The sequence below is a fragment of the Pseudomonas sp. CP4 genome, from assembly GCF_047758505.1.
In the GTDB taxonomy this organism is placed as follows: Bacteria; Pseudomonadota; Gammaproteobacteria; order Pseudomonadales; family Pseudomonadaceae; genus Aquipseudomonas; species Aquipseudomonas fluorescens_AO.
Genome location: NZ_CP180489.1, coordinates 3229855 through 3286725 on the forward strand (window position 1 = coordinate 3229855; position 56871 = coordinate 3286725).

Here is a 56871-nt window from a genome sequence, read left to right on the forward strand (position 1 = left end):
CCCAGCGGCTTGTGGCTTTGCCAGACCAGTTCCAGCACGCGGCGGCGCAGGGCGGTCAGACGCAAACCTTTTTGCGCGCACAAGGTATCGGCCTCGGACAAAGCGCTGTGCACGCAATGGGAGTGGTCGTGGGGACGGCTGGCAATCGGTGTAATAGGCATGAGCGGCGACGAGATTTGCTGGAGACGTTATTATGTTACCCGTTCTCGCTTCCTTGAGTGGTCATCGTGTCCCGACTTTTTTCTGTTTTTGTGGCTTTTGTTGCCAGTTTTCTGCTGATCGGTACGGCTCAGGCCGAGGTCAAAGTGCTCACCAGCATCAAACCGTTGCAGTTGATTGCCGCTGCCGTGCAGGACGGCGTGGCGATTCCCGAAGTGCTGCTGCCGCCGGGGGCCTCGCCGCACAATTACGCCCTGCGCCCATCCGACGTACGGAAGGTGCAGTCGGTCGATCTGCTCTACTGGATCGGCCCGGACATGGAAGGCTTCCTGCCGCGCGTGCTCAGCGGTCGCAGTCAGCCGAGTGTTGCCGTGCAGGATCTGCCGGGGCTGAAGCTGAGGCATTTTGGCGCGGATAACCACTCCCACGCCGAAGAGGCCGACGAACATGATCACGATCACCGCCCCGGCTCGCTGGATGCGCACTTGTGGCTGTCACCGCTCAACGCGCGGGTGATCGCCGACAAAATGGCCGCCGACCTCAGTGCTGCCGACCCGGCCAATGCCCAGCGCTATCAGAGCAATGCCAAAGCCTTCGATGAACGTCTGGATGCGCTGGACCAGCGCTTGAAGAAGCGTCTCGCCAATGTCGAAGGCAAGCCGTACTTCGTTTTTCACGAGGCGTTTGATTATTTCGAAGATGCCTACGGCCTGAAGCACGCCGGGGTGTTCGCGGTAGCCGCCGAAGTACAGCCCGGCGCCCAGCATGTCGCGGCGATGCGCAAGCGCTTGCAGGAAGTGGGCAAGACCTGTGTGTTCAGCGAGCCGCCATTGCGTCCGCGCCTGGCGGAAACGCTGGTGACTGGCCTGCCGGTGAAGCTGGCGGAACTGGATGCGTTGGGCGGGTACACCCCGGCGACGGCTCAGGGCTATGAGCAGGTGCTGGAAAAACTCGGCAATGATCTGGCCGGGTGTCTGGAATCGTTGTAATCCGCAAAACCCTGTGGGAGCGAGCTTGCTCGCGAAAGCGGTGGGCCAGTCAACGGATATGCTGAATGTGCCGACGCATTCGCGAGCAAGCTCGCTCCCACAGGTTCGGGTTGTCTTTCAGAATCGATTCACAGGGCAAAGGGCAACGGTGTATTGACCTTCTGCCGCTGCGCCAGGCGCTGCTCGAATTCCTGCGGATCGTGAATCAACACATCCTGCCCGGCGAACTGCTCGGCGGCGATCAGGCGTGACAACCAGAACCGCACACAGGCCACACGCAACATCGTTGGCCACAATTCAGCTTCCGCCGCCGTGAACGGGCGCAGCGCCGCATAGGCACCGAGAAATGCCCGGGCACGCGGGCCATCGATCACGCCCTCCTCATCCGAACACCAGTCGTTCAAGGCAATCGCCACGTCATACAGCATCGGCCCCGAGCAGGCGTTGTAAAAATCGATCAGCCCGGTCAGGTGAGTGCCTTCGAACATCGCGTTGTCGCGGAACAGGTCGGCGTGAATGTTGGCGCGAGGCAGCGCAAGGATCCTCTCTTTACGCTCGGTGATCTCATCCAGCGCCTTTTGCAGCAAGGCACGCGGCTCATCGCTCAGGTGCGAGAGAAATTCAGTGCCCTCTTCCAGCATCCAGTCCAGACCACGATCGGTCTTGCGCTTGATCATGCGCTCGCCCTGGGTCGCCAGGTGCAGATGTGCCTGCAATTCGCCGACCTGGGCGCAATGCTGGGCGTTGGCGACCTTGATGTGCTTGCCCGACAGGCGCGGTTGCAGCAATGCCGGCTTGCCTTTGAGTTCACGCAAGGCCACGCCGTCAGTGGTGCGCAGGGCGTAAGGCACGGGCAGATCAGCTTCGTGCAGCACGTCGAGCAGGTCGATGAAAAACGGCATCTCCTGCACCGGGCCGCGTTCGACCAGGGTCAGGACAAACTCGCCCTGCTCCAGGCTGATGAAGAAATTGGTGTTTTCGCTGCCGGCGGCGATCCCCTGGAAATCAAGCAGGCGGCCGAGCCCGTAAGGGGCGAGAAAGGTTTCCAGCTCGGGCCGAGCCAGGGGAGTGAACACAGACATGTCTTAACTGCCAGTACGGGCGCCGCAACGGCGGCGCCGGGTGAATTAAAAATCTACTTCCATTCGAATATCTTCCATGACGGGATCAGCATATCCGGCTGATCCGAGCGGATGAAATTGGCATCCGTCCCGTCGGCGCGCACCAGAAAGTACGGCGGCGCGCCCTTCGGCGTGACTTTGATCGCATAGAGGAAACCGTTCTGACGGTACTCCTGAATAGTCTTGTCGCCCTCCGTGCGGATGGTGACCTCGGGGTCGCCGCCCGGCGCATCATCCGCCGCCATCGCGGCCAGTGGTGAGACAGCGATCAACCCGACCAGCAGCAAGCGATTTAACGTACGCATGATAACCTTGTCCCTTTGTCGTCAACGGTCCCGCTATTCTAGCCCCGGACCCGCCGAAAAGGTTGATCCTGCTCATGAGCCAAGCCCCCCTCGTCCTGGTGGACGGTTCGTCTTACCTGTACCGCGCCTTTCATGCACTGCCACCACTGACCACGTCCAAAGGCCTGCCGACCGGTGCGGTCAAAGGCGTGTTGAACATGCTCAAGAGTCTGCGCAAGCAGTACCCGGACAGTCCGTTTGCCGTGGTGTTCGATGCCAAGGGCGGGACATTTCGGGATGAGATGTACGCCGAATACAAGGCCAACCGGCCGAGCATGCCCGATGACATGCGCGTGCAGATCGAGCCGCTGCACCAGAGCGTGATCGCCCTCGGCTTCCCGCTGCTGTGCGTCGACGGCGTCGAGGCCGACGATGTGATCGGCACCCTGGCCCGCAGCAGCGCGGCGGCCGATCGCCCGGTGATCATTTCCACCGGTGACAAGGACATGGCGCAACTGGTCGACGGCCACATTACCTTGGTCAACACCATGTCCGGTAGCTCGATGGATGTGGAGGGCGTGAAGGAGAAATTCGGCGTCGCTCCGGAGCAGATCATCGATTATCTGGCGCTGATGGGCGATTCCTCCGACAACATTCCAGGCGTGCCGGGCATCGGCCCGAAGACGGCGTCGGGCCTGCTGGTCGGCGTCAACGGCGGCCTGACCGAGCTGTACGCCAACCTCGACATCGTGCCGACCCTACCGATTCGTGGCGCAAAAACCCTGGTGGCCAAGCTCGAAGAGCACAAGGAGATGGCTTTCCTGTCTTATCAACTGGCGACCATCAAGATCGACGTGCCACTGGATATCGGCCTCGATGATCTGCAGATGGGCGCGGAAGATCCGGCCAAACTCTACGAGCTGTATACCCTCCTGGAATTCAAGAGCTGGCTCAATGATCTGGATCGCGATGCCAAGCGTCTGGAACTGAGCGCGGCGGCCGAACCCGCGCCGGCGGGCGATCTGTTCAGCGCGCCGCAAGCCGAGGCACCTGCTGCCCCTGCCGAGGCCGCGTACGAAACCATCCTCGATCAGGCTCGCTTCGACGTCTGGCTGGAAAAACTGCGCAACGCCAGGCTGATCGCCTTCGACACCGAAACCACCGGCATCGACGCGCAGAAGGCGCAACTGGTCGGTCTGTCGTTCGCCGTGCAGGCCAACGAAGCTGCCTACATCCCGCTGACCCACTCCTACATCGGCGTGCCGGAGCAGCTGGATCGCGACACCGTACTGCGCGCACTCAAGCCGATTCTGGAAGACCCGAACAAACTCAAGGTCGGCCAGCACGCCAAGTTCGACATGAACATTCTGGCCAACTGCGCCATTGGCGGCGATCAGAATGAAGGCATCAGCGTGCGCGGCATCGCCTTCGACACGATGCTTGAGTCCTACGTACTCAACTCCACCGCGACCCGTCACGACATGGACAGCCTCGCGCAAAAGTATCTCGACCACACCACGGTGAGCTTCCAGGACATCGCCGGCAAAGGTGCCAAGCAACTGACCTTCGACCAGATCGCTCTGGAACAGGCCGGGCCCTACGCCGCCGAAGACGCCGACATCACCCTGCGCCTGCATCAGACCCTGTTCGACAAGCTCAGCGCGATTCCGAGTCTGGCCAGCGTGCTGACCGACATCGAAATCCCGCTGGTACCGGTGCTGGCGCGCATCGAACGCCAGGGCGCGTTCGTCGATGCCGAGTTGCTGGGCATTCAGAGCATTGAGCTGGGCAACAAAATGGTCGCGCTGGAGCGTGAAGCCTTCGAAATCGCCGGGGAAGAATTCAACCTCGGCTCGCCGAAGCAGCTCGGCGTGATTCTTTATGAAAAGCTCGGCCTGCCGGTGCTGAAGAAAACCGCCAAGGGCCAGCCGTCCACCGCTGAAGAAGTGCTGGCGAAACTCGCCGAAGACGATCACCGCTTGCCGAAGGTGCTGATGGAGCACCGTTCGATGAGCAAGCTGAAAAGCACTTACACCGATCGCCTGCCGGAGCAGATCAACCCGCGCACCGGGCGCATCCACACTTCGTATCATCAGGCCGTGGCCTCGACCGGGCGCTTGTCATCCAGTGATCCGAACCTGCAGAACATCCCGGTGCGCACCGCCGAAGGCCGGCGTATTCGTCAGGCGTTCGTCGCGCCAAAAGGCTACAAATTGCTGGCGGCAGACTATTCGCAAATCGAGTTGCGGATCATGGCCCACCTGTCCCGCGACGAAGGCCTGATGAACGCCTTCCGCAACAATCTCGACGTGCACACCGCGACCGCTGCCGAAGTGTTCAAGGTCGAGCTTGACCAAGTGACATCCGACCAGCGCCGCAGCGCCAAGGCGATCAACTTCGGTCTGATCTACGGCATGGGCGCGCAGAAGCTCGGCAAGGACATCGGCGTCGACACCAAGACCGCCAAGGCTTACATCGACACCTACTTCGCCCGTTATCCAGGCGTGCGCGAATACATGGAGCGCACCCGCGCGCAGGCGGCGGATCAGGGTTACGTCGAAACTTTCTTCGGTCGTCGCCTGTATTTGCCGGAGATCAACTCGAACAAGCCACAGGAGCGCGCCGCCGCAGAACGCACGGCGATCAACGCGCCGATGCAGGGCACGGCGGCGGATATCATCAAAAAAGCCATGGTGGCTGTGGATAACTGGCTGACCACGTCGGGGCTGGATGCCCGGGTCATCCTGCAGGTGCACGATGAACTGGTGCTGGAAGTTCGCGAGGAGCTGGTCGAGCAGGTCAGCGCTGAGATTCGCCTGCACATGAGCGAAGCGGCGAAACTGGATGTGCCGCTGCTGGTGGAAGTCGGCGTAGGCAACAATTGGGATGAGGCGCACTGAGTGTTGCACAGTTGCCGCGACGTGACGTCGCGGCAAGCCCCAAGAACCGGGCTTAGACCGATAAATGCTTGAGGCTATTCCAAAGCTTTTTGAAAAAAATCTGAACTAATCTGTCGATCGAACACTCAGAGGTACTGAATGGCTGGTGAAGCCCTTCGATGCTCCTATGTTGTGTTAAGTGTTGGCAGATATCTGAACCCCGCCCTAGCGGTTCGGAACTTGAACCCCGGAATTTCTCCCTCCCCAATGAAATCCGGGGCTTTTTTTGCCAAAAAATCGGCTGTAGCGCGGCCATGCTGCGTTAAAAGCATCGCTAAAAATGCTCATTTAGGTCCCCTAAACTCCGCTTTTTAGCGCTACTTTTGCCTTGCCTTGCCACACTACAACCAATTTTTCCCCATTCCGAGTTACTCGGCTTCCGCCTCGGCGCCTTTGTCTGCCAGTTCCATCCAGTCGGCCAGCACAGTGTAGGCCTCTTCCAGGCCCATGCGTTTTGGCGCGGAGAACAACTGGATAGTGATCGAGTCGCCCCAGCCTTTGCGGATTTCCGACTGTACTTTCAGCAGGGTGTTCTTGGCGGCGCCGTAAGTGAGCTTGTCGGCCTTGGTCAGCAGAATGTGCATCGGCATGCCGGCGGCGACGGCCCAGTCGAGCATCAGCAGGTCGAAGTCGGTCATCGGATGGCGGATGTCCATCATCAGAATCAGACCTTTCAAACTTTCCCGACCACCGAGGTATGCCTCAAGGTGGCGCTGCCAGTGTTGCTTGAGCGGGATCGGTACTTTTGCATAACCGTAGCCCGGCAGGTCGACCAGACGGCGATCATCGTCTAGCTTGAAGAAGTTCAACAGCTGTGTGCGACCCGGAGTTTTCGAGGTGCGCGCCAGACTGGCGTGGGTCAGGGTGTTCAGCGCGCTGGATTTGCCAGCGTTGGAACGACCGGCAAACGCCACTTCGAAGCCTTCATCGTCTGGGCATTGATCGACTTTGGCGGCACTGAGCATGAACGTGGACTGTTGGCACAGGCCGAGGATGGGATTCTTGAGTTGCATGGGATTTCCGATGTGGGCGGCGCCGGGATTGGGCGCGGAACGCGGTGTCGCTTCCGTTTCAGTGACGCCAGTATATAATGCCGCAGATTTTGTGTGTGCTTTGTCCAAGCGAAGGATGAAGTTCACGAGAGCGACAGACTTTGATTGCGCATTAGAACGCAGAACGCTCTCAACCCTGAAAAGGTCGTTTTATGACGAAATGGCTGCTGGCTGCCGGAGTCTTGATGCCGCTTTACAGCGCACAGGCTACACAGGATCCGGAAGCTGTGTACAACCGTGTTTGTGGTGCCTGTCATTCCGGCCAACTACCCATGGCGCCCGCAAGAGGCGATCAGGAAGCTTGGACGCCGAGGTTGGCGAAAGGTATGGGGACGCTGGTGCAACACGTGACCCAGGGTTTCAAGGCGATGCCGCCGCGTGGTTTGTGCATGGACTGCAGTGCCGAGGATTACCAGGCCATCATCCTGTGGATGAGCGAGAGTAAGCCCGGTCCATAACTTAACCCTTAGCCGTAGTTGGATTAGCTGATGAACAAATTGATCGTGAGTCTGCTGTTGACCGTGGGAATTTCAGGTATCGCCCATGCTGCCGGCGATGCCGCAGCAGGCCAGGCCAAAGCTGCCGTGTGCGGGGCCTGCCATGGCCCGGACGGCAACAGCATGGCGCCAAACTTTCCGAAACTGGCCGGTCAAGGTGAACGCTACCTCGACAAGCAATTGCACGACATCAAGTCGGGCAAGCGCGTGGTGCTGGAAATGACCGGGCTGCTGACCAACCTGAATGACCAGGATCTGGCCGACATCGCTGCGTACTTCGCCAGCCAGAAAGGCAGCGTCGGCGCCGCCGATCCGAAGATCGTCGCGCGCGGTGAAGCGCTGTTCCGTGGCGGCAACCTGGAAAAAGGTCTGCCAGCCTGCACCGGCTGCCACTCGCCGAACGGCGCCGGCAATGCTGCAGCAGGCTTCCCGCACCTGGGCGGCCAGCATGCGCAATACATCGCCAAGCAACTGACCGATTTCCGCAAGGAAGAAGGCGGTCGCGCCAACGACGGCGACGCGATGACCATGCGCACCATCGCGCGCAAGCTGAGCGACGAAGACATCGCCGCGGTTTCCAGCTACATCCAGGGCCTGCACTGAGGCCTGATTCGAGGGTTGAACGAGGCGCGTAGCGCCTGCCACGTTAACGCTCGATTAATCCTTCGCAGCAAGTATAAAAAGGGTGGCTCTGGCCGCCCTTTTTTGTGGCCGCTGCCGTTACACTACAGCACTCATGCCCGCCAGGATCTGTGTCGCAACAGGTCGAGCGAGGCGACCCAAATTGTTCAGGAGTAAAGCATGCGTAATCTGATCATCAGCGCCGCCCTCGTCGCTGCCAGCCTGTTCGGCGTCACCGCCCAGGCCGCTGAAGCCCCTGCCGCCCCTTATGTCGAACTGGCCAACCCGGTGCCGGTGGCAAAGCCTGGCAAGATCGAAGTGGTCGAGCTGTTCTGGTACGGCTGCCCGCATTGCTACGCTTTTGAACCAGTGATCAATCCATGGGTGGAAAAACTGCCGTCCGATGTCAACTTCGTGCGCATTCCCGCCATGTTCGGCGGCCCATGGGACGCTCACGGCCAGATGTTCCTGACCCTCGAAGCCATGGGTGTCGAGCACCAGGTGCACAACGCCGTGTTCAATGCGATTCAGAAAGAACACAAGAAGCTCACCGACAAGAACGACATGGCTGACTTCCTCGCCACTCAAGGCGTGGACAAGGACAAGTTCCTCGCCACCTTCGACTCGTTCGCCATCAAAGGTCAGATCGTCAAGGCCCGTGAGCTGGCCAAGAAGTACGAAATCACTGGCGTACCAACCATGATCGTCAATGGTAAATACCGCTTCGACATCGGCTCTGCCGGTGGTGCCGAGCAAGCGCTGAAACTGGCTGACGATCTGGTCGCCAAAGAGCGAGCGGCCAACAAGGCGGCTGCCAACTAAGCGCGGCATTCGCCATGCGCCGCTGGAAGTCCGAACGCATCGTTGGCCTGCATGATCCGCAGGTCAACGAGCATCACCTGGCGTCTACGGGCCTGCCTGCAGACCAGCGTCTGCGCTTGCTCAGTTTCAACATTCAGGTCGGCATCAGCACCGAGCGCTATCGGCATTACCTGACCCGCAGCTGGCAGCATCTGCTGCCGCACACCGGGCGTTCCGGCAATCTGCAGAAGATCGGTGACCTGCTCGGCGACTTCGATCTGGTCGCCCTGCAGGAAGCCGATGGCGGCAGCCTGCGTTCGGGCTACGTCAATCAGGTCGAACACCTGGCCCACCTCGGCGCCTTCCCCTATTGGTATCAACAACTCAATCGCAACCTCGGTCGACTGGCCCAGCACAGCAATGGCGTGCTCAGTCGCCTGAAGCCGTGGGCGATCGAGGACCACCCGCTGCCCGGCCCGAAAGGTCGCGGTGCGATCCTGCTGCGCTTCGGCGAAGGTCCGGAAGCGCTGGTGGTGATGATGATGCACCTGGCCCTCGGCGCGCGGACGCGCAGCCTGCAACTGGCCTACATTCGTGATTTGATCAGCGGCTACAAGCATCAGGTGCTGATGGGCGACATGAACACCCACGCCAGCGACCTGCTCGAACACTCGCCGTTACGCGATCTCGGCCTGCTGGCCCCGCAGGTGGAAGCGACCTTCCCCAGCTGGCGCCCACAGCGTTGCCTTGATCATATTCTGCTCAGCCCGACCCTGACCCTGGAAAAGGTCGAGGTGCTGGCTCAGCCCATTTCCGATCACCTGCCGGTCGCGGTGGAAATTCGTCTGCCGGGTTCGCTCACGGCCGACGCATTGCCCGCGTTGAGCCCTGCCCCTCGCGGAACCTGTGAATGAGCGACGACGCCCAGCGCTGGAAAGAGAAATACCTCAAGAGCATCGAACAGCAGGACAAGCTCGAACGCCGCTGGGCCGCGCGACTCGACCTGCTGCGGCGCGGTCTGGTGCGCAGCACGCTGGCGGCCGAGGGCACTGACAAGGCCGTCGATCAGTGCATGAAGGAAATGCGCGAAGTGGTGCGTACCGATGACATGGACGCCGGCCTCGCCGCCCTGCTGCCGCGCCTGGAAAAAGCCGTGCTCGACTCCGAGCAGCGCCGTGAAACCCGCATCGATCAGGTCAGCACCGCGCTGACCGCGCTGGTCACCCAGTTGCAGGCCCTGCCCTTGCCGCGCGAAGTTGCGCAACCGCTGAAGAAATTCGCCAAACAACTGGACAGCCGCGTCGGTCAGGCGCGGGAAATGCCGCTGCTGCTGAGCGAACTCAGTGGCCTGCAGGGCAAGGCCTTGAATCAGTTGGAAACGCCAGCCGAGCCTGGCCGGCCGGGGCTGTTGCAGCGTTTGTTCGGCAGCCGTGACGGTGAGGAAGCCGCTGTACCAGCGGCAGACACACCAGCAACACCAGTGCCGCAACCGGTCGAAGCCCGGCAACCTGAACCGGAGCCTGCGCAATCGGCACCGGTGGCCATCGCGGAGCCAGCGATCGCAGCGCCCGAGACCATCATCGAGACGCCTGTCCAGACGCTGCCTGATGAGCCGCAAGTCGTTGCGTTCGCTGCGCCTGTGGTCGTCGTTGAAGCCGAGCCAGTGCAGGTTGAACCAGCCCCTGACGCCGAGATGACCGTCGCTGCGCCAGCAACCGAGGCGTTCAACCCCGATGAACTGATCCACCCCGGCGATCCGTCGCCGCTGTCCCTCGACAGCCTTCCCATCCCGGAGCCGATCGCCCAGGCCTTGGCCGCCATAGACCCGGATCAGTCCGAGCACGATATCCTCTTCGCCCTGCCGGACTCGCCCGAACCGTCCTATAGCTCCGTGGCCCGGCATATCGAAGACACGCTGATCGGCCTGCTCGACGACCTGACCCTGCCCGAGCGCCATCGGCCACAAGCCGAAGCCATGCGCGAACGGCTGAAACACGGGCTGAACTGGTACGAATTGCTGCCGATCCTCGACGATCTCGCAACCTTGATGCTGGCGATTACCGACAGCGGCCAGCACGAATTCGAAGCTTATCTGCAACAACTCAACGAACGCCTCGAAGCGTTTCAGAGCAATCTGCAAGCGGCCAGCGAAGGACATGCCGACAACAGCTCGGCGGCGCGGGCCATGGACACGCAGATTCGCGAGCAGGTCGACGGCTTGCAGAGCAGCGTCCAGCAAGCGGCGGACATCGATGACCTCAAGCATGTGCTGGAGAATCACCTGGAAGGCCTGCTCGGCACCATGGACCAGCACCAGAAACAGCGCGACGCCCGCGAGCAGGAAGTCGCCGCCAGGTTGAAAAGTCTGTCGGAGCGGGTCGCGCATATGGAACAGGAAGCCTTGGGCTTCCGCGAACACCTCGAGGAGCAGCGGCAGAAAGCCCTGATCGATCCGCTGACCGGTCTGCCCAACCGCGCGGCGTGGAGCGAACGCCTAGAGCATGAAATCCAGCAATGGCAGCAGCACGGCAACACCCTGAGCCTGGCCATGCTCGACCTCGACCACTTCAAGCGCATCAACGACAGCTACGGCCATCTGGCCGGCGACAAGGTGCTGAAGATCATCGCCACGGTATTGCGCAAACGCCTGCGCGGCTCGGATTTCATTGCCCGTTTCGGCGGTGAAGAGTTCGTGCTGTTGCTGCCGGCAACGCCGCCGGCGGTTGGCGCGAAGCTGCTGGAAAACCTGCGCGCGGCGATCGAGGCCTGCCCGTTTCATTTCAAGGGCGAACGCGTGACCATCACGATTTCCATGGGACTCGCCTCATTCAGGACGGGAGAACACAGCGATCTGGTGCTTAAAAGAGCCGATCAGGCGCTGTATAGAGCGAAAAATGCCGGGCGTAACCGAGTCGAGCTGGGCTGAGGCAATTGTTCCAATTTGTTTAAATCCGCTCGTTGGCGGCTTCAGGCCAGATCCGTACGTTACACTGTTGCATTATTGTCTTTTGTGTATCGTCCTCTGCCATGAAATTCTTTGCCCTTGCTGCTTCGTTGCTCGTTCTCGCCGGTTGCGTCAGCGGCCCGCGTTATGACACCAGCCACCCTTCGGCCAATTACGACAGCCGCATCCAATTCGTTGTGGTGCATTACACCTCGGCGTCGCTGGAGCGTTCGCTGCAACTGCTGACCCATGGCGAGGTCAGCAGCCATTACCTGATCGGCGATGACAAGAGCGCCACCGTCTACAAACTGATGGACGAAAACCAGCGCGCCTGGCACGCCGGCGAAAGTCAGTGGCAGGGCCGCACCTGGCTGAACTCCAGCTCCATCGGTATCGAAATCGTCAACCCCGGCTACAAGGACACCCCGACCGGACGCCTGTGGTATCCGTACAGCGAAGCGCAGATCCAGTCATTGATCACCCTGCTCAAGGACATCAGCCAACGCAACGGCATCAGCCCGCGGCACATCATCGGTCACAGCGACATCGCGCCGTTGCGCAAGCTTGATCCGGGGCCACTGTTCCCCTGGAAACGTCTCGCCGCCGAAGGTCTTGGCCTGTGGCCGAACGAGCAAGCGGTGGCGCGTCAGCAGGCTATTTTTAACAGCAACCCGTTGCCGGAGATTGGCTGGTTCCAGGCGCAACTCGCGCGTCTGGGTTACGACACTCCGCAGACCGGCGAACTGGATATCGCCACGCGGCATGTCCTCGCCGCATTCCAGATGCATTACCGCCCTGCCCGCTTCGACGGCACACCGGATGCACAAACCGCGGCACTTCTTTTGGTCCTTAATCAGACAAAATAATGACGCCCGCCCGACGGTCAGGGCGAAATCGCAATCAGCAGCTATAACTCATGGTAATTCTTCGGAAATCCATTAATGGCTGCTACCCGAGAGACGCTGCGTAGCTGGTTTTATCGCCCCGGTTTTTTGGCGATGATCGCGGCTGTCCTCAGCGCCAGCCTGTTGATCGCCGGCGGTATGTTCGCGGCGATGCGGCAGATGGAATTGCGCGAGAGCCAGGAAATGAATGCCCAGGGCGAGCGTTTCCTCGCGCGCCTCGAACAATTGTTCGGCCAGTTGCGCGAAAGTCTCGACGACCTTGAAGCCCAACCCTTGCGCGGCTGCGACGAGGAAATGATCGCGACCTTGCAGCAAGTCACCTTCAACTACCGCTTCGTCTATGAAGCCGCCTACATGGACGCCTCGCGGTTCTGCTCCAACCGGCCGCGTCAGGAAGGCCTGTCATTGGCTCGCGCGCCGGACATTCAGGGCCCGACCTACAGCTATTGGCTGAACACCACCACCGAACCCGATGAAAACCGCGCGGCGCTGATGCTCGGTCGCGGTAACTTTCGTGTCGCCACCTCCCGCGGACATTTGACTGACATGGTCGATCTGTCGCCCGGCAGCAGCCTGCTGGTGGTGCTCGATCACGGCAGCCGCGCGATTCCGGTGCTCGGCACAGCGCAGGTCTGGCCGCCGACCGAACCCTGGCCGCCGCAAAGCCGCGACGCGCTGCAAGTCACGCAGACGCGGCTGATCTACCGCATGCCCACCAATAACCCGGAATATCAGCTGGTACTGATCACGCCGCGCACGGGCATGCACGTCCCGGCGGTGTGGTGGTGGCTGCTGCCGGTGTGTCTGATCGCCGGAGCCATTGTCGGCTTTCTGACCTTCCTCCTGGTGCGTCAGCGCCAGTCGCTGGATGCCGAGCTGCACGGGGCGATCCGCCGCGGTGAGCTGCAAGTGCTGTATCAGCCGATCTTCGACCTCGACAGCCGCAACTGCGTCGGCGCAGAAGCCTTGCTGCGCTGGCGGCGACCGGACGGCACGCTGACCAGCCCCGACCTGTTCATTCCGATGGCGGAAAACACCGGGCAGATTCGGCAGATGACCGACTTCGTCTTGCAGCGTCTGCTCGAACAGCTGGGCCAGTTACTACGCGCCAACCCGCAGTTGTACATATCAGTGAACCTCGCAGCCTGCGATGTCATGGTGCCGCGCATCGGCCTGGTCATGGCGCGGCTGCTGGCGTTGCACCGTGTCGCCGCGCGACAGATTGCTTTCGAGGTCACTGAACGCGGCCTGATCGATGTCGTGGTGGCGCGGGAGAACCTGCAAGCCTTGCGCGACGTCGGCCATCAGGTGCTGATCGATGATTTCGGCACCGGCTATTGCAGTCTCGCCTACCTGCAGACCCTGCCGGTGGATTGCCTGAAAATCGACAAGGCGTTCATCGATGCGCTGGGCCATGACGCGGCGAGCAGCGGCGTCGCTCCGCACATCATTCACATGGCGCAGGCGCTGGATCTGAAAGTGATTGCCGAAGGCATCGAGCTGGAATCGCAAGCGACACTGCTCAGCAGTGAGGGCGTGAAATTTGGTCAAGGCTGGTTGTTTGCCCACGCGCTGAGCGCCGTACAGTTCATTGAACTGATCACCCGCGGCAGACGCTTCGCCGGGCGGCGTATGGACGACGAAGCCTAAACCGCCAGCGCCATGTAGAACTGCGTGCCCTGCCCCGGCCTCGAATAGACGCCCATGCGTCCGCCGTGCAACTGGACGATTTCCTTGCACAGTGCCAGGCCAAGGCCGGCGCCGCCCTTCTTGCGCCCGACCTGCACGAACGGCTCGAAGATCCGCCCCTGCTGGCCGTAGGCAATGCCCTCGCCATTGTCTTCGACGCTGATGATCACACGCTCGCCATGGCGGCGCGCCTGCAGCCGGATCTGACCGTCGCGGGCGGTGTGGCGCAGAGCATTGTCGATCAGGTTGTCGAGAACGCGGTCGAGTTGCGCCTGATCGGCCTGCAATCTCGGCAATGGCCCTTGAATCTCGACGTTCAGCGCCACACCTTTGGCCGCCGCCGCGTCGGCAAAGCGCAGTTGCGCCTGCTCGAGCAAGTCCTCAATGGAACATGGCGCCAGGGTGAGTTTCTGCAGACCGTTCTGGTAGCGCGAGAAATTCAGCAAGTCGTTGATCAACTGCATCAAGCGCTGCATTTCTTCGTTGACCGTATCCAGCAGGTCAGCCTCACGCGACTCCGCCGGGAATTTCGCCCGCTCACGAAACAGCCCGAAGGCCATGTGCATGCCCGTCACCGGCGTGCGCAATTCATGGGAAGCGCGCAAAACGAACTCGCTACGAACCCGCTCAAACGCACGCTGCTCGGTGACGTCGTGCAGGACCATGACCGCACCGAGAATATGCCCTTGGGTATGACTGACCGGCGTCAGGCTGTAGGTCAGCAGCCGCGATTCACCATCGACTTCGATACTCAGATCTTCCGGCGCCCGCTCCAGCGTGCCGCCGCGCAGAACCAATTGCAGTTGCGCATCCAGTTCCGGGCGACCGAGCGCGGTGCCCAAGCCTTGGCCCAGTCGATCGTCTTCCCAGCCCAACTGGCGCTGAGCCACCGGGTTGAGGTGTTCGAGCTGGCCTTGGCGGTCAATCATCAGCAAGCCGTCGTCGATACTGTCGAGCACCGCTTGCAGCCGTTGTTGACCGGCCAACAGTTCGTCGACATTCATCGCCTGATGTTCGCGCAACGCCTCGGCCATCAGGCCGAAGCGCCGCGACAACAGGTTGACCTCCATCGCCGTGGAAATCGGCAGCGTCACGTCGTAGTTACCCTGGCCGATGTTGTCGGCAGCCTTGGCCAACGCTTCGATCGGCGCGCCGAAACGTCGGGCGATACCCTGAGCGGTGACGAAACCGATGATCAGCACCGCCAGCCCGACCAGACCGAGCAGCCCGGCGATCAGCAAGGCCCGTTCGCGGGCAGCGTGCTGGACGGCGTTGATGGTTTCCAGTGCATGTTTGTGCTCGGCGATCAAACCGTTACGGAGAATATTGAAGCGCTCGCGGAAATCCGCGCTGGTGCTGGCGTCCTTTGCCGCTTCGGCGGTCACGTCGAATGAGGCGAGGAAGTTCAGGTAATCGGCTTTGGCCTGGCGAAACCCGTAAGGCTGGTCGTCGCCCTCCGGCTGCTGGGCGATGCCTTGGTCGAGCAATTCGAAATAGTGCTGCTTGGACGCTTCGAACGCAACGGGATCGGGTTTTTGCGCAAGCATGATGATCAGTTGATCACCGAGGGTCTGGCGCAGCTTGAGGCCCAGATCGAGGGTGACAAAATTGCTGCGCACCAGCGCTTCCTGCGAACCGGCCATCTGCATCACGCTGACCAGCCCGAGCAACAGCCCGAGCAAGGCCACGGTGATCAACGCAGAAATGCTCAGGAACAGGCGCGTGCGCAGCTTGATCGCCAGTTTCATCGCGCGCTGCTCACAGGTTGTACTGCTTGCGTTTGCGGTACAGGGTCGAGGCGTCGATGCCGAGGGTTTTCGCCGCTTGATCCAGGGTGCCGGCGGTCGCCAGCACCGCGCCGATGTGCGCTTTCTCCAGCTCATCCAGGCTCAGCGCCGCGCCGACCCGTGGCGCGTTGTTGGCCGGTTGTTCGGCCATGCCCAGGTGGCTGATTTCCACGCGCTCCTGCGGGCAGATGATGCTGGCCCGCTCGACCACGTTGCGCAGTTCGCGAATATTGCCCGGCCAACGATAGCCGAGCAGTGCTTCCCGCGCCTCGTCGCTGAAGCCGCGCGCTGGCCGCGCGTACTCTTTGACGAAGCGTGCAAGGAAGCGGTCGGCGAGGGTCAGGATGTCCTCGGCGCGCTCACGCAACGGCGGCAGATGCAGAGTGATGACGTTAAGGCGATAGAGCAGGTCTTCGCGGAAACGGCCGTCACGGACCATGTCTTCGAGGTTGAGGTTGGTGGCGGCGAGGATGCGCACATCGGCGCGGCGAGTGACCGGATCGCCGACCCGCTCGTATTCCTTGTCCTGGATGAAGCGCAGCAACTTGGGTTGCAACGTCAGCGGAAAGTCGCCGATCTCGTCGAGAAACAGCGTGCCGCCGTCGGCCTGGTTAACTCGACCCAGCGTGCTTTCGCTGGCGCCGGTAAACGCACCACGGCTATGGCCGAACAGCTCGCTTTCCATCAGCTCGGCAGTCAGGGACGGGCAGTTGATGGTGACGCAGGACTTTTTCTCGCGCTTGCTCCAGCCGTGGATCGCACGGGCCAGCTCACCTTTACCCGTGCCGGACTCGCCAAGGATAAGAATGTTGGCGTCGGTGCTTGCGACCTGACGGGCCGTTTCCAGCACGACTTTCATCGCCGGGCTGTGGGAATCGAGGCCGTCTTTCGGTTTACGGATCTCGCCCTCCAGCGCTTCAAGACGCGCGGAGAGCTGGCGCACTTCCAGTTGCTTGGCGGTAGCCAGGCGCAGTTGATCAGGGCTGCACGGCTTGACCAGATAGTCGGCGGCGCCGGCCTGGATGGCGTCGACGGCGGTGTCGACCGCTGAGTGAGCGGTGACAATCACCACGCGCATCCATGGCGCTTGAATGCGCATTTGCGCGAGGACGTCGAGACCGTTGTCCTCGCCCAGGCGCAGATCGAGAAAGCACAGGTCGAAGACCTGGCGTTGCAGCAATGCTTCGGCCTGAGCCGCGCTATTGGCGGTGGCTACCGTATAGCCTTCGTCTTCGAGGCAATAACGAAACGTACGCAGGATGGCGGATTCATCGTCCACCAGCAGAATGCGGCCTTGTTGCTCAGTGGCAGATTCCATTTTTCCTACGCTCCATAGTGATTAGTCTTGGGTTAGTCCCGGAAAAATCGGGCAAGTTGCATGGTTGATTCTGAACGATACCAGCCATAGGAGGGTAGCTCTCTACTGCCATAACGGCCAATTCATTGATTTCGTTGAGTTTTAAAACATTCTGCGTTTTGCAGGGCAGATCCTGCGTCCTCTTCTGACATCTGCGTACCGGTAGCAATTCCATATCATCGAAATTTCCCACGAAATAATCGTGCATTGCGCACGACCGCAGAAGAGCCATCGTGCAGGATGCGTCGCAGGAAATTTCTCATAGACATATAAGTCATTGTTTTTATTGATATTTTTTGACATGAAAAAACTGGCATGCAGGCTGCAATACCTCACTCAGCCCGGGCAGATCAGGACTGCCCCAACCGAACAAGCGTGAGGAACACAGGATGACTCGCCCAACTGCCGCCCAAGTACGTATCTCGCCTCTGCAGATCCAGCAAGGTCTGTTCGGTGTACTGGCGTTGTTGATCACCCTGATCGTCTGCCAGCAATACATGAGCTGGGAAAACAGCCGCAAACCCGAGCCACTGATTTCGATGCAGCACAGCACGCAAAAGCACTTCAGTGCCGTGAGCAGCAGCCAGGCCGAGAACGCTTCGATGCACATGATCGACGTAGACCAGGCGCAACCGCTGGATCAACTGCCACGAGAAGAGCGCTGGGTTTTCTAAGTCGATCAACTGATTCGGACGCCTGAGCGTCGGAAACCGGAAACACCCCTAAATAGAGAAGTAAGGAGAATCACCATGTTGAGCTGGGCAATTACATTCTTGATCATTGCCATCATCGCCGCCGTACTGGGCTTCGGTGGTATCGCGGGCACCGCCACGGGTATCGCCAAGATTCTCTTTGTCGTGTTCCTGGTGATGTTCATCGCTTCCTTCTTCTTTGGCCGTCGCGGCCGAGGTTAACGATGATCGGTCTCAAGACATTGGCCGCCGCCCTGCTTCTGGGCGGCAGTGCCATGGCCATGGCGGCCAATGACGGCCAGACCCGGGTCAACGAGCTGCTCGCCTCTGACGCGCAGTACCGTGAAACCTGGGAAGGCGTGATCAAAAAGGAAGAGCGCGTACCGGAATGGGTGATCAACCTGTCCGGCACCTCCGAACAACAGATGAATGCCGTTACGGAAGATGGCGACAAGTATCTGGTCGGCCCGCTCTGCGAGAGTCAGGACAAATGCCTGAATCATCGTTTGATCGTTGCCTTCAGCTTTGACAAGGATGACGCCTACGCCATGCTGGTCGATGTACCGGAAGGTCTGCCGCAGGACAAGTCGCCGACGCGACATGCCACGTATCGCTTCTTCGGCAAACCTGATCAGGGTATGCAGGATCTGCTGATGGAAACCCTGAAGAAAGATCCGAAGTGGTACTGACGCAGGAAGCGCAAGGTTTTCGAACACGAAAGCAGCGCCCCGCTGCTTTCCATTGCGCCACCCGATAAGGGCCGGTGCATGACCAGGGGGCCGGGACGTTCTGACTGATACAGGGTCGGAGTGACCTACGGGTACAGGGAGTACCTGCGCAAGGGCCGGGTCAGGGTAAAAGCTGCGCCGCAGGTTCGTCGACCCGATGGTCTGACGAATCTGCGCTGGGCTTTGAATGTCGTAAAACATTGATCCAGTACGCCAATTCCCTTCTATTAATCGTCGACACTGCGCAAGAAAACATTTCGCGGTGTTTCGCGGCGACCGTATATCGACAAAGATCGCGCTCGGTCCGTGCGACTTCTAGTCTTGCGATTCAGACTTTTTCCAGAAATTTCCGCTGATTTTGCCTGTGCAAAAGTTAACCAGCCTACGCTGTAATGGCCGGTTCACGGCACTTATGCCGGCACAAATGTCACAATCGAACCGCTTGGGACGCCAGTTTCAATTGAAAAAGCTCATGCCGATTCGGCATAGGGTAGGCGTTTACGGCATTAGACGGCGCCACCTTGCATCGGAATAGTTGCGCCTTTTTTCGCCTGCCGAAGAGCCGTAAATACGCGCTTCGGGGCACCTTATACGGAGGCAGATGCACAGACTTTTCCGCTGATGAGCGTTCCAGTTCCTGCATGTGCCTGAGTCAAACGCAAGTAAGGGTAAAGATAATGAAGAAGGCAAAAATCAGCCTCGCCTGGCAGATCCTCATCGGTCTGGTTCTGGGGATTGCACTGGGTGCGTTGCTCAACCACTTCAGCGCCGAGAAGGCCTGGTGGATCAGCAACGTCCTGCAACCGGCAGGCGATATCTTTATCCGTCTGATCAAGATGATCGTGATCCCGATCGTCATTTCCTCTCTTATCGTCGGCATTGCTGGCGTCGGCGACGCCAAGAAGCTCGGGCGTATCGGCCTGAAGACCATCATCTATTTCGAAATCGTCACCACCATCGCCATTGTGGTCGGCCTGGTGCTGGCCAACGTGTTCCATCCGGGCACCGGCATCGACATGAGCACCCTGGGCACTGTGGATATCTCCAAGTACCAGGCGACTGCTGCCGAAGTGCAGCATGAACATGCGTTCATCGAGACCATCCTCAATCTGATCCCGTCGAACATCTTCGCGGCCATGGCCCGCGGCGAAATGCTGCCGATCATTTTCTTCTCTGTGCTGTTCGGGCTCGGCCTGTCGAGCCTGCAGTCGGACCTGCGCGAGCCGCTGGTGAAGATGTTCCAGGGCGTCTCGGAAAGCATGTTCAAAGTCACCCACATGATCATGAACTACGCGCCGATCGGCGTATTCGCGCTGATCGCGGTGACCGTCGCCAACTTCGGCTTCGCCTCGCTGCTGCCGCTGGCGAAACTGGTGATTCTGGTTTACGTCGCCATCGCTTTCTTCGCCTTCGTGGTGCTGGGCCTGATCGCCAAGCTGTTCGGCTTCTCGGTGCTCAAGCTGATGCGCATCTTCAAGGATGAGCTGGTGCTGGCCTACTCCACCGCTTCCTCGGAAACCGTGCTGCCACGCGTCATCGAGAAGATGGAAGCCTACGGCGCGCCAAAAGCCATCTGCAGCTTCGTGGTGCCGACCGGTTACTCGTTCAACCTCGACGGCTCGACTCTGTACCAGTCGATCGCGGCGATCTTCATTGCCCAGCTGTACGGCATCGACCTGTCGATCAGCCAGCAATTGCTGCTGGTGCTGACCCTGATGGTCACCTCCAAAGGCATCGCCGGGGTACCGGGCGTGTCCTTCGTGGTGTTGCTGGCGACCTTGGGCAGCGTCGGCATTCCGCTGGAAGGTCTGGCGTTCATCGCCGGTGTCGACCGCATCATGGACATGGCGCGTACCGCACTGAACGTGATCGGTAATGCCCTGGCGGTGCTGGTGATCGCGCGCTGGGAAGGCATGTACGACGACGCCAAGGGCGAGCGCTACTGGAACTCCCTGCCGCACTGGCGCAGCAAGGAAAAACTGCCGGCTGGCGAGATTTCCAAGAACTGATGCAAAACCCTGTGGGAGCGAGCCTGCTCGCGAAGACGGTGTATCAATCTACAGAGATGTTGAATGTGCCGGCCTCTTCGCGAGCAGGCTCGCTCCCACAGTGATTGATGCAAGCCCCACCAACAAACCCCGGAGCAATCCGGGGTTTGTCGTTTCTGGCGACCCCGCTATCATTCGCGGCATTCTTCGGGGGATTTGACTGATGCTTAATGGCCTGTGGCTTGGCTTCTTCATCGTGGCAGCCGTATCGGCACTGGCGCAGTGGCTGATCGGCGGCAACGCCGGGATCTTCGCGGCGATGGTGGAAAGCATTTTCGCCATGGCCAAGCTGTCGGTCGAAGTCATGGTGCTGCTGTTCGGCACCCTCACCCTGTGGCTGGGCTTTCTGCGCATCGCCGAAAAGGCCGGAATCGTCGAATGGCTGGCCAAGGTCCTCGGCCCGCTGTTTCTACGACTGATGCCGGAAGTCCCGGCCGGCCACCCTGCCCTCGGCCTGATCACCCTGAACTTCGCCGCCAATGGCCTGGGCCTGGACAACGCCGCGACGCCGATTGGGCTCAAGGCGATGAAGGCCCTGCAGGAACTCAATCCCAGCGCCACCATCGCCAGCAACGCGCAGATTCTGTTTCTAGTGCTCAATGCCTCATCGCTGACCCTGCTACCGGTGACCATCTTCATGTACCGCGCCCAGCAAGGCGCGCCGGACCCGACCCTGGTGTTCTTGCCGATCCTGCTGGCGACCAGTTGCTCGACCATCGTCGGTTTCCTTTCCGTGGCGTTCATGCAACGCCTGCGCATCTGGGACCCGGTGGTGCTCGCCTATCTGGTGCCAGGCGCGCTGATCCTCGGCGGCTTCATGGCTCTGCTCGGCACGCTTTCCGCGACAGCACTGGCGGGATTGTCGTCGATCCTCGGCAATCTCACGTTGTTCGGCTTGATTATGCTGTTTCTGCTGATCGGCGCGCTGCGCAAGGTCAAGGTTTACGAGGCGTTCGTCGAAGGCGCGAAAGAGGGCTTCGATGTGGCGAGGAATCTCTTGCCGTATCTGGTGGCGATGCTGTGTGCGGTTGGCGTGCTGCGCGCCTCTGGTGCGCTGGATTTCGGCCTGGACGGCATTCGCCATCTGGTCGAGTGGGCCGGTTGGGACACGCGCTTCGTCGATGCGCTGCCGACGGCGATGGTCAAACCGTTCTCCGGCAGCGCCGCACGGGCGATGCTGATCGAGACGATGCAGACTTCCGGCGTCGACAGCTTCCCGGCGCTGGTCGCGGCGACGGTGCAGGGCAGTACCGAAACCACGTTCTATGTGCTGGCGGTGTACTTCGGCGCAGTGGGCATTCAGCGCGCACGGCATGCGGTGGGGTGTGCGTTGCTGGCTGAGTTTGCCGGGGTGGTGGGTGCTATCGCTGTCTGCTACTGGTTCTTCGGCTGATAGATAACCCTGTGGGAGCTGGCTTGCCAGCGATGAGGGCAGCACATCCAGAATCTCTGGTGGCTGACACACCGCCATCGCGGGCAAGCCCGCTCCTACAGAGGTTGTGATGTGTCAGCGGGGTTGCGGGGCGAGTTTCTGGCCTTGCTCCACGGCCCAGGCCACCACCTTGGCCGTCAGGCGATCACTGGCCTGGCCAAACCCGGCAACCACCGCCGGCACCTGCACATCGTTCAACGGCTGGCGCTCTTCGAAGCGGCGGCTGGCGAGAATGCGCTGGTCATAACCACGTACCAGCAGTGCATCGACCCGCACCACAACCCCGGCCTGGGTGCCCTGATATTCGCTCTGGAATGCCTGCAAACTGCCGCCCAGTTCCAGATCCGCCTGGAAGTTGCTGTCGTCGGTGCTCAGCAGCGTCACCCGGCCATCCCGCGCGAAGCCATCAAGCAAGCGATTGCGCAGCAGCACCGGCGCCGGGTCGCTCCAGCGCGAGCCTTTGTAGCTGCTGATCACATCACCCTGCGGGATCACGGCAATGCTCGGCCGGTTCAGTGCTTCGCTGGCCTGCAATTTGTTCAAGCGCAGCGACCACGACTGCGTCGCCGCCGGGCTGGCCGAGGCGGGCGCATGGGCGGCGGGCAGGCGGTAGACATCCGAAGGTTCCGACTTGGGCAAGATCGAGCACGCGCCGATCAGGGTCAGGCCGGCGCCGAGCAGGGCGATTCGAGTCAGCTTCATGGGGTGAATTCCTTGTTCTTGTCGCTGCCCAGCAGGTAGCCGCTGGGGTTGGCCTCGAGGCGTTGGGAAATGGCGCGCAGCGAGGTCAGCGTCTCGCGCAGTTCGCGAATCGCCGGGGCCAGGCCGTTGAGGCCTTGCATGCCGTTATCCAGCGAATTCTGGTTTTTGCTGAGCAAGCCGTTGATGGTCACGCTGCTTTGATCCAGCGACTTCATCGCCTGCTCGGCGCTGCCCAAGGCCTGCTTGCCCTGATCGTTAAGCAGGCCGTTGGCGTTGCGCATCAACAGTGAGGTCTGCTCGAGCATGCTGCCGGCCTGTTTGCCGACGGTCGCCAGTTGCTGCATGGCTTGTTTGATGTCACCGCGCTGGTCGTTGATGGTGCCGGTGGTCTGTTCCAGATGGGCGAGGGTCTTGCTCACGCGGTCGACGTTTTCCGCGGAGAACATATGGTTGGCGTTTTGCAGCAGGGCGCTGATGCCGGTCATCAAGTCGCTGCTGTCGTTGAGCAGGCGCGAAATAGGCGAGGGCGAAGCGATCAGCGTCGGCAACTGGCCATCATGACCGCGCAGCTTCGGGCTCTCTGGAGTACCGCCGCTGAGCTGGATGATCGAGGTGCCGGTAATGCCGGTCAGTGCCAGTTTGGCCTGGGTGTCTTCCTTGACCGGCGTGTCGCCCGCCAGACGAATCCGCGCCAGCACCCGGCGCGGATCCTGCGGGTCGAGGCGCAGGCTGACGACATCGCCGACCTTGATCCCGCTGTACTGCACCGAACTGCCCTTGGACAGACCGCTGACCGCCTCGTTGAACACCACTTCGTAATCCTTGAACTCGGTGTCGACGCTGGATTTGGCCAGAAACAGGCCGAAGAGCAGGGCGCCGGCCACGACGATCACCGTGAACAGGCCGATCAACACATGATGGGCTCGGGTTTCCATATCAGACCTCGTTGAGCAGTTTGGCGGCGTCCAGCGCCGAGCGGCCGCGCGGGCCGTGGAAGTATTCGTGAATCCACGCGTCGGCGGTTTCCGAGACGACGTCGATCGGGCCGGCAACCAGCACTTTCTTTTGCGCCAGCACCGCCACGCGATCGGTGATGGTGTACAGCGTGTCGAGGTCGTGGGTGACCAGAAACACACTCAGACCCAACGCATCACGCAAGGTCAGGATCAATTGATCGAACTGCGCCGCGCCAATCGGATCGAGGCCGGCGGTGGGTTCATCGAGAAACAGAATGTCCGGATCCAGCGCCAGGGCCCGCGCCAACGCCGCGCGCTTGATCATGCCGCCGGACAGCGACGCCGGGTATTTGTCCGCCGCCGACAACGGCAGCCCGGCCAGCGCCAGTTTCACCGCCGCCAGATGCTCGGCGTCGTGACGGCTGAGGCCGGCGTGTTCGATAAGCGGCAGGGCGACATTCTCGGTCACGGTCAGCGAGGAAAACAGCGCGCCTTTCTGGAACAACACACCAAAGCGCCTTTCGATCAATGAGCGTTCATGCTCAGGCAGATTCGGCAGGTTCTGGCCGAAGACTTTGACCATGCCTTCGCTGGGCCGATTCAGCCCGACGATGCTGCGCAGCAGCACCGATTTACCAGTGCCGGAGCCGCCGACCACGGCGAGGATTTCGCCTTTGTACACGTCCAGATCAAGGTTCTCGTGCACGCTCTGGCTGCCGAAGCGATTGCACAGGCCACGGACTTCGATCACCGCCTCGGAGGGCGCGCGGGGTGGACGACTCACCAGCTCATCTCCATGAAAAACAGCGCCGCCACCGCATCGAGCACGATCACCACGAAAATCGACTGGACCACGCTGGAGGTGGTATGCGCGCCGACCGATTCGGCGCTGCCGCTGACCTTGAAGCCTTCCAGGCAACCAATCGCCGCGATCAGGAAGGCGAAGATCGGCGCCTTCACCAGCCCGACCAGAAAATGCTGAATGCCGATGTCCGATTGCAGCAGCGAGAGGAACATCGCCGGCGAGATGTCCAGCGACACTGCGCAGACCACGCCGCCGCCGACGATCCCCGAGAGCATCGCCAGAAACGTCAGCATCGGCAGCGCCACCAACAGCGCCAGCACGCGCGGCACCACCAGCAATTCGATCGGGTCGAGGCCGAGAGTACGGATCGCGTCGATTTCTTCGTTGGCCTTCATCGAGCCGATCTGCGCGGTGAACGCACTGGCGGTGCGCCCGGCCATCAGGATCGCCGTGAGCAGCACGCCGAATTCACGCAGGAACGAGAAGCCGACCAGGTCCACGGTGAAAATCGTCGCGCCGAAACTGGCCAGCACCGTAGCGCCGAGAAATGCCACCACCGCGCCGACCAGAAAAGTCAGCAAGGCCACGATCGGCGCTGCGTCGAGGCCGGTCTGCTCGATGTGCGCGATCATCGGCGTGATGCGCCAGCGCTTGGGCCGCAACAGGCCACGGGCAATGACTTCGAGAATGAGGCCGACGAAGCCGAGCAGCTGCAGCGTGTCGGTCCAGACCTTATCCACCGCGCGGCCGATGCGCGTCAGCAGTTGCACACTGACGCTGACTTCCGGTTCCTTGAGCGGCACGCAGAAATCGTTCAACGAGCAATACACGGTTTGCAGCAAGGCGCGATCGGCTGTCGACAGGGTGCAATCAGGGTGTTCGGCGGACTTGCCGAGGCGCTCGGAGCCGAGCAGTTCGACCAGCAACGAGGCGCCGGCGGTGTCGAGGGCACCGAGGCCGTTCAGATCGATCGGGGTATTGGCGTCGTACTGGCCGTTGAGCTTTTCGCTCAGGTGCTTGAGCGCCGTGTAGTGGGCGAGCGTCCAGTCGCCGCTGACCCGCAGGCGGGCAGGGCTGAGCGCGGTGTCCAGGTGGGCACTGCCGGGGATTGGGCTGCTGGTCATAAGCTCCGTGCTTGTACGGCCGTTACGAGAGCCTACGTAATAGCACGAACCGGATTACTTTTCTTTGGCCGGTGTGCTGTCCGTAATTGCGAAACGCAACACGCCGATCAACTGCCCGTCCTCGGTCAGCACCCGCACCTGCCATTTGCCCGCCGGGTTACCCGGGAAATTCTGTTTGTGCGTCCACGCCCGGTAGCCTTCCTTGCGCCCGCCATGGATGTCGAGGGCGATGCGGTCGACTTCTTTGCCGTTGAAAGTCCACACATGATAAATCCGTTCGTCGAGGCCGCGCGGCGCGTTGATCGCGGTGTAGGCGTAGAGCCCGCCTGCGCGGATCTGCTCGGCGCTGACGGTATCGAGGCTGGCGCCGGGGGTGCGATCCTGCAGCTGCGTGCTGATCGCCACGTCGGTCATCCACAGCGTTGCCGGCGGCACCCACGAGCGCAGCGCCCAACCGACGCCGCCGATGCCGACTGTGATGAACAGAATCGCCAGGGCGTTGCGCACCGTGCGGATCGGGAAGATCGACGCCAGGCTCGGGAACGACAGCAGTACGGCAATTCCCAGCGCCCATTTGAAACTCTGCGCGGTGGTCAGGTGCATGATCACCGGCAGCGCGGTGAGCAGGGCGGCGAACAGGGTCAGGGTGTGCAGCGCGAGAAACGCCCAGCGTCGTGGCGCCAGCCATTTGTAGTACAGCGGATCGACGATGGAGATCAGGGCGGCAATGCCCAGCAGCCCGGTGAATATCAACTGGCCGCTGTTCCAGGTTGTGGTGATGAAGAAGAACGGTAGAACGAAGAACAGGCTTTCCTGATGGATCATCTGCGTCGCGTAGCGCAGCAGCGGCTGGGGAATTTCGCGCTTGAAGATCCGCGTGAACAGTCCGGTCAGGGTGTTTTCCAGCATCAGCCAGATCCAGCTGAGCAGCATGATCACCGTGATCCAGCTCGCCAGCCCCTGTTGGCGATCGACGAGGATGAAACTGCCGACCCCGGAAATGAAACCACCCGCCGCGATCAACCCGGGGTAGCGCTTCATCAGCTCGAAAAGGCGCTGGATAAGGAGGGTCAGTTTTGGCATTTTGGCGGTTCACGACGATATGGGGAAAATCCCGGAAAGGTTAACGCCGCATGCCCCCTGTGGCGAGGGGATTTATCCCCGATCGGCGGCGCAGCCGTCGTAGATCCTGCGAGCGAATTTTGTCTGGATCTACCGAGCTGCCCTTATTGGGGCTGCTGCGCAGCACATCGGGGATAAATCCCCTCGCCACAAGTGCTCACTCACAGGATTAATGGCTTCCAGCAATTTTGTGGCGGCGATGCAGGCGCCAGCCAATGAGGATCAGCAGCAACAACCCGATTCCACCAGCGACCAGCCACAACACCTGATCATCACTGATCAACGGTTTCTCGATCCTGATATACCCCGGCTGCAACAGCAGCTCGCGCATCGCCTTGTTCGCCGCTTCCAGCGTCACCCCTTGCAGCTCCCGCGCGGGATTGGCAAAGCGGCCATCCTGATAGTCGGCCAGCGCGCTCCAGTAATAGTCCGCCAGTGCGCTGTTGCCCTGCACGGCCCAGGCCTGGTGGGCGATGGCGGCTTGCTTGATGCGGGCGAAGGTGCTCGGGTCGAGGCCGTTTTTCAGCAGGTCGGCCTTGAGGTCATCGAGTACCTGGATGGCTTCGTCGACGTCATCGCGATCCAGGTCAGCGTTGAGGCTCATGAAACCAACACCGCCGAACACTTCACGCTCGGCCCACGGCCCGTACGACAAGCCATGGTTGAGACGAATCTGCCGGTACAGTGCCCAGTCGAGATAATCCTTGAGAATGTCGAACGTCTGGTCGTACTGATCGTCGAGCACCGGTTCCGGCACCAGCCAGTGCAGCTTGGCGCTGTCGCCGATAAAGCCACGGGTGAGGGTGCGCTCATGGGCGGCGCTGGTGCGGATGTCCGGCAGCGCCCGGTGTTCGGTGGGCTCGACCGGCTCGAGCTCACCCCAGGTGCGCTCGAGATAGGCCGGCAGCAGTTTGTCGAGTTCGCCGACGACGATCAGGGTCATGTTGTTCGGCGCGTACCACGCCTTGCGTACCTTCTCCAATTGCTCTTGGGTGAGATGGCCGACTTCGGCGCGCTGCGGGCATTTCAGGCCCAACTCGACAGCCAGTTGACTGCTCGCGGTATGACCGAGGTCCTGACGGTCGAGGAAACGTTGCAGCTTGGTGTAATGCCCGCCGTCCTCACGCTCGACCACCCGTTTGGCGGCGTTGATTGCGTTGTCGTCGATGCGTGTCTGGGTCAACAGCGCGAGCAGCAGGTCGAGCACCTTGCGCTGGTTTTTTGCCGGGGCTTCGATGACAAAAGTGGTGTCGGCATTGCTGGTGAACGCATTCCAGTCACCGCCGAGCGCCTGCATGCGCTCTTCCAGACCGCCTTCGCCAGTGGCGTCGATACCGCTGAACAGCAGGTGTTCGAGCAAATGCGGCAGCTCTTTTTCGTTGCAGTCAAAGTCATCGAGACCAACGCCGACCACCAACCGGATCGCCACATGCCCACGCTCGGTGCCGGGCTTGAGCATCAGCTGCAAACCGTTGGGCAGCGCATAGCCTTCGACCTGAAAGCGATCCAGGGCGAAGGCGGGCAGGGAACCGAGCAACAGACAGGCGAACAACAGGCAACGCATAACAGGCTTCCATACGGCTGATTTGGAGATCCGTGTCGTCAGTCAGGGCCCCATCGCTGGCAAGCCAGCTCCCACAAGGATCTGCGGCGCTCACAAAACCCTGTGGGAGCTGGCTTGCCAGCGATGACGGTCCCAAGGCTGAACCACTGTAACTGACTGGCCCCAGCCCCAGACGTTCAAGGCGAATGCGTAATGTCGGCCATGTCATCCACCGCCAGCGCGCCGGTGTCCGCCGTTTCCAGCACGACATAGGCGCTGCTGCAGAACAGCGAATTGAGCCGTTTCATGTCGGCGATCAACTCCAGATGCAGCGAACTGGTCTCCAGGCTCTGGACGATCTTGCGTTGCAAGCGGCTGACGTGAGCGTGGGCCAGACGCCGTTCCTGCGCGCGAAAACGGCGTTTCTCCCGCAGCAACTGCCGGGCGCTCTCGCGGTCGCCGCTGAGAAACACCGACAGCCCCAGACGCAGGTTGGCGATCAGTTGTTGTTGCAGCCCGGCAAGATCTTCCAGGCCTTCTTCGGAAAACGAACGGCGCTGCGAAGTCTTCTGCTGCTGGATCTTGCGCAGCATGCGCTCGATCAGGTCGGCGGCGAGTTTCAGGTTGATCGCCAGTTCGATGATCTCGGCCCAGCGCCGACTGTCGTGCTCGCCGAGATCCTCGCGGGGCATCTGCGCCAGATACAGCTTGATCGCGCTGTACAGGGCCTCGACATCGTCGGTCAGGCGGCGCATCTCCTGGGTGACGGCGGTCTGCTTGCCGCGCAGCACATCCAGGGAGGCGTCGAGCATGTTGTCGAGCAGATCGCCCATGCGCAGGGTTTCCCGCGCGGCATTGGCCAGCGCCAGGCTCGGCGTGACCAGCGCGGTCGGGTCGAGATGACGCGGTTTGGCGGTACCGTTGACCTCCGGCCGCTCCGGCAGCAGCCACGCACAAAGACGCGCCATCGGCCCGACGCTGGGCAGCAGGATCAGGCAGCGCGCAGTGTTGTAGAGCAGGTGGAAGCCGATGACCATTTCCTGCGGGCTGAAATCGAGGCTGTCGATCCAGTGCACCAGCGGATCGAGCACCGGGATGATCAGCAACAGGCCGATCAGTTTGTACAGCAGACTGCCCAACGCCACCTGGCGGCCGGCGGCGTTCTGCATGCTGGTACTCATGAAGGCGAGGATGCCGCTGCCGATGTTGGCGCCGATCACCAGACCGATCGCCACCGGCAAGCTGATCACCGCAGCCCCGGCCAATGTAGCAGTGAGCAGCACGGCGGCGAGGCTGGAGTAGGAAATCATCGCGAACAGTGCGCCGACCAACGCATCGAGGAGGATGTCGCCGGTCAGCGAGGCGAAAATCACTTTCACCCCTTGCGCGTGAGTGATCGGCGCAGCGGCCTCGACGATCAATTGCAGGGCGAGAATGATCAGCCCCAGGCCGATCGACACCCGGCCCATTTGCCCGAGCCGCGTCTGTTTGCGCGACAGAAAGAAAATCACCCCGAGAAAAATCAGCAGCGGCGACAGCCACGACAAATCAAACGTCAGCACCCGCGCCATCAACGCGGTGCCGACGTCGGCGCCAAGCATGGTCGCCAGCGCTGGCGTCAGCGCCATCAAACCCTGGCCGACAAACGAGGTAACCAGCATCGCCGTGGCGTTGCTGCTCTGCACCATGGCGGTGACGAGAATACCGGCGATGAACGCCAGCCATTTCTTCGACATGTTCTGGCCGATGACATGTCGCAGATTGGTGCCATAAACCCGCAGGATGCCGGTTCGGACGATGTGCGTGCCCCAGATGAGCAGGGCGACGGCGGACAGCAGATTGAGCAGGGTGAGCATGCAGACCCCCTGTAGTAGCAGCGCCCCAGAGGGGCAAATGGACGGCACCGCGCGGTTTCTACGTTCTTGATACTTAAGCTGTAGTTGGCGAACGGTCTCGGCGCCAGCATTGCACAGCTAAAGAGGGGATTGAAACAAAAGTGTCATCAAAACAAATTCATTCACTCACCGAATCCGACACCTTTCCCCTCTATTGCCCAATACAACTGTGGGAGCGAGCCTGCTCGCGAAAGCGGTGGGCCAGTCAACATTGTTGTCGACTGGCACTCCGTCTTCGCGAGCAGGCTCGCTCCCACAGGGATGTAGCGCGCTGCTGGACTACCGGGTTATTGGCCCGGTACATCCTTGCGCAGTTTCACCGGATCCTGCTGCTTCTTCTTGCGCGCGATCGCACCGCGCATCTTGATGTTGATCGCTTCCACCGCCAGCGAGAACGCCATGGCGAAGTAGACGTAGCCTTTTGGCACGTGCACGTCGAACGATTCGGCGATCAGCACGGTACCGACCACCAGCAGGAACGACAGCGCGAGCATTTTCAGCGACGGGTGCTTGTCGATGAATTCGCTGATCTTGCCCGACGCCAGCATCATCACCAGCACCGCCACGACGATCGCCGCAACCATGACCGGAACGTGCGAGACCATGCCGACAGCGGTGATGACCGAGTCCAGCGAGAACACGATGTCGATGATCGCGATCTGGATGATGGTGTAGAGGAAGTTGCCGCCCTTGCCCGACGGTGCGTCGTCGCCTTCTTCTTCGCCTTCCAGCGCGTGGTACATCTCCTGCGAGCTTTTCCACAGCAGGAACAGGCCACCGAAGAACAGGATCAGGTCGCGGCCGGAAATGCCTTGGCCGAACACTTCGAAGAGATCGGCGGTGAGGCGCATGACCCAGGTGATCGACAGCAGCAACAGGATCCGCGTGATCATGGCCAGGCCAAGACCGAAGATCCGCGTGCGCTGCTGCATGTGTTTGGGCATGCGGCTGACCAGGATCGAAATCATGATGATGTTATCGATACCGAGGACGATTTCCAGGGCGGTCAGGGTAAAGAAGGCAACCCAGATTTCGGGGTTGGTCAGCCAATCCATGTGTATTCCTTTGAGCAATTTGTTGAACCGAAAAAGGTCCGGGCTTCAAACCGCGAAGCCAGGACCCGTAACGGTGAGTCTTGGGCTTATAGAGTGCTGAACACCGGGAAAGTCCCCAACAGCAGTGCAGCAATCAGAATGCAGATGCACACCAGGATCGCCCATTTCAGGGTGAAACGCTGGTGATCACCGAAATCGATACCGGCCAGCGCCACCAACAAGTAGGTCGACGGCACCAACGGGCTCAGCAAGTGGACGGGCTGGCCGACGATCGAGGCACGGGCCATTTCCACCGCAGTGATCCCATAGTGGCTGGCCGCTTCGGCCAACACCGGCAACACGCCGTAGTAGAACGCGTCGTTGGACATGAAGAAGGTGAACGGCATGCTCACCAGTGCCGTGATCACCGCCAGGTACGGGCCGAGGAAGTCCGGAATCACCGCCAACAGGCTCTTCGACATCGCATCGACCATGCCGGTGCCCGACAGGATACCGGTGAAGATACCGGCCGCAAAGATCAGCCCGACCACTGCCAGCACACTGCCGGAATGCGCGGCGACGCGATCCTTCTGCATTTGCAGGCAGGGGTAGTTGACGATCATCGCGATACTGAACGCCACCATGAACAGCACCGGCAGCGGCAACAGGCCGCCAATCAGTGTGCACATCAAGCCGAAAGTCAGTGCGGCGTTGAACCAGATCAGCTTCGGACGGCGTGCGTCAGGGAATTGCGAGACGCTGATTTCGCTGTGATCGATCTCATCGCCAACCAGGTGCAGCTCGCCGAGGCGGGCACGCTCACGCTTGCCGTAGAAGTAGGCAATCAGCAGGATCGCTACGACACCAGCGGCCATGGCCGGGATCATCGGCACGAAAATGTCCGACGGGTCGACATGCAGGGCACTCGCAGCACGGGCAGTCGGGCCGCCCCACGGAGTCATGTTCATCACGCCGCCGGCGAGGATGATCAGACCGGCCATGATCCGCGGGCTCATACCGATGCGGCTGTACAGCGGCAGCATCGCGGCCACGCAGATCATGTAAGTGGTCGCGCCGTCACCATCGAGGGAAACAACGAGCGCCAGAACGGCGGTGCCGACCGAAACTTTCAGTGGGTCGCCCTTGACCAGTTTGAGGATCTTGCGCACGGCCGGGTCGAACAGGCCGGAGTCGATCATCAGGGCGAAATACAGAATGGCGAACATCAACATCACGCCGGTTGGCGCCAGTTTGGTGATGCCTTCGAGCATCATCGGACCGATTTTCGGCGCGAAACCACCGAACAGGGCGAACAGGATCGGGATGATGATCAGGGCGATCAGCGCAGACAGGCGCTTGGTCATGATCAGGAACATGAACGTGATGACCATGGCGAAGCCAAGGAAAGTCAGCATTGGGATACTCCAGGCGTAGCGCGGCTAATGGAATGGGCGGATCGGGTGTGATCAGCGCAGAACGGGAGGCGCGAGGCGTACGGGTGGAGTGACCAGCAGGAAGCAGGAGAAACGGCGGGTTGCAGAGGACATCAGAATCACCATTGTTGTTGTTAATTGGGCCGGGCCTGTGGAGCAAACACAGGTCTTGGGCCAACCGGTCTGTTGCCGGGAGTGAGGCGATCCTAATCGGGGAAGCTTTCAGCTACCTTTCGCTATTGAAAGCGGTGAATGAACGGCCAACCGGTGGTCGGATACGGCGAGCGCCAATAAACACGGGAGAAGGGCGATGGATACGAATCAGGCGCATGAGGGTGGCTGTCACTGCGGACACATCCGCTATCAGTTCAGCGGTCCGTTGCGCGATATCGCTCACTGTCATTGTTCAATCTGCCGCAAGGTCAGCGGCGGCATCGTCACCACCTGGATCACCGTGCCGGCGGAAAAATTTCAATGGGTGAAAGGGACGCCGGCCCGCTATGACTCGTCAGCCAGTTGCGTGCGGTTTTTCTGCGCAAACTGCGGCGCGCAACTGGCATTGCTGACCGCGCTCAGCCCCGACAGCATCGACGTGACCATCGCTACGCTGGATCATCCGGAAACGGCGCCGGCCGAGCGGCACATCTGGACCGACAGCCGATTGCCCTGGCTGCATCTGGATGAACATCTGCCGGGCGAAGCCGAAGAAACCCTCGATTAAAACACCGACAGATCCAGCGGCCGCACCGCGCCCATCCAGATCGCGTGTTCGGTGTGGTCAAGCAAGTCGTCGCCCGTGTCCGGATGCAGGAACACCACCAGGCCTTTGCGGTTGAGCGCCAGCCATGGCAGCACCTCGCCGATCAGCTCGGGACCGAAGGCCAGTTGGCAGCTCCAGTCGGGGTGCGGCCCTACCGGGCGTTCGTGCAAGCGGCCCATTTTAAGCGCAAACAACTGCGCGGCCTGTTCGCACAAGGCCCGCGCCTGGTCGATGGTCTGCGCGTCGAAATAGACATGGGCGTGATAACCCTTGATCCCTTGCATCGTGTCGCCTCTCAATCGGTTCGAACCCTTGGCTGTTTCCACCGTCACAGGCCATATAGGACAACAATAAGGAAAACAGCCATGAAAAATGCCGAAACCCCAGTGGTGAAAGTGGTGCTCTATGGTGCCATGGCCAGCCTGGGCGGTGCGTTGATGGCTGAATTACTGCGCCGCCAACACGAAGTCATCGCCATTCTCGATGATCTCACTGCGCTGGCGCCGCGTCCGGGCTTGCGCACCAAGACCGGCGATCTGTTCGATGCCGAGCGAGTCAATCAGAGCGTTGCCGGCAGTTCGGCGGTGATCTGCCTGCTGGACGCGCCAGGGCTGCCGTTTAGCAGCGACCACGTCGAACGCTCGGTGACACTGGGGCCGGTTGAACAGGTGCTGGCAGTCGACGCGTTGGTCGAAGGTTTGCAACTGGCCAGCGTGCCGCGCCTGTTTCTGGTCGGCAATTTTGCCGTGCTCGACGAACCTGACAGTGACGAACGTCTGCAACGTCACGCTGCCGAAGAAATCCTCGAGGCAGTACAAAGCAGCTCACTGCGCTGGACCCTGGTCAATGCGCCGCATGGCGTGGCCGGGTTGACCATCGAGCACTTCAGTCAGGTCGGCGGCAATCTCGAACCGGGACTGGCCGAACCGCTGGAGCGCCTGAACCGTGTCGCGGTGGGCATCGCCGATGAGCTGCGGTTGAATCTGCATGTCGGTGAGCATGTGAATTTTGTGGCGGCTTCTGATTCGTAAAAGATCGCACCCGTGGAGCTGCCGAAGGCTCGAGCCGCGATCGGATGCTCTTTTCCTCTTCACACCGCAATCGAGGGCAGGGCCAGACCGTTCAGCGATTCCGCACTGCTGGCCTGTTCCGCCATTAACCAATCAACAAATTCCCGAATCAACGCACCCCGACGCTTGCGTTGCGGCAACACCACGTAATACCCCAGCCGCGACAGCGTGGTTTCCGCCAGTGGCCGGCACAGCAACCCCTGCACCAGCAAGTTATCCACAAGGTGCCGCCAGCCAATGGCCACACCTTGCCCGCCAATCGCAGCCTGAATCAGCAAGGTGTAATTGTCGAAGCGCAACTGGCCCGGCGCCGGTGGCGTAGTCAGGCCCAATTGACGAAACAAGCCACTCCAGTCGAACCAATTACTGCTGTTTTCCCCACGCAGATGCAGCAGCGGAAACTCCAGCAGCGCCTGCGCGGGCAACGGCAATGAGCGGTCCTTGAGCAACAGCGGACTGCACACCGGAAACACTTCTTCGCTGAACAGCCAGTGGCTCTCACCCTGCTTGAAGCGACCGTCGCCAAACAGGATCGCCACGTCGATGTCGGTGCGCAGCATGTTGTGGTTGCGCTCGCTGGTGACCAGGCTGACATCGATGTGCGGATTGGCTTCGTGAAAGCGGTGCAGGCGCGGCATCAACCAATAAGCGGCGAACGCAAAATCCGTGGCCACTTGCAGCACTTCATGTTGCTGCTGAGTGCTGATTGCGCTCAATCCGGCGTCGATATTCTGCAAACCGAGGGTAACTTGCTCGAAAAGCAAGGCGCCCACCTCAGTCAATTCGATGCCCCGATAAATCCGATCGAACAGACGCGTACCGAGCTGTTCTTCCAGACGTTTTATCTGCTGGCTGATCGCCGGTTGCGTAGTGCCGAGCTCTACCGCAGCAGCGGTAAAGCTGCGATGGCGTGCCGCTGCCTCAAAGGCGCGGAGCAGATCGAGGGAAAGGTCGCCGAGGGCTTCATACATAAGCTGTGCTTATCCTAGTCATTGTCCGGCGCGGGCTTTACCGAAACAGGCATGGACTCCATGCTCGATCGCAGCACTCTCGCATAAATATTCAACATGGAATGCCGCGATCACATGAAGCGCAAGAACATTCTTTTCATCATGGCCGATCAAATGGCCGCGCCAATGTTGCCGTTCTACGGCCCATCGCCAATCAAACTGCCGAATCTGTCCCGCCTCGCCGCCCAAGGCGTGGTGTTCGATGCTGCTTATTGCAACAGCCCGTTGTGTGCACCGTCGCGTTTCACCCTGGTCAGCGGTCAGTTGCCAAGCAAGATCGGCGCTTACGACAACGCTGCCGATTTCCCTGCCGATATCCCCACTTATGCGCACTACCTGCGCCGTCTCGGCTACCGCACCGCGCTGTCGGGCAAGATGCATTTCTGTGGGCCCGACCAGCTGCACGGTTATGAAGAACGCCTGACCAGCGATATCTACCCGGCGGATTACGGTTGGGCGGTGAACTGGGACGAGCCGGACGTGCGGCCGAGCTGGTATCACAACATGTCTTCGGTACTGCAGGCCGGGCCGTGCGTGCGCACCAATCAGCTGGATTTTGATGAAGAGGTGGTGTTCAAAGCGCAGCAGTACCTGTTCGATCACATCCGCGAAGACGGCGACCAACCGTTCTGCCTGACCGTGTCGATGACCCATCCGCACGACCCGTACACGATTCCCAAGGCCTTCTGGAATTTGTACGACGATGCCGATATCCCGTTGCCTACAGCCATGAACCAGGACGAACTTGATCCACACTCGCAACGCCTGCTCAAGGTTTACGACCTGTGGGACAAGCCGCTGCCTGTGGGTAAAATCCGCGATGCCCGTCGCGCCTACTTCGGGGCTTGCAGCTATATTGACGACAACGTCGGCAAACTGCTGCAAACGCTTGAGGAAACCGGGCTGATTAACGACACCATCATCGTTTTCTCCGGTGACCATGGCGACATGCTCGGCGAGAAGGGGCTCTGGTACAAAATGCACTGGTTCGAGATGGCCGCGCGAGTGCCGCTGTTGATCAGCGCGCCGGGGCAATTCGAAGCGAGCCGGATCAGCGCCGCCGTTTCCACCGCCGACCTGCTGCCAACGTTCGTTGATCTGGCCGGTGGCACGCTCGAGCCAGGCTTGCCGCTGGACGGTCGTTCGTTGCTGCCGCACCTGCAAGGGCAGGGCGGGCATGACGAAGTGTTCGGCGAATACATGGCCGAAGGTACCGTCAGCCCGCTGATGATGATTCGCCGTGGCGCCTACAAATTTATCTACAGCGAAAGCGACCCGTGCCTACTCTTCGATGTGGATAACGATCCGCGCGAAGAAGAGGAGCTCAGCCAGTCGCCGCAACATCGTCAGCTGTTCGAAGACTTTCTCGCTGAAGCGCGGGCCAAGTGGGACATCCCGGCGATCCACCGGGAGGTACTGGCCAGCCAGCGCCGACGCCGTTTCGTCGCCGATGCGTTAACCATCGGCAAGCTGAAGAGCTGGGATCACCAGCCGCTGGTCGATGCCAGCCAGCAATACATGCGCAACCACATCGACCTCGATGATCTGGAGCGCAAGGCCCGTTATCCACAACCCTGCCAAAACCAATAACGCTAAGGGGAAGTCCATGCGCAAGTTATCCACAGCTGTGACCGTTGGCCTGATCGCATTGAGCAGCGCCTCGGCCTTCGCCGAGCAAGGCTGCGAAACCGTGAAGATGGCCGATCCAGGCTGGAGCGACATCGCCGCAACCAATGCCATCACCGGATTTCTGCTCGACGGCATGGGCTACAAGGCCAAGATCGACACCCTCGCGGTGCCGATCACCTTTGGCGGCTTGAAGGATGGCCAGGTTGACGTGTTCCTCGGCAACTGGATGCCGGCGCAGCAGGGCTTCTATGACAAGTTCGTCGCCACCGGCGATGTGACGCAACTGGCGAAAAATCTCGAAGGCACGGAATTCACCCTCGCCGTCCCCGACTATGTCTGGGAGGCGGGCGTGCATGATTTTGCCGACCTGAACACATTCGCCGACAAGTTCGACAAGAAAATCTACGGCATCGGTTCGGGCGCGCCAGCGAACATTTCGTTGCAGGAAATCATCAAGAAGAACGACTTCAACATGGGTCAGTGGAAGCTGATCGAATCCAGCGAGCAGGCGATGCTCGCCGAAGTGTCGCGGGCTGTGAAGAAACAGAAATTCGTCACCTTCCTCGGCTGGACCCCGCACCCGATGAACGTGCAACTGAAAATGCGCTATCTGAAAGGCGGCGAAAAATACTTTGGTGACACCGGCAACGTGTTCACCCTGACCCGCAAGGGCTACGCCGAGGCCTGCCCGAATGTGGGCAAGTTGCTGACCAATCTGGCGTTCACCCAGGACATGGAGAACAGCATCATGGCCGAGGTGGTGAATAAGAAGATCAGCAATGCCGAGGCAGCGAAAGCGTGGATCAAAGCCAATCCGGCGGTGCTGGACAAGTGGCTCGATGGCGTGAAAACGCTGGATGGCAAGGAGGCGTTGGCGGCGGTGAAAGCCAAACTGTAATGCTATCTGACTGTCGACCACTTACCTGTGGCGAGGGGATTTATCCCCGATCGGCTGCGAAGCAGTCGCAAGATCCGTGAACTCGATATACCTGACTCACCGAGAACTCTGGGTTTGGGGCCGCTTCGCGGCCCATCGGGGATAAATCCCCTCGCCACAATGATTGCCGTGTCCTGATAGGCTTGCCTGAAAAACCCAACCGCGAGGACCCATGGCCTTCCCCAGCCGTCATTCACTGTTCCCCTTTCTCACCTGGCTGCCAAGGCAAACCCGCGCCAGCGTCGGACGGGACCTGATCGTCGGCCTCAGCGGTGCGATTCTCGCCTTGCCCCAGTCGATTGCCTACGCACTGATTGCCGGGCTGCCACCGGAATACGGGCTGTATGCGGCGATCATCCCGGTATTGGTCGCGTGCCTGTGGGGTTCGTCATGGCATCTGATCTGCGGCCCGACGGCAGCGATTTCCATCGTGCTGTACGCCAGCGTCAGCCCGCTCGCGGTGCCGGCGTCCGAGGACTACATCACCCTGATCCTGCTGCTGACCTTTCTCGCCGGTATTTTCCAATGGCTGCTCGGCTTGCTGCGCTTCGGCGCGCTGGTGAATTTCGTTTCGCATTCGGTAGTGCTCGGCTTCACCCTCGGTGCTGCGGTGGTCATCGCCATCGGGCAATTGCCCAATCTGCTCGGTCTGGAACTGCCGGCCAACACCACGGCGCTCGCCAGCCTGATGGATCTGCTGCGACATCTGGGGGCTGTGGATAAACCTTCGTTGATGCTTGGCGTCGCCACGGTAATCGTCGGTGTGGCCCTGAAAAAACTCCTGCCGCGCTGGCCGACGCTGTTGCTCACGCTGGTGCTTGCCAGTCTGCTGGTCTGGATCTGGCCAGCGATGTTCGGCCATGTGCATCTGGTCAGCGCTTTCGTCGGGCGCTTGCCGCCGTTCAGCCCCTTGCCGCTGGATCCGGAGGTAATCCTGCGCCTGCTGCCGAGCGCCGTGGCGGTGGGCATGCTCGGGCTGGTCACCAGCCTGTCGATCGCCCGTTCGATTTCGGCGCGCTCGCAGCAGTTGCTCGACGCCAATCAGGAAGTCCGCGCACAGGGTCTGTCGAACATCGTCGGTGCGTTCTTTTCCGGGTCGCTCTCAGCCGGATCGTTTACCCGCTCGGGATTGAGTTATGAGGCAGGTGCCTGCTCGCCGCTTGCCGGGGTGTTTTCGGCGCTCTGGGTAGCGCTGTTCGCGGTGTTCGGCGCGGGGCTGATCGCCCATATTCCGATCCCGGCCATGGCCGGCAGCATTCTGTTGATCGCTTGGGGGCTGGTCGATCACCGCGGCATTCGCGCTTTGCTGCGGGTCAGCCGCGCCGAGTTCGTGGTGATGGCCCTGACTTGCCTCGCGACTCTGCTGCTGGAATTGCAGACGGCGATTTACGCCGGGGTGCTGGCGTCGCTGTTTTTCTACCTCAAGCGCACCTCGCAACCACGGGTGCAGCATTGGCGCGACGGTGACGACGACGTGCTGCGGGTGGGCGGCTCGATCTTTTTCGGCGCCAGCCATTACCTGCAAGTGCGCCTGCAACGCCTGCAAGGTGCGCGAGTGGTGATCGAGGCACAGCAGATCAACTTCATCGATTATTCAGGGGTGGAGATGCTGCATCAGGAAGCGCGGCGTTTGTTGGGCCAGGGTCGCAGCCTGACCTTGCGCCGGGCGCGGCCGCCAGTGGTGGAGGAATTGCGCAAATTGGAAGGGCCGGAGAAATGCCCGATCCGGTTTGAAGACTGAGCACCGCATACCTTTGTAGGAGTGAGCCGGCTCCCGATTGCGGTGTGTCAGAGACGAAATTTCAACTGACACACCGCAATCTCGAGCAGGCTCACGCCTACAGGGGTTATTGCGCTAGCTGGCGGCGCAGTTCGGCGAGTACCGGCGCGGTATCCGGGCGTACGCCGCGCCACAGCAGGAACGCCTCGGCCGCCTGCTCGGCGAGCATGCCCAGACCATCCATTGCCAGCGCCGCGCCGTGCGCAGTGGCCCAGCGGCAGAATGCGGTCGGTTCCTTGCCGTACATCATGTCGTAGCACAGGGTCTGGCCCGGCTCGATCAGACTTGGCGCGATCGGCGGCACGTCACCGGTCAGGCTGGCGGAGGTGGCGTTGATGACCACGTCCACCGGCTCGCGCAGCCAGTCGAAACCACTGGCCGACACCGGCCCCAGATCGGCGAATAATTCCGCCAGCAGCTCAGCCTTGTCCACCGTGCGATTGGCGATGATCACCGAGGCCGGTTTCTCCGCCAGCAACGGCTCCATCGCACCACGCACCGCGCCGCCGGCACCGAGCAAAAGGATGCGCTTGCCGGTCAGGCTGAACCCGGCATTGACCGTCAGATCGCGGACCAGGCCTGCGCCATCGGTGTTGTCGCCGAGCAGTGATCCATCGTCCAGTTTGCTCAAGGTGTTCACCGCACCGGCGCGCTGCGCGCGGGCGGTCAGGCTGTTGGCCAGACGGTAAGCGTCTTCCTTGAACGGCACTGTCACGTTGGCGCCGCGCCCTTCGCGAAAGAACGCCGTGGCGCAGCCGGCAAAATCATCCAGCGGCGCGAGCAGCGTGCTGTAGTCGAGGCGCTGGCCGGTCTGTTCGGCAAACAAGTGGTGAATCATCGGCGATTTGCTGTGGCCGATCGGGTTACCGAAAACAACGTAACGATCCATCACAAGTCCTCAGGCCTCGGCCAGCCAGTCGCGATCCTGCAGGAAGTATTCGGTCAGGCGCGCTTCTTCGCTGCCCGGCTCGGCCTTCCAGTCATAACCCCAGCGCACTTGCGGCGGCAGCGACATCAGAATCGATTCGGTACGGCCGCCCGACTGAAGGCCGAACAGCGTGCCACGGTCGTAAACCAGGTTGAATTCGACGTAGCGGCCACGACGGAATTCCTGGAATTCGCGCTGCTGAGCGGTGAAGGCGTCATTCTTACGCCGCTGCACGATCGGCAGGTAGGCGTCGATGTAGGCATCGCCGATGGCGCGCATGAAGGCGAAGCTGGTGTCGAAATCCCACTCGTTCAGATCATCGAAAAACAAGCCGCCTATACCGCGTGGCTCGTGACGGTGCTTGATGTGGAAGTACGTGTCGCACCAGGCCTTGTACCGCGGATAGACGTCGGCACCAAACGGCGCACAGGCTTGCTCGGCGACGCGGTGCCAGTGAATGCAATCTTCCTCGACGCCGTAATACGGGGTCAGGTCGAAACCGCCGCCGAACCACCAGACCGGTTCTTCACCTTCTTTTTCAGCGATGAAAAAGCGCACGTTGGCGTGGGAGGTCGGCACATGCGGGTTGTGCGGGTGAATGACCAGCGACACGCCGAGTGCCTCAAAACCGCGCCCGGCCAGCTCCGGCCGATGGGCGCTGGCCGAGGGCGGCAGGCCGCTGCCGAATACGTGGGAAAAGTTGACGCCGCCCTTTTCGATCAGCGTGCCGTTTTCCAGCACACGGGTGCGACCGCCACCGCCCGCCGGTCGGGTCCAAGCGTCTTCGGCGAAGCTTTTGCCGCCGTCTTCGGTTTCCAGTGCTGCGCAGATGCGGTCTTGCAGATCGAGCAGATAGGCCTTTACGGCGTCGGTGCGGGTCGTCATGGCTTCACCTTGAATCGGGCGGCGCCCCGGCAGACGGGCGGCGCAAATAGGCGCGTAGCATACCATCGCGGACCGGCGCGCCGCAGTTGACGAAGATCAAGCAGGGGAGTTGGATAGGGGGCTTACCGATGACCCAAGGAGAGCAGGCAGATGGCAAAGCGTATCCAGTTCCGCGCCCACGGCGGTCCCGAAGTGCTCGAGTATGTTGACTACGAACCGGCGGCGCCCGGACCGAACCAAGTGCGCGTGGCCAACCAGGCGATCGGCCTGAACTTCATCGACACCTATTACCGCAGCGGCCTCTATGCGCCACCCACGTTGCCTTCTGGCCTGGGTTCGGAAGGCGCCGGTATCGTCGAAGCGGTCGGCAGCGACGTCACCCGGTTCAAGGTCGGCGATCGCGTGGCATACGGCAGCGGCCCGCTCGGCGCCTACAGCCAGTTGCATGTTCTGCCGCAGGACAATCTGGTGCACCTGCCCGATCAAATCAGTTTTGAAACGGCCGCCGGGGTCATGCTCAAGGGCCTGACCGTGCAGTACCTGCTGCGCCAGACCTACGAGCTGCAGGGCGGCGAAACCATTCTGTTTCACGCCGCAGCCGGTGGCGTCGGCTCGCTGGCCTGCCAATGGGCCAAAGCGCTGGGCGTGAAGCTGATCGGCACCGTCAGCTCCAAGGAAAAAGCCGAACTGGCCAAGGCCAACGGCGCCTGGGCCACCATCGACTACAGCCATGAAAACGTGGCCGAGCGCGTGCTGGCACTGACTGACGGCAAGAAAGTCCCGGTGGTGTACGACGGTGTCGGCAAGGACACTTGGCTCACATCCCTGGACAGCGTGGCCCCACGTGGCCTGGTCGTGAGCTTCGGCAATGCTTCGGGCGCGGTCGACGGCGTCAATCTGGGCATTCTCGCCGCCAAAGGCTCGCTGTACGTCACCCGGCCGACGCTGGCGACCTACGCCAACAACGCCGAGAACCTGCAGCGCATGGCCGACGAGCTTTTCGAGATGATCATCAGCGGCAAACTGAAGGTCGACATCAGCCAGCGCCATGCATTGGCGGATGCGGCGAAAGCGCAAACCGAACTGTCGGCACGGCGCACCACCGGTTCGACGATTCTGTTGCCGTAATTCCAAGTGGATACTCGGCGAACTCTTCCATGAGTTCGCCGAGTATCTTGCAGCTATATCAAATACATCTTGCGGTGAAGTTTCTTCGCTGCCGGCCTACGCCCTGCGAACTTCCTGCGCAACTTCCTGGATTCATATACAAGCCATTTCTCAGCCCATTCTTCAATCACTGGCGGATCAATACTGGCGGTTGTATTCATCACGATACTCCGGCTGATGCGCGTTCATGTTCACAGGCTGATCCAGGGCCATCAACACTTGCCGCCATTCGGCAGACAACAGCCAATAATCGCCCCGGGCACGTTGCTCGATATGCATTGCCTGCGAAGCAATCGGTGTCAGGCCGAAGCGCTGATACAGTTGCCGCTGTGGCGATCTGCACAAGGCTGTCACTCCCTGATATCCGCGATCGATCGCCCATTCCGCCGCAGTGGCAAGCAGACCATTGACCGACACCGGCCGGTGCTGCTGGGAATGGGTGATCAGGCGGCTGAACTCGACGTGGCGCGCCAATGCCACTGTGGGAGAAACATGATGCTGGGCCAGTGAGGCCCATTCGAAGGGCGCCGGGGTTGCCCGCAGCACCGCAATAAGCTGATCTCGCTGATACAACAAAAAGTGCGTACTGCGTGAGGTAATCGCCAATCGGGTCTCCAGCGCCCGGGCTCTGGAGGTGAGCATGTAATGCTGCAATCGCAGGCGAAACTGTCGATTGATGAAGCGTTCAAACTCCCCGGCATCCGACCCTGCCTCAAGAATGGCCACACGATACTCGGCCTGTTGATTCTTGAGTGTTTCCTGAAAGCCCTGCAGATAATCCTTGAGGTGTAAATCCGTAATATCCATTACTTCTCCGCAGCCATTAACATTTCGAAGTTGCTTCAAGCACACTGAAGAATGGTTGCTTTTGAAAATCTCGCCACTGCGCGTGTTCTGATAATCACGTGGGAAAACTTACAGATATTGCAGACCCAAAGATTCGTCTGACGCATGAAAGAACAATGGCATCGGATAAGTTTTAAACAGACACCGGAATCAATCGCTGGCATGCGCAAAACTCCTCGGCAATAGCGCCGAGGAGTCCGCAAAAAAATAAAAAGAATGGCGTCAGTCAGGACGAACGACGTTACCGGTGGCGAGGTCGCGGATCACGCTGGGGTTCTTGCGCCCGCCAAGGCTGCCGCCGAGCACCAGATCGACTTGCCCGCGGAAATACTGCTCGATGCGCAAACGCGTGCGCGCTGGCGGTCGCCCCTGTGGGTTGGCCGAAGTCGAAATCAAAGGCCCGACCAGCGAGCACAAATCGCGCACTTGCGGGTGATCACTGACCCGCAGCGCCACGGTGTCATGCACGCCTGTGACCCATTCCGGCAACAGGTTCTGATGCGGCACCAGCCAGGTATTCGGCCCCGGCCAGGTACTGGCCATGCGGTCGATCCAGTCCTGCGGGAAGTCCTCGAACAGGAAATCGAACTGACGGATGTTGTCCGCGACCAGGATCAGACCTTTGCTGACCGAGCGATTCTTGATCGCCAGCAAGCGGTCCACCGCGTCTTCATTCCACGGGTCGCAACCCAGCCCCCAGACGGCTTCGGTTGGATAGGCAATCACCGCGCCGGCGCGAACTTCACGCGCGGCTTGTTGCACACGCCAACTGTTGACCATGAAAAAACTCTCCACAAACAGGTTTCGCGCAGTTTACCGATCTTCCTCGTAAAACCTAGCTTGTCCGCGCCAGCCAGCGACCGTTTTCGCACACCGCGCGGCCGTCGATCTCCAGCTCGGTCAGCGCCGCCAGCACTTTCGGCAGTGCCCAGCCGCAGCTTGCGGCCAGGGCCTCGCTGGTGTGCGGCGCCGCGTGCAGCAGCGCCAGCAACGGGTGATCGGCCTGCGCCGCCGCCGTGGATAACAGCGGCTGTGCCAGCCGCGCAGGGCTTCGAGGATATGTTCGATAGTCTCCACCAGCACCGCCCCGTCGCGAATCAACTGGTGACAACCGCGCGCGCCGGGGTGATGGATCGAGCCCGGAATCGCATAAACCTCGCGGCCCTGTTCGGCTGCCAGCCGCGCCGTGATCAACGAGCCGCTGGCAACACTGGCCTCGACCACCAGCACGCCGAGGGACAACCCGCTGATGATGCGGTTGCGCCGGGGAAAGTTGCTCGGGCTCGGCCCGGCGTCCAGCGGAAACTCGGAAAGCACCGCGCAGCCCGAGGCAATCATCGCCTCAGCCAGGCGTTTATTGCGCTGTGGATAAAAATTTTCCAGCCCCGTGCCGAGCACACCCACGGTCAAGCCGCCAACATCCAGAGCGGCCTGATGGGCAGCGGCATCGATGCCCAGCGCCAGACCACTGGTGATGACAAAACCGGCCCCGGCCAGACTGCGGGAAAACGCCGCCGCCGTGTCCATCCCGGGACGCGAAGCGCGACGGCTACCGACCATCGCCAGCTGCGGTTTCTCCAGAATCGACGGATCGCCGGCAACGAACAGGAGTGGCGGCGGATCGGGAATTTGTGCCAGCAACGCTGGATAATCCGCTTGGTCCCACATCAGTAAATGTTGGTCGGGGTGCTCTAGCCAGCGCATTGCGTGGCTGGCGCCGTCACGCACCGTCGGACAGCGCCTTGCCTCGGCACAGTTCGCCGGCAACCCCAGCGAGCGCCAGGCACTGGCTGGCGCGCTGATGGCTTTCGACGCCGAGCCGAAGGCTTCGAGCAGTTTGGCGAAACGCTTGGGGCCGATATCCGGCATGCGGTGCAGGCGCAGACGCGCTTCCAGTTCCGCCGGGGAAATGGCCGTACTGACAGACAACATGAATGGATCATCCTTGATCGTTCTATGCTCCGAACCATTCGGAACAAGCTGTGGATAACTCTGTTGGTAACTTGTTAAGCAAGCTTACGGATTTCGCACCTTGTCGAGCACCGCCAGCGAGCGTGAAGCGTTGAGCACAAGGCCGTAACTGAGTTTGTCGTAGGTGCGGAACACCATCAGCAGGCCGGCGCGTTCATCGGGGATCTTCAGCGGCTGGCCAGTGATCCGGTCACGTACGGTTTCGCCGGTTTTCATCACCGCCAGGACATTGCCTTCGGCCAGACCGTCTCGTTTGCCCTTGTTCAGGGTGACCACGTCCATCACACCGATCTGCGTGACGCCGCGCGGTACATCGATGATCAGCCCGTCGATGGAACGCTTCGGCGCGCTGGGCATGAAAGTCGAATTGATCGAACGTTCTTCACCGCCGAACAAGCGGTCACCGAGTCTCACTTCCTGGGTGGTGCGTTGCAGGGCGAGAGTGGCGACGTCGCCTTCGCTGGCAACAATTTCGCCGCCACCGATATCGTCGGCGTTGATGCCGAGAAACTCCTTGGTTTGCGGGTCGGTGTAGACCTTGCCCTGGCGGAAGATGCCGTACACCGGTTGCTCCGGATCGAAATGGCCGCGGGCGAAGATGCGGTCACCGGTACCACTGAGCACGCGTTCGGCATCGCCGGCAACGATGTAAGGCGCCTTGTCGAAATCTTCGGCCTTGTCGACGATGCGGTTGCTCAGCAGAAAGCTGTTGATCGATTTCAGCGGAATGCTCGGAATCGCCTCGGCCACCGGGCTGGTGCGGATTCGTGGCGAAAGTTTGATGGTGCCGCGCGACTCGCCCCGATTGACGGTCAGTTGCGGCTGGCCGTTGACGTAGCTGAGGGTCAGCGTGTCGCCGGGGTAGATCAGGTTGGGGTTTTCGACCTGCGGGTTGGCCCGCCACAGCTGTGGCCATTGCCACGGCTGGCGCAGGTATTTGCCGGAAATGTCCCAGAGGGTATCTCCGGAAACCACCGTGTATTGCTGTGGAAAACCGTCCTTGAGTTGCACTTGCCCTTGTGCGGCGCCGGCCGCAGCCAGGAGCAGCAGGGCGAGTAGTGTTTTCCTCATGCAGTGAATCCCTTTATCATGTGCATTCGCGTGAATCGTCAGAGCCCCCGTGGCTCGCTTCTGTTTTTCAGAAGCTACGCTTCACAACGGTAGCCTGCATCCTCGGACCCGCCAGGCCATCGACCCGACTTTACTCAACGTGTGCAGCAATCGAAGCCTATGGCCATTTTAAACATCCTCGAATTTCCGGACCCGCGTCTGCGCACTATCGCCAAACCAGTGGCTGTAGTGGACGACGAAGTGCGCCAGTTGGTCGACGACATGTTTGAAACAATGTATGAAGCGCCGGGCATCGGCCTCGCCGCGACCCAGGTCAACGTGCACAAACGTATCGTCGTCATGGACCTGTCCGAAGACCGTACCGAGCCACGGGTGTTCATCAACCCCGAGTTCGAACCGCTGACCGACGAGATGGATCAGTATCAGGAAGGCTGCCTCTCGGTACCGGGCTTCTACGAAAACGTCGACCGCCCGCAAAAGGTCAAGATCAAGGCCCTGGACCGCGACGGCAAGCCCTATGAGCTGATCGCCGAAGGCCTGCTCGCGGTGTGCATCCAGCACGAATGCGACCACCTCAACGGCAAATTGTTCGTCGACTACCTGTCCACGCTCAAACGCGACCGGATCAAGAAGAAGCTGGAAAAGCTGCACCGCCAGAACGCTTGATGCCCCTCTTCAAAGGCTTGCTGCGGCAAGCCTTTTTCTTTTTATGAGACGCCTTTCATGACTGAGCCACTGCGCATTGTTTTTGCCGGTACCCCGGAATTCGCCGCCGAACACCTCAAGGCCCTGCTGAGCAGCCCGTACGAGATCGTCGCGGTCTACACCCAGCCGGATCGCCCGGCCGGCCGTGGGCAAAAACTGATGCCGAGCCCGGTCAAACAACTCGCCCTGGAAAATAATATCCAGGTGTTGCAGCCGCCGACCTTGCGCAATGCCGACGCCCAGGCCGAACTGGCTGCGCTGAAGCCGGATTTGCTGGTAGTGGTCGCCTACGGTTTGATCCTGCCGCAAGCGGTGCTGGATATACCGCGTCTGGGTTGCATCAACAGCCATGCATCGCTGCTGCCGCGCTGGCGCGGTGCGGCGCCGATCCAGCGCGCGGTCGAACACGGCGATGCCGAAAGCGGTGTGACCGTGATGCGCATGGAAGCCGGCCTGGATACCGGGCCGATGCTGCTCAAGGTCGTCACCCCGATCAGCGCAGATGACACTGGCGGCACCCTGCATGATCGCCTCGCCGAGATGGGGCCGCCCGCTGTGGTGCAGGCGATTGCCGGTCTGGCTGCCGACACCCTGAAAGGTGAGGTGCAGAATGACGAACTCGCAACCTACGCACACAAACTCAACAAAGACGAAGCACGCATTGACTGGAACCGTCCGGCGGTGGAGCTGGAACGTCTGGTCCGCGCCTTCAATCCATGGCCGATCACCCACAGCACGCTCAATGGCGAAGCGTTGAAAGTGCTGGCCGCGACCGTGGCCGACGGCAATGGCGCTCCGGGTGAAATCCTCAGCGCCAGCAAGGACGGCCTGATTGTCGCCTGCGGTGCACGAGCGCTGTGCCTGACCCGCCTGCAATTGCCCGGCGGCAAGGCGCTGAACTTCAGCGACCTGTTCAACAGCCGCCGCGAGAAATTCGCCGTCGGCAGCGTGCTCGGCGCAGCGGTGGACGCGCAATGAACCCGCGTCTGGCCGCCGCCAAGGCTCTCGCCGCTGTGCTCAGCGGCAAGGCTTCGCTGAACAGCTCTCTGCCGACGCAATTGGACAAGGTCGAGGATCGCGATCGCGGCTTCACTCAGGATCTGGCCTTCGGCACCGCGCGCTGGCAGCCACGCCTGTCGGCACTGGCGGAAAAATTGCTGCAGAAACCGTTCAAAGCCGCCGACGCTGACGTCGAGGCTTTGCTGCTGGTTGGTCTGTACCAATTGCTCTACACCCGCGTGCCCGCGCACGCCGCCATCGGCGAAACCGTCGGTTGTGCCGACAAGTTGAAAAAGCCTTGGGCCAAAGGTCTGCTCAACGCGGTGCTGCGCAATGCCCAGCGCGAAAGCGAGACGATCTTCGCCGAACTGGAACGCGACCCGGTGGTGCGCACCGCCCACCCGCGCTGGCTGCAAAAATCCCTGAAAGCCTTCTGGCCGCAACAATGGGAAGCGATCTGTGCAGCGAACAACGCGCATCCGCCGATGATCCTGCGGGTCAACCGCCGCCATCACAGCCGCGATGCTTATCTGGCGCTGCTGGGCGAAGCCGGGATTGCCGCGACGCCATGCGTTTACAGCCGCGACGGCATCGTCCTCGAAGCCGCTGCCGACGTGCGCAGCCTGCCGGGTTTCGCCGAAGGCTGGATCAGCGTGCAGGATGAAGCTGCGCAACTGGCCGCCGACCTGCTCGATCTGGCGCCGGGGCAACGGGTGCTCGACGCCTGCTGCGCACCCGGCGGCAAGACTTGCCACATCCTCGAAGCCGAGCCAGCGCTGACCGGCGTGGTGGCAGTGGATCTGGAAGCCAAGCGTCTGGTGCGGGTGAAGGAAAACCTTGAGCGCCTCGGCCTCGACGCTGAACTGATCGCCGCCGACGGTCGCGATATCGATAAATGGTGGGACGGCAAACCGTTCCAGCGCATCCTCCTCGATGCACCTTGCTCGGCCACTGGGGTGATCCGCCGCCATCCGGACATCAAGCTGACCCGCCAGCCCGACGACATCGTCGCCCTCGCGCAACTGCAAGGCGAGCTGCTCGATGCCATGTGGAAGACCCTCGAAGTCGGCGGCATCCTGCTCTACGCCACCTGCTCGACGCTGCCGACCGAGAACACCGAAGTCATCGCCGCGTTCCTCGAACGCACACCCGGTGCGCGGGAACTGGATCTGGCCACCGCGGCCGGGATCAAGCAGCCCCACGGTCGCCAATTGCTGGCCCAGCAGGGCGGACATGACGGGTTCTACTACGCCAAGCTGATCAAGATCGCTGCCGCGCGCGGCTAAACGGATTCATGGAGTGACTGGATGAAAATCATCATCCTCGGTGCGGGACAGGTCGGCGGTTCGCTGGCCGAACATCTGGCCAGCGAGGCCAACGACATCACCGTGGTCGACACCGATGGCGAGCGCCTGCGCGACCTCGGCGATCGGCTCGACATCCGCACCGTGCAGGGCCGTGGCTCGTTGCCGTCGGTGCTGCGTCAGGCCGGTGCCGATGACGCCGACATGCTGGTGGCGGTGACCAACAGCGACGAAACCAACATGGTCGCCTGCCAGGTCGCCCACACGCTGTTCCACACGCCAACGAAGATCGCCCGGGTGCGCGAAGCTTCGTACCTCAATCGCGAGGAGCAGCTGTTCCAGAACGAAGCGATACCGGTCGACGTGCTGATCAGCCCCGAGCAGGTCGTGACCCATTACATCAAGCGCCTGATCCAGCATCCCGGCGCGTTGCAGGTGATCGACTTCGCCGAAGGCGCGGCGCAACTGGTGGCGGTGCGCGCCTATTACGGCGGGCCGCTGGTCGGCCAGCAATTGCGCCAGTTGCGTGAGCACATGCCGAATGTCGAAACGCGCGTGGCGGCGATTTTCCGCCGTGACCGACCGATCCTGCCCCAGGGCGACACGGTGATCGAGGCGGATGACGAAGTCTTCTTCATCGCTGCCCGTGAGGATATTCGCGCAGTGATGAGCGAAATGCGCCGCCTCGACGAGACTTACAAACGCATCGTCATCGCCGGTGGCGGGCAGATCGGCGAGCGCCTGGCCGAGGCCATCGAAAGCCGTTACCAGGTGAAGATCATCGAGATGAGCCCGGCGCGTTGCCGTTATCTCTCCGACACGCTCGACAGCACTGTGGTGCTGCAGGGCAGCGCTTCGGACCGAGACCTGCTGCTGGAAGAGAACATCGCCGACGCCGATATCTTCCTCGCCCTGACCAATGATGACGAAGCCAACATCATGTCCTCGCTGCTGGCCAAACGGCTGGGGGCGAAGAAGGTCATGACGATCATCAACAACCCGGCCTACGTCGACCTGATCCAGGGCGGCGACATCGACATCGCCATCAGCCCGCAACTGGCGACCATCGGCACCTTGCTCGCCCACGTGCGCCGAGGCGATATCGTCAGCGTGCACTCACTGCGACGCGGCGCGGCCGAAGCGATCGAGGCGATTGCCCACGGCGATGCCAAGTCGAGCAAGGTCATCGGCAAGCCGATCGAGAAGATCGGCCTGCCACCGGGCACCACCATCGGCGCGGTGATCCGCAACGAGAAAGTGATCATCGCCCACGACGACACGGTGATCGAAGCGGGCGACCACGTGATTCTGTTCCTTGTGGATAAAAAGCATATTCGCGATGTGGAGAAGCTGTTTCATGTGGGTTTGAGCTTTTTCTGATCCCACCACTGATCGTTCCCACGCTCTGCGTGGGAACGCCTCAGCGGACGCTCCGCGTTCAGCTGTTGAAGGGACGCGGAGCGTCCCGGGCTGCGTTCCCACGCGGAGCGTGGGAACGATCATGCGAGGTTGAATAAAATGCTCGAATCCCTGGAAAAAATGCTCGCCAAGGGTGTGGATAACGCTTTGTTGCGCTTCGGCCTGGGCAAGGGGTATCTGGATCTGGGCGAAAACGCCAAGGCTGTCGAGCATTTTCAGCGTTGTGTCGCGTTCGACCCGAAATACTCGGCGGCGTGGAAGCTGCTGGGCAAGGCGCAGCTGGCGCTAGGCGATCACGCCGCTGCGCGTCAGGCCTGGGAACAGGGCCTGGAAGCCGCCCGCGCCCACGGTGACAAACAGGCCGAGAAGGAGATGACGGTGTTCCTGAAGAAGCTCGAGCGGCAGGCGCTTTGAGCTACAGACGGGCCAAGGCGTCTGTTTTAACCGTCACCCAAGCGAAGTTGCTCAGTACCAGCGCGCCTCACCCGGGGGACGCTTCTTGAAGCGTTTCATGCTCCACATGTACTGGCTCGGATACGCCGCGACGTAACGCTCGACCACTTTGCTCATGGCCGCGCAGGATTCGGCGGTATCGGTGCTGTACATCGCTTCTGGCGCGGCTTCGAGGATCACTTTGTAGCCCGAGCCGTCAGGCAGGCGCAGGGCATGCAGGAACACACCGACCGCTTTGCCGCCGGCCAACATGTTCGGCACGAATTTGCTGGTCAGCGCCTGAGTGGCGAAGAACGGCACGAAAATCCCGGCGGATTCGGCCGGCTCCGGGTCGGCGGGGATGCCCACGGCACCACCCTTACGCACTTCCTTGATGACGCTGAGAATGCCCTCCTTGGTCGACGCCGCGACCTTGTTGCCCAGCTGCACGCGCTGTTTGCGCAGCAATTCATCCACTGCCTTGAGCTTCGGCGGACGGTAGAAAATGATCGGTTTGCACTGGCTGCAATAGAAGTGGTTGAGCACTTCCCAGTTGCCGAGGTGGCTGGTGATGCCGACCACGCCTTTGCCCGAAGCCAGCGCGTCTTTCAACACATCGAGACCTTCGACCTCACGGACCAGATCGATCGAGCGCTGCGCCGGCCAGATCCACGCGCAGGCGCTTTCGGTCAGCGACTTGCCGATGTCTTTCAGACTCTGCCCGACCAGACGCTCACGTTCGGCCGCATCCATCTGGGGAAAACACTTGGACAGGTTGATCCGCACCACGTCGCGGGAACGGTTGGGGGTTTTCCACATGATCCAGCCGATCGCCGAACCCACGGCCTGCACGGCTCGCCATGGCAGCAGGGCAAACAGCCGCAGAGCGCCTACCAGCAAGGCGCCTTTAAACTTTTCCACAGGTCACTCCTGATCTTTGTGCTGTGCGCAAGGCGGGCATTCTAACCGGCGTTGGCAAGCTGCGCGTAGCGGTCGCAATCCTGGGTGTGGTCCATGACCATGCCCGAGGCCTGCATCAGCGCGTAGCAAATGGTCGGACCGACGAAGGTGAAGCCGGCTTTTTTCAGCGCCTTGCTCATCGCCAGCGCTTCGGGGGAGATCGCCGGGACTTCGCTGCGATCCTTGAAATGATTGATGATCGGTTGGTCGCCCACGAATGACCAGAGCAATGCCACCGGATCCTCCAGCGCCAGCCACGCCTGGGCATTGCGCCGCGCGGCGTTGAGTTTCAGGCGATTGCGGATGATGCCCGGGTCGAGCATGAGCTCGTCGATTTCGGCATCGCTCATCTGCGCCACGCGCTGCACGTCAAAGCCGAACAGCACCTCGCGATAGCGCTCACGTTTGCGCAACACGGTTATCCACGACAGCCCGGCCTGGAACCCTTCGAGCAAAAGCAACTCGAACAAACCCTGCGCATCGCGTAGCGGCGTGCCCCACTCCTGATCGTGATAAGCCATGTACAGCGGATCTTCGGTACACCAAAAGCAGCGTGGCATAAGGCTCCAGGGGGCGTGCGCAGCAACGAATCGGGTATACTCCCGCTCTTTAAATCGCAGCCCAAGAAACAGGTGAATTTCGTGAGCCAGCCTACGCCAGCCGTGCGTACCTTCCAAGACTTGATCCTCGCGCTCCAGCAATACTGGGCCGAGCAAGGTTGTGTGGTACTTCAGCCCTACGATATGGAAGTAGGCGCCGGCACTTTCCACACCGCGACCTTCCTGCGCGCCATTGGCCCGGAAACCTGGAACGCCGCGTACGTGCAGTCAAGCCGCCGTCCGACTGACGGCCGTTATGGCGAAAACCCGAACCGTCTGCAGCACTACTACCAGTTCCAGGTCGTGCTCAAGCCGAACCCGGACAATTTCCAGGAACTGTACCTGGGCTCACTCAAGCATGTCGGCCTCGACCCGCTGGTGCACGACATCCGCTTCGTCGAAGACAACTGGGAATCGCCGACCCTCGGCGCCTGGGGTCTGGGCTGGGAAGTCTGGCTCAACGGCATGGAAGTCACCCAGTTCACCTACTTCCAGCAAGCGGGCGGCATCGAGTGCTACCCGGTGACCGGCGAGATCACCTACGGTCTCGAGCGTCTGGCGATGTACCTGCAAGGCGTCGATTCGGTCTACGACCTGGTCTGGGCTGACGGGCCGTTCGGCAAAGTCACCTACGGCGATGTGTTCCACCAGAACGAAGTGGAGCAGTCCACCTACAACTTCGAACACGCCAACGTCGACAAACTGTTCGAGCTGTTCGACTTCTATGAAAGCGAAGCCAAGCGCCTGATCGAACTCGATCAGCCGCTGCCGTTGCCGAGCTACGAAATGGTCCTGAAGGCGTCGCACACCTTCAACCTGCTGGATGCGCGCCGGGCGATCTCGGTGACTGCGCGTCAGCAATACATTCTGCGCGTACGCACCCTGGCGCGTTCCGTTGCGCAAGCCTACCTGCTGGCACGCGCCAAGCTGGGCTTCCCGATGGCGACCCCGGACCTGCGTGATGAAGTACTGGCCAAGCTGGAGGCTGCACAATGAGTGCGCAAGATTTTCTGGTTGAACTGGGCACCGAAGAACTGCCGCCCAAAGCCCTGAACACTTTGGCTGATGCGTTCCTTGCCGGTATCGACAAGGGCCTGCAAGCCGCCGGCCTGAGCTACGAAAGCAAAACCGTTTATGCCGCGCCCCGTCGTCTGGCCGTGCTGATCACTGCGCTGGCCACTCAGCAGCCGGATCGCAGCATCAACCTCGATGGCCCGCCGCGTCAGGCGGCGTTCGACGCTGACGGCAATCCGACTCAGGCCGCCCTCGGCTTCGCCAAGAAGTGCGGCGTCGAGCTGAGCGAAATCGACCAGAGCGGTCCGAAACTGCGCTACAGCCAGAACATCGCCGGCAAGCCGACTGCGAGCCTGCTGCCAACCATCGTCGAAGACTCGCTGAACGACCTGCCGATCCCGAAACGCATGCGTTGGGGTGCGCGCAAGGAAGAATTCGTGCGTCCAACCCAGTGGCTGGTGATGCTGCTCGGTGACCAGGTCATCGACTGCACGATCCTTGCGCAGAAGGCTGGCCGTGACTCCCGTGGCCACCGTTTCCATCACCCGCAAAGCGTGCGCATCAGTTCGCCATCGAGCTACCTCGCTGACCTGCGTGCCGCTTACGTATTGGCCGATGCCAACGAGCGTCGCGAGATCATCAGCAAGCGCACCGAAGAGCTGGCTACCCGTCAGGAAGGCACCGCAATCGTGCCGCCGGCGCTGCTCGACGAAGTGACCGCACTGGTCGAATGGCCGGTGCCGCTGGTGTGTTCCTTCGAGGAACGCTTCCTCGACGTGCCGCAGGAAGCGCTGATCACCACCATGCAGGACAACCAGAAGTATTTCTGCCTGCTGGATGCCGACGGCAAATTGCTGCCACGTTTCATTACCGTGGCCAACATCGAAAGCAAAGACCCGCAGCAGATCATCGCCGGTAACGAGAAAGTGGTTCGCCCACGTCTGACCGACGCCGAGTTCTTCTTCAAGCAGGACAAGAAGCAGAAGCTCGAAGACTTCAACCTGCGCCTGCAGAACGTGGTGTTCCAGGAAAAGCTCGGCAGCGTCTACGACAAGGCCGAGCGCGTATCGAAACTGGCGGCGTACATCGCCGCACGCATCGGCGGCAACGCTTCGTGGGCCGCCCGCGCGGGCCTGCTGTCGAAGTGCGACCTGGCCACCGAAATGGTCGGCGAGTTCCCGGAGATGCAAGGCGTCGCCGGTTACTACTACGCCCTCAATGACGGCGAGCCGCAGGACGTCGCGCTGGCCTTGAACGAGCAGTACATGCCACGCGGTGCCGGGGCTGAATTGCCGGCGACCCTGACCGGTGCAGCTGTCGCCATCGCCGACAAGCTCGACACCCTGGTCGGCATCTTCGGTATCGGCATGCTGCCAACCGGCAGCAAAGACCCGTATGCCCTGCGCCGTGCGGCACTGGGCGTGCTGCGTATCCTGATCGAGAAACAACTGGACCTGGACCTGAACGACGCCGTGGCTTTCGCGGTGAATGCATTCGGCGCCAAGGTCAAGGCTGCCGGCCTCAACGAAGCCGTGCTGGAATTCATCTTCGACCGCCTGCGGGCGCGTTATGAAGAAGAAGGCGTCGATGTCGCTACTTACCTGTCGGTCCGTGCCCTCAAGCCGGGCTCGGCGCTGGACTTCGACCAGCGTGTGCAAGCGGTGCAGGCCTTCCGCAAACTGCCGGAAGCGGCAGCGCTGGCAGCGGTGAACAAGCGTGTGTCGAACCTGTTGAGCAAGGTCGAAGGCTCGGTACCGACCGTGGTCGAAGCCAAGTATTTCGACAACGCCAACGAGTTCTCGCTGTATTCGGCAATCCAGCAAGCGGACCAAGCGGTGCAGCCAATGGCCGCGGCGCGTCAGTACAACGAATCGCTGGCACGCCTGGCCGCCCTGCGCGAGCCGGTCGACGCGTTCTTCGACGCGGTGATGGTCAATGCCGACGATGCCAACGTGCGGGCCAACCGTTACGCGCTGCTGGCGCGTCTGCGTGGCTTGTTCCTGGGTGTTGCCGACATTTCGCTGCTGGGTTGAGGGATTGCTGTTGAAACTGCTGATTCTCGATCGTGACGGCGTGATCAATTACGACTCCGATGCCTACATCAAGTCGGTGGAGGAGTGGATTCCGCTGCCCGGCTCGATCGAAGCGATCGCGCAGTTGAGCAAGGCCGGCTGGACGGTGGCGGTGGCCACCAACCAGTCGGGCATTGCTCGCGGCTATTACGACATCGCCACCCTCGAGGCCATGCACGCGCGCCTGCGCGAGCTGGTCGCGGAGCAGGGTGGCGAAGTTGGCTTGATCGTGTATTGCCCGCATGGCCCGGACGAAGGCTGCGATTGCCGTAAACCGAAACCGGGAATGTTGAGAACCATTGCCGAGCATTACACGGTGCCGTTGACCAATGTCTGGTTCGTTGGCGACAGCCTTGGTGACCTGGAGGCCGCCAAAGCCGTCGATTCACAGCCAGTTTTGGTGAAGACCGGGAAAGGCGAAAAGACCCGGGGCAAAACCCTGCCGGTGGGCACTCTGATTTTTGACGATCTGGCGGCGATTGCCGCAGAACTTATCCACAACTAGAGTACTTCTGAATTTCCTGGCCAGGGATTGCTCGGGAGTGCGCTTGAACAGTCGGGCATTGCCCCGTAACGGTAACCGTCGCCATGTCGATACTGCGGGCCTTCAGAATCTTTGTTTTCTATCTGCTGCTGGGTACAACAGCGTTGCTG

General features: G+C 61.1%; 53 protein-coding genes and 1 pseudogene (2 of these 54 cut by a window edge). 29 read left to right on the top strand and 25 right to left on the bottom strand.

The genetic code is table 11. From position 1 onward, the window contains the following. Positions 1-161, bottom strand: the 5' end (the start) of a protein-coding gene (locus tag ACMYUN_RS14365) for a Fur family transcriptional regulator (RefSeq protein ID WP_129998064.1). It extends 322 nt beyond the left edge of the window; only the first 161 of its 483 coding nucleotides appear in the window; its start codon is at positions 159-161; the stop codon falls past the left edge of the window. Positions 162-227: 66 nt separating this feature from the next. Between ACMYUN_RS14365 and znuA the strand changes: the two genes are divergently transcribed. Then, on the top strand, positions 228-1148 hold the full coding sequence (gene znuA, locus ACMYUN_RS14370) for a zinc ABC transporter substrate-binding protein ZnuA (RefSeq protein ID WP_415760944.1): 921 nt from the start codon (positions 228-230) through the stop codon (positions 1146-1148). Positions 1149-1276: 128 nt separating this feature from the next. On the opposite strand, the gene ACMYUN_RS14375 is transcribed toward znuA, so the two are convergent. Further along, complete coding sequence (locus tag ACMYUN_RS14375; RefSeq protein ID WP_415760945.1) at positions 1277-2230, bottom strand: homoserine kinase; 954 nt, start codon at positions 2228-2230, stop codon at positions 1277-1279. A gap of 53 nt (positions 2231-2283) precedes the next feature. Next, on the bottom strand, positions 2284-2574 hold the full coding sequence (locus tag ACMYUN_RS14380; RefSeq protein ID WP_039757137.1) for a DUF2782 domain-containing protein: 291 nt from the start codon (positions 2572-2574) through the stop codon (positions 2284-2286). Between the two features lie 74 nt (positions 2575-2648). Here ACMYUN_RS14380 and polA point away from each other — a divergent pair, with 74 nt between their 5' ends. Then, positions 2649-5453 carry a DNA polymerase I gene (polA, locus tag ACMYUN_RS14385; RefSeq protein WP_415760946.1) on the top strand — a complete coding sequence of 935 codons (2805 nt, stop codon included), beginning with the start codon at positions 2649-2651 and terminating at the stop codon, positions 5451-5453. A gap of 407 nt (positions 5454-5860) precedes the next feature. Here polA and yihA read toward each other — a convergent pair whose 3' ends face one another. Further along, complete coding sequence (gene yihA, locus ACMYUN_RS14390; protein ID WP_415760947.1) at positions 5861-6505, bottom strand: ribosome biogenesis GTP-binding protein YihA/YsxC; 645 nt, start codon at positions 6503-6505, stop codon at positions 5861-5863. 191 nt (positions 6506-6696) lie between these two features. On the opposite strand from yihA, the gene ACMYUN_RS14395 reads away from it, so the two are divergent. The 7 genes from ACMYUN_RS14395 (at position 6697) to ACMYUN_RS14425 (ending at position 13962) form a co-directional block, all read left to right on the top strand. Then, positions 6697-7002: a c-type cytochrome gene (locus ACMYUN_RS14395; RefSeq protein WP_016772347.1), complete on the top strand. Its 306-nt coding sequence runs from the start codon at positions 6697-6699 to the stop codon at positions 7000-7002. Between the two features lie 30 nt (positions 7003-7032). Continuing rightward, positions 7033-7644, top strand: coding sequence for a c-type cytochrome (locus ACMYUN_RS14400; protein WP_041476483.1), 612 nt, complete (start codon positions 7033-7035; stop codon positions 7642-7644). A gap of 198 nt (positions 7645-7842) precedes the next feature. Then, entirely contained in the window at positions 7843-8484 is a 642-nt protein-coding gene (locus ACMYUN_RS14405; RefSeq protein WP_016772349.1) for a thiol:disulfide interchange protein DsbA/DsbL, read from the top strand. Between the two features lie 14 nt (positions 8485-8498). Continuing rightward, positions 8499-9377, top strand: coding sequence for an endonuclease/exonuclease/phosphatase family protein (locus ACMYUN_RS14410; RefSeq protein ID WP_415760948.1), 879 nt, complete (start codon positions 8499-8501; stop codon positions 9375-9377). After that, positions 9374-11389 carry a GGDEF domain-containing protein gene (locus tag ACMYUN_RS14415; RefSeq protein ID WP_415760949.1) on the top strand — a complete coding sequence of 672 codons (2016 nt, stop codon included), beginning with the start codon at positions 9374-9376 and terminating at the stop codon, positions 11387-11389. Before ACMYUN_RS14410 ends, ACMYUN_RS14415 begins: the two co-directional genes overlap by 4 nt. Positions 11390-11490: 101 nt before the next feature. Continuing rightward, the gene (locus ACMYUN_RS14420; protein WP_129998056.1) at positions 11491-12273 is read left to right on the top strand and encodes an N-acetylmuramoyl-L-alanine amidase; all 783 of its coding nucleotides are present in this window, start codon (positions 11491-11493) and stop codon (positions 12271-12273) included. Between the two features lie 75 nt (positions 12274-12348). Beyond that, the gene (locus tag ACMYUN_RS14425) at positions 12349-13962 is read left to right on the top strand and encodes an EAL domain-containing protein (protein WP_039757145.1); all 1614 of its coding nucleotides are present in this window, start codon (positions 12349-12351) and stop codon (positions 13960-13962) included. Here the strand turns inward: ACMYUN_RS14425 and ACMYUN_RS14430 are convergent. Together ACMYUN_RS14430 and algB are read right to left on the bottom strand one after the other, a co-directional pair. Then, entirely contained in the window at positions 13959-15749 is a 1791-nt protein-coding gene (locus ACMYUN_RS14430; protein WP_039757146.1) for an ATP-binding protein, read from the bottom strand. The genes ACMYUN_RS14425 and ACMYUN_RS14430 overlap by 4 nt on opposite strands. Before the next feature lie 10 nt (positions 15750-15759). Continuing rightward, positions 15760-17106: a sigma-54-dependent response regulator transcription factor AlgB gene (gene algB / locus ACMYUN_RS14435; RefSeq protein WP_039757147.1), complete on the bottom strand. Its 1347-nt coding sequence runs from the start codon at positions 17104-17106 to the stop codon at positions 15760-15762. Positions 17107-17534: 428 nt separating this feature from the next. On the opposite strand from algB, the gene ACMYUN_RS14440 reads away from it, so the two are divergent. From ACMYUN_RS14440 to ACMYUN_RS14460, 5 genes are all read left to right on the top strand, one after another. Further along, positions 17535-17819: a hypothetical protein gene (locus tag ACMYUN_RS14440; protein ID WP_039757148.1), complete on the top strand. Its 285-nt coding sequence runs from the start codon at positions 17535-17537 to the stop codon at positions 17817-17819. Positions 17820-17894: 75 nt separating this feature from the next. Then, entirely contained in the window at positions 17895-18059 is a 165-nt protein-coding gene (locus ACMYUN_RS14445) for a DUF1328 domain-containing protein (protein ID WP_003177151.1), read from the top strand. Positions 18060-18061: 2 nt separating this feature from the next. Continuing rightward, positions 18062-18526 carry an inhibitor of vertebrate lysozyme family protein gene (locus tag ACMYUN_RS14450; RefSeq protein WP_129998053.1) on the top strand — a complete coding sequence of 155 codons (465 nt, stop codon included), beginning with the start codon at positions 18062-18064 and terminating at the stop codon, positions 18524-18526. A gap of 716 nt (positions 18527-19242) precedes the next feature. Then, complete coding sequence (gene gltP / locus ACMYUN_RS14455; protein ID WP_039757150.1) at positions 19243-20574, top strand: glutamate/aspartate:proton symporter GltP; 1332 nt, start codon at positions 19243-19245, stop codon at positions 20572-20574. Between the two features lie 202 nt (positions 20575-20776). Then, on the top strand, positions 20777-22006 hold the full coding sequence (locus tag ACMYUN_RS14460; RefSeq protein ID WP_415760951.1) for a nucleoside recognition domain-containing protein: 1230 nt from the start codon (positions 20777-20779) through the stop codon (positions 22004-22006). Positions 22007-22120: 114 nt separating this feature from the next. Here ACMYUN_RS14460 and ACMYUN_RS14465 read toward each other — a convergent pair whose 3' ends face one another. The 9 genes from ACMYUN_RS14465 to ACMYUN_RS14505 all read right to left on the bottom strand — a co-directional run bounded on the left by ACMYUN_RS14465 (position 22121) and on the right by ACMYUN_RS14505 (position 32641). Continuing rightward, positions 22121-22747, bottom strand: a complete 627-nt coding sequence (locus tag ACMYUN_RS14465) for an ABC-type transport auxiliary lipoprotein family protein (protein ID WP_415760952.1) — start codon at positions 22745-22747, stop codon at positions 22121-22123. Then, entirely contained in the window at positions 22744-23682 is a 939-nt protein-coding gene (locus tag ACMYUN_RS14470) for an MlaD family protein (protein WP_415760954.1), read from the bottom strand. The genes ACMYUN_RS14465 and ACMYUN_RS14470 overlap by 4 nt, the downstream gene beginning before the upstream one ends. 1 nt (position 23683) lies before the next feature. Next, the gene (locus ACMYUN_RS14475; protein ID WP_415760955.1) at positions 23684-24487 is read right to left on the bottom strand and encodes an ABC transporter ATP-binding protein; all 804 of its coding nucleotides are present in this window, start codon (positions 24485-24487) and stop codon (positions 23684-23686) included. Further along, positions 24484-25632, bottom strand: a complete 1149-nt coding sequence (locus tag ACMYUN_RS14480) for an MlaE family lipid ABC transporter permease subunit (RefSeq protein WP_415760957.1) — start codon at positions 25630-25632, stop codon at positions 24484-24486. Before ACMYUN_RS14480 ends, ACMYUN_RS14475 begins: the two co-directional genes overlap by 4 nt. Before the next feature lie 54 nt (positions 25633-25686). After that, positions 25687-26715, bottom strand: a complete 1029-nt coding sequence (locus ACMYUN_RS14485) for a DUF5924 family protein (RefSeq protein ID WP_039757156.1) — start codon at positions 26713-26715, stop codon at positions 25687-25689. A 208-nt stretch (positions 26716-26923) separates the two neighbouring features. Next, on the bottom strand, positions 26924-28318 hold the full coding sequence (locus ACMYUN_RS14490; protein WP_415760958.1) for a M16 family metallopeptidase: 1395 nt from the start codon (positions 28316-28318) through the stop codon (positions 26924-26926). A 176-nt stretch (positions 28319-28494) separates the two neighbouring features. Further along, positions 28495-30153, bottom strand: coding sequence for a Na/Pi cotransporter family protein (locus ACMYUN_RS14495; RefSeq protein WP_129998046.1), 1659 nt, complete (start codon positions 30151-30153; stop codon positions 28495-28497). A gap of 326 nt (positions 30154-30479) precedes the next feature. Continuing rightward, the gene (locus ACMYUN_RS14500; protein ID WP_129998045.1) at positions 30480-31247 is read right to left on the bottom strand and encodes a TerC family protein; all 768 of its coding nucleotides are present in this window, start codon (positions 31245-31247) and stop codon (positions 30480-30482) included. A gap of 86 nt (positions 31248-31333) precedes the next feature. Further along, entirely contained in the window at positions 31334-32641 is a 1308-nt protein-coding gene (locus tag ACMYUN_RS14505) for a CitMHS family transporter (protein WP_039757164.1), read from the bottom strand. A 328-nt stretch (positions 32642-32969) separates the two neighbouring features. On the opposite strand from ACMYUN_RS14505, the gene ACMYUN_RS14510 reads away from it, so the two are divergent. Then, complete coding sequence (locus ACMYUN_RS14510; protein WP_415760959.1) at positions 32970-33380, top strand: GFA family protein; 411 nt, start codon at positions 32970-32972, stop codon at positions 33378-33380. On the opposite strand, the gene ACMYUN_RS14515 is transcribed toward ACMYUN_RS14510, so the two are convergent. Beyond that, positions 33377-33703 carry a DOPA 4,5-dioxygenase family protein gene (locus ACMYUN_RS14515; protein WP_415760960.1) on the bottom strand — a complete coding sequence of 109 codons (327 nt, stop codon included), beginning with the start codon at positions 33701-33703 and terminating at the stop codon, positions 33377-33379. The genes ACMYUN_RS14510 and ACMYUN_RS14515 overlap by 4 nt on opposite strands. Positions 33704-33784: 81 nt before the next feature. Between ACMYUN_RS14515 and ACMYUN_RS14520 the strand changes: the two genes are divergently transcribed. Beyond that, positions 33785-34450, top strand: a complete 666-nt coding sequence (locus tag ACMYUN_RS14520) for an NAD(P)-dependent oxidoreductase (protein WP_039757167.1) — start codon at positions 33785-33787, stop codon at positions 34448-34450. Positions 34451-34509: 59 nt separating this feature from the next. On the opposite strand, the gene ACMYUN_RS14525 is transcribed toward ACMYUN_RS14520, so the two are convergent. Continuing rightward, a complete protein-coding gene (locus tag ACMYUN_RS14525; RefSeq protein ID WP_039757168.1) occupies positions 34510-35460 on the bottom strand; it encodes a choline sulfate utilization transcriptional regulator in 951 nt (316 codons plus the stop codon). A 114-nt stretch (positions 35461-35574) separates the two neighbouring features. Here ACMYUN_RS14525 and betC point away from each other — a divergent pair, with 114 nt between their 5' ends. From betC to ACMYUN_RS14540, 3 genes are all read left to right on the top strand, one after another. Then, positions 35575-37089 (top strand): choline-sulfatase, encoded by a 1515-nt coding sequence (gene betC, locus ACMYUN_RS14530; RefSeq protein ID WP_415760961.1) that lies wholly within the window; start codon positions 35575-35577, stop codon positions 37087-37089. 16 nt (positions 37090-37105) lie between these two features. Next, positions 37106-38026 carry a choline ABC transporter substrate-binding protein gene (choX, locus tag ACMYUN_RS14535; RefSeq protein ID WP_415760963.1) on the top strand — a complete coding sequence of 307 codons (921 nt, stop codon included), beginning with the start codon at positions 37106-37108 and terminating at the stop codon, positions 38024-38026. Positions 38027-38237: 211 nt separating this feature from the next. Further along, positions 38238-39806: a SulP family inorganic anion transporter gene (locus ACMYUN_RS14540; protein ID WP_415760964.1), complete on the top strand. Its 1569-nt coding sequence runs from the start codon at positions 38238-38240 to the stop codon at positions 39804-39806. A gap of 106 nt (positions 39807-39912) precedes the next feature. Here ACMYUN_RS14540 and aroE read toward each other — a convergent pair whose 3' ends face one another. Beyond that, positions 39913-40734, bottom strand: coding sequence for a shikimate dehydrogenase (gene aroE / locus ACMYUN_RS14545; RefSeq protein WP_415760965.1), 822 nt, complete (start codon positions 40732-40734; stop codon positions 39913-39915). 9 nt (positions 40735-40743) lie between these two features. Continuing rightward, entirely contained in the window at positions 40744-41658 is a 915-nt protein-coding gene (gene hemF / locus ACMYUN_RS14550; protein WP_415760966.1) for an oxygen-dependent coproporphyrinogen oxidase, read from the bottom strand. A 150-nt stretch (positions 41659-41808) separates the two neighbouring features. Between hemF and ACMYUN_RS14555 the strand changes: the two genes are divergently transcribed. Further along, positions 41809-42786: a quinone oxidoreductase family protein gene (locus ACMYUN_RS14555; RefSeq protein ID WP_415760967.1), complete on the top strand. Its 978-nt coding sequence runs from the start codon at positions 41809-41811 to the stop codon at positions 42784-42786. Positions 42787-42963: 177 nt separating this feature from the next. Here ACMYUN_RS14555 and ACMYUN_RS14560 read toward each other — a convergent pair whose 3' ends face one another. From ACMYUN_RS14560 to ACMYUN_RS14575, 4 genes and pseudogenes are all read right to left on the bottom strand, one after another. Further along, positions 42964-43671: a hypothetical protein gene (locus tag ACMYUN_RS14560; RefSeq protein WP_415760968.1), complete on the bottom strand. Its 708-nt coding sequence runs from the start codon at positions 43669-43671 to the stop codon at positions 42964-42966. A 222-nt stretch (positions 43672-43893) separates the two neighbouring features. Further along, positions 43894-44451 carry an L-threonylcarbamoyladenylate synthase gene (locus ACMYUN_RS14565; protein WP_039757175.1) on the bottom strand — a complete coding sequence of 186 codons (558 nt, stop codon included), beginning with the start codon at positions 44449-44451 and terminating at the stop codon, positions 43894-43896. Positions 44452-44506: 55 nt separating this feature from the next. Further along, a pseudogene (gene dprA / locus ACMYUN_RS14570) lies at positions 44507-45603 on the bottom strand (DNA-processing protein DprA). A gap of 84 nt (positions 45604-45687) precedes the next feature. Then, complete coding sequence (locus ACMYUN_RS14575) at positions 45688-46713, bottom strand: LysM peptidoglycan-binding domain-containing protein (RefSeq protein ID WP_415760969.1); 1026 nt, start codon at positions 46711-46713, stop codon at positions 45688-45690. A gap of 159 nt (positions 46714-46872) precedes the next feature. On the opposite strand from ACMYUN_RS14575, the gene def reads away from it, so the two are divergent. The 5 genes from def (at position 46873) to ACMYUN_RS14600 (ending at position 51554) form a co-directional block, all read left to right on the top strand. Then, complete coding sequence (def, locus tag ACMYUN_RS14580; RefSeq protein WP_016772378.1) at positions 46873-47379, top strand: peptide deformylase; 507 nt, start codon at positions 46873-46875, stop codon at positions 47377-47379. Between the two features lie 57 nt (positions 47380-47436). Continuing rightward, on the top strand, positions 47437-48396 hold the full coding sequence (gene fmt / locus ACMYUN_RS14585) for a methionyl-tRNA formyltransferase (RefSeq protein WP_415760970.1): 960 nt from the start codon (positions 47437-47439) through the stop codon (positions 48394-48396). Next, positions 48393-49703: a 16S rRNA (cytosine(967)-C(5))-methyltransferase RsmB gene (gene rsmB, locus ACMYUN_RS14590; RefSeq protein WP_415760971.1), complete on the top strand. Its 1311-nt coding sequence runs from the start codon at positions 48393-48395 to the stop codon at positions 49701-49703. The genes fmt and rsmB overlap by 4 nt, the downstream gene beginning before the upstream one ends. Before the next feature lie 21 nt (positions 49704-49724). Then, the gene (gene trkA / locus ACMYUN_RS14595) at positions 49725-51101 is read left to right on the top strand and encodes a Trk system potassium transporter TrkA (RefSeq protein WP_415760972.1); all 1377 of its coding nucleotides are present in this window, start codon (positions 49725-49727) and stop codon (positions 51099-51101) included. Between the two features lie 138 nt (positions 51102-51239). Continuing rightward, positions 51240-51554 carry a tetratricopeptide repeat protein gene (locus ACMYUN_RS14600; RefSeq protein ID WP_415760973.1) on the top strand — a complete coding sequence of 105 codons (315 nt, stop codon included), beginning with the start codon at positions 51240-51242 and terminating at the stop codon, positions 51552-51554. 51 nt (positions 51555-51605) lie between these two features. Here ACMYUN_RS14600 and ACMYUN_RS14605 read toward each other — a convergent pair whose 3' ends face one another. Together ACMYUN_RS14605 and ACMYUN_RS14610 are read right to left on the bottom strand one after the other, a co-directional pair. Next, positions 51606-52493, bottom strand: a complete 888-nt coding sequence (locus tag ACMYUN_RS14605) for a lysophospholipid acyltransferase (protein WP_039757181.1) — start codon at positions 52491-52493, stop codon at positions 51606-51608. A gap of 41 nt (positions 52494-52534) precedes the next feature. Next, positions 52535-53092 carry a DNA-3-methyladenine glycosylase I gene (locus ACMYUN_RS14610; protein WP_415760974.1) on the bottom strand — a complete coding sequence of 186 codons (558 nt, stop codon included), beginning with the start codon at positions 53090-53092 and terminating at the stop codon, positions 52535-52537. Between the two features lie 81 nt (positions 53093-53173). Between ACMYUN_RS14610 and glyQ the strand changes: the two genes are divergently transcribed. The 4 genes from glyQ to ACMYUN_RS14630 form a co-directional block, all read left to right on the top strand. Continuing rightward, entirely contained in the window at positions 53174-54127 is a 954-nt protein-coding gene (gene glyQ / locus ACMYUN_RS14615) for a glycine--tRNA ligase subunit alpha (RefSeq protein ID WP_129998029.1), read from the top strand. After that, positions 54124-56178 (top strand): glycine--tRNA ligase subunit beta, encoded by a 2055-nt coding sequence (glyS, locus tag ACMYUN_RS14620; RefSeq protein ID WP_415760975.1) that lies wholly within the window; start codon positions 54124-54126, stop codon positions 56176-56178. The genes glyQ and glyS overlap by 4 nt, the downstream gene beginning before the upstream one ends. Positions 56179-56182: 4 nt before the next feature. Then, on the top strand, positions 56183-56722 hold the full coding sequence (gmhB, locus tag ACMYUN_RS14625; protein WP_165368387.1) for a D-glycero-beta-D-manno-heptose 1,7-bisphosphate 7-phosphatase: 540 nt from the start codon (positions 56183-56185) through the stop codon (positions 56720-56722). Between the two features lie 83 nt (positions 56723-56805). Further along, positions 56806-56871: the 5' portion of a lysophospholipid acyltransferase family protein gene (locus ACMYUN_RS14630; RefSeq protein WP_415760976.1), read on the top strand. It continues 714 nt past the right edge of the window; 66 of the gene's 780 nt are visible here — the first part of the coding sequence; the start codon lies at positions 56806-56808; the stop codon falls past the right edge of the window.

Bases quoted from the DNA above. Each gene is read 5' to 3' on its own strand.
- ACMYUN_RS14375 (WP_415760945.1), bottom strand. From the start codon at position 2,230: ATGTCTGTGTTCACTCCCCTGGCTCGGCCCGAGCTGGAAACCTTTCTC.
- ACMYUN_RS14380 (WP_039757137.1), bottom strand. From the start codon at position 2,574: ATGCGTACGTTAAATCGCTTGCTGCTGGTCGGGTTGATCGCTGTCTCA.
- polA (WP_415760946.1), top strand. From the start codon at position 2,649: ATGAGCCAAGCCCCCCTCGTCCTGGTGGACGGTTCGTCTTACCTGTAC.
- yihA (WP_415760947.1), bottom strand. From the start codon at position 6,505: ATGCAACTCAAGAATCCCATCCTCGGCCTGTGCCAACAGTCCACGTTC.
- ACMYUN_RS14395 (WP_016772347.1), top strand. From the start codon at position 6,697: ATGACGAAATGGCTGCTGGCTGCCGGAGTCTTGATGCCGCTTTACAGC.
- ACMYUN_RS14400 (WP_041476483.1), top strand. From the start codon at position 7,033: ATGAACAAATTGATCGTGAGTCTGCTGTTGACCGTGGGAATTTCAGGT.
- ACMYUN_RS14405 (WP_016772349.1), top strand. From the start codon at position 7,843: ATGCGTAATCTGATCATCAGCGCCGCCCTCGTCGCTGCCAGCCTGTTC.
- ACMYUN_RS14410 (WP_415760948.1), top strand. From the start codon at position 8,499: ATGCGCCGCTGGAAGTCCGAACGCATCGTTGGCCTGCATGATCCGCAG.
- ACMYUN_RS14415 (WP_415760949.1), top strand. From the start codon at position 9,374: ATGAGCGACGACGCCCAGCGCTGGAAAGAGAAATACCTCAAGAGCATC.
- ACMYUN_RS14420 (WP_129998056.1), top strand. From the start codon at position 11,491: ATGAAATTCTTTGCCCTTGCTGCTTCGTTGCTCGTTCTCGCCGGTTGC.
- ACMYUN_RS14425 (WP_039757145.1), top strand. From the start codon at position 12,349: ATGGCTGCTACCCGAGAGACGCTGCGTAGCTGGTTTTATCGCCCCGGT.
- ACMYUN_RS14430 (WP_039757146.1), bottom strand. From the start codon at position 15,749: ATGAAACTGGCGATCAAGCTGCGCACGCGCCTGTTCCTGAGCATTTCT.
- algB (WP_039757147.1), bottom strand. From the start codon at position 17,106: ATGGAATCTGCCACTGAGCAACAAGGCCGCATTCTGCTGGTGGACGAT.
- ACMYUN_RS14440 (WP_039757148.1), top strand. From the start codon at position 17,535: ATGACTCGCCCAACTGCCGCCCAAGTACGTATCTCGCCTCTGCAGATC.
- ACMYUN_RS14445 (WP_003177151.1), top strand. From the start codon at position 17,895: ATGTTGAGCTGGGCAATTACATTCTTGATCATTGCCATCATCGCCGCC.
- ACMYUN_RS14450 (WP_129998053.1), top strand. From the start codon at position 18,062: ATGATCGGTCTCAAGACATTGGCCGCCGCCCTGCTTCTGGGCGGCAGT.
- gltP (WP_039757150.1), top strand. From the start codon at position 19,243: ATGAAGAAGGCAAAAATCAGCCTCGCCTGGCAGATCCTCATCGGTCTG.
- ACMYUN_RS14460 (WP_415760951.1), top strand. From the start codon at position 20,777: ATGCTTAATGGCCTGTGGCTTGGCTTCTTCATCGTGGCAGCCGTATCG.
- ACMYUN_RS14465 (WP_415760952.1), bottom strand. From the start codon at position 22,747: ATGAAGCTGACTCGAATCGCCCTGCTCGGCGCCGGCCTGACCCTGATC.
- ACMYUN_RS14470 (WP_415760954.1), bottom strand. From the start codon at position 23,682: ATGGAAACCCGAGCCCATCATGTGTTGATCGGCCTGTTCACGGTGATC.
- ACMYUN_RS14480 (WP_415760957.1), bottom strand. From the start codon at position 25,632: ATGACCAGCAGCCCAATCCCCGGCAGTGCCCACCTGGACACCGCGCTC.
- ACMYUN_RS14485 (WP_039757156.1), bottom strand. From the start codon at position 26,715: ATGCCAAAACTGACCCTCCTTATCCAGCGCCTTTTCGAGCTGATGAAG.
- ACMYUN_RS14490 (WP_415760958.1), bottom strand. From the start codon at position 28,318: ATGCGTTGCCTGTTGTTCGCCTGTCTGTTGCTCGGTTCCCTGCCCGCC.
- ACMYUN_RS14495 (WP_129998046.1), bottom strand. From the start codon at position 30,153: ATGCTCACCCTGCTCAATCTGCTGTCCGCCGTCGCCCTGCTCATCTGG.
- ACMYUN_RS14500 (WP_129998045.1), bottom strand. From the start codon at position 31,247: ATGGATTGGCTGACCAACCCCGAAATCTGGGTTGCCTTCTTTACCCTG.
- ACMYUN_RS14505 (WP_039757164.1), bottom strand. From the start codon at position 32,641: ATGCTGACTTTCCTTGGCTTCGCCATGGTCATCACGTTCATGTTCCTG.
- ACMYUN_RS14510 (WP_415760959.1), top strand. From the start codon at position 32,970: ATGGATACGAATCAGGCGCATGAGGGTGGCTGTCACTGCGGACACATC.
- ACMYUN_RS14515 (WP_415760960.1), bottom strand. From the start codon at position 33,703: ATGCAAGGGATCAAGGGTTATCACGCCCATGTCTATTTCGACGCGCAG.
- ACMYUN_RS14520 (WP_039757167.1), top strand. From the start codon at position 33,785: ATGAAAAATGCCGAAACCCCAGTGGTGAAAGTGGTGCTCTATGGTGCC.
- ACMYUN_RS14525 (WP_039757168.1), bottom strand. From the start codon at position 35,460: ATGTATGAAGCCCTCGGCGACCTTTCCCTCGATCTGCTCCGCGCCTTT.
- betC (WP_415760961.1), top strand. From the start codon at position 35,575: ATGAAGCGCAAGAACATTCTTTTCATCATGGCCGATCAAATGGCCGCG.
- choX (WP_415760963.1), top strand. From the start codon at position 37,106: ATGCGCAAGTTATCCACAGCTGTGACCGTTGGCCTGATCGCATTGAGC.
- ACMYUN_RS14540 (WP_415760964.1), top strand. From the start codon at position 38,238: ATGGCCTTCCCCAGCCGTCATTCACTGTTCCCCTTTCTCACCTGGCTG.
- aroE (WP_415760965.1), bottom strand. From the start codon at position 40,734: ATGGATCGTTACGTTGTTTTCGGTAACCCGATCGGCCACAGCAAATCG.
- hemF (WP_415760966.1), bottom strand. From the start codon at position 41,658: ATGACGACCCGCACCGACGCCGTAAAGGCCTATCTGCTCGATCTGCAA.
- ACMYUN_RS14555 (WP_415760967.1), top strand. From the start codon at position 41,809: ATGGCAAAGCGTATCCAGTTCCGCGCCCACGGCGGTCCCGAAGTGCTC.
- ACMYUN_RS14565 (WP_039757175.1), bottom strand. From the start codon at position 44,451: ATGGTCAACAGTTGGCGTGTGCAACAAGCCGCGCGTGAAGTTCGCGCC.
- ACMYUN_RS14575 (WP_415760969.1), bottom strand. From the start codon at position 46,713: ATGAGGAAAACACTACTCGCCCTGCTGCTCCTGGCTGCGGCCGGCGCC.
- def (WP_016772378.1), top strand. From the start codon at position 46,873: ATGGCCATTTTAAACATCCTCGAATTTCCGGACCCGCGTCTGCGCACT.
- fmt (WP_415760970.1), top strand. From the start codon at position 47,437: ATGACTGAGCCACTGCGCATTGTTTTTGCCGGTACCCCGGAATTCGCC.
- rsmB (WP_415760971.1), top strand. From the start codon at position 48,393: ATGAACCCGCGTCTGGCCGCCGCCAAGGCTCTCGCCGCTGTGCTCAGC.
- trkA (WP_415760972.1), top strand. From the start codon at position 49,725: ATGAAAATCATCATCCTCGGTGCGGGACAGGTCGGCGGTTCGCTGGCC.
- ACMYUN_RS14600 (WP_415760973.1), top strand. From the start codon at position 51,240: ATGCTCGAATCCCTGGAAAAAATGCTCGCCAAGGGTGTGGATAACGCT.
- ACMYUN_RS14610 (WP_415760974.1), bottom strand. From the start codon at position 53,092: ATGCCACGCTGCTTTTGGTGTACCGAAGATCCGCTGTACATGGCTTAT.
- glyS (WP_415760975.1), top strand. From the start codon at position 54,124: ATGAGTGCGCAAGATTTTCTGGTTGAACTGGGCACCGAAGAACTGCCG.